Origin of the sequence: Prevotella sp. P4-98, assembly GCF_002251405.1 — a bacterium.
Taxonomy (GTDB): Bacteria; Bacteroidota; Bacteroidia; order Bacteroidales; family Bacteroidaceae; genus Prevotella.
Map to the genome: position 1 here is coordinate 1 of NZ_NPJC01000060.1, position 57671 is coordinate 57671.

Genomic DNA, 57671 nt, shown 5'->3' on the forward strand with positions numbered 1-57671 from the left:
AATCTGCGTATTACCTCAAGTCGCATCGTGGGGTAAGGGGATGGTGGCTACATATTGATGTTGTGCTGTTGCTTTTTACTGAAAGCTGCTACTAACGACTCATAAATCTACCCTTAATCGTGTATTGGATGATAGTTGCGGATTTTAGGTTTACTGCAAATGATGGTGTTCCGTGTCAACCCGGAGTGGTATCTGAGTGCGGTTATATGTTCTGGCGCATGAGAGATAATAAGGCTTTAAAGAAAGCCCATCACTATATAATAAATATAGTGATGATCTTTATCTTAATAATTGCTTTTACTATAGATGGAGTAATGGACGTTCTGAAATGATTAGACTTATAATCAATAATTGTTAGAATGCGTATGATAGCTCCTCATCGTCAGTCGTGTCGAATGTGTATCCATTACTGACAGAATTGGTAAAGAAGTACCCTGTTGCTTTGGTCGTACAATTTTGTTTCAGCGTTACCGCATTAAATGTACGCGTGCGAATCAGTTTGCCAGAACTATCCTTCATATCGACCTTTACATTGACAACTTGTTCTGTTGCTGTCAGAAAACATGAAATCATTGGACCGTCTATGAATGAATTGTTTGGCGTATTCTTCTTGTAGATATTAGTTGTGTATGATTGTTTTGCAAAACTAAATCCAGTAGATGGATTGAAAGTGTATTGGTTTGGAGTACCTACATTCTGATCTGGGTCGATGATGATTTCCACTTCATCTACTTCTTCAGGGTAGGGGTCTGATATATAAAGTGAGAAAGATGCTGTGATGCGTTTGCCAAAGTTCATAGTAACCTCTTTAGGTTCACCTCTGGTAATATCAACAGACATCGTTGTTGCATAGGTACTCTTGTAGAGTATGATATCATTGATGACCGCTTTATCTGGAGATACGATGTTTGCAGCTCCGTTACTTGGAGTTTTAGCCTTGTGTGCCACAGCTACGAAAGTGTATTTTCCAGCTGGAAGTTCGCAATTAATCTGATCGAAGTTCTCGTTTGTTCCTTTCGTTTTCTTTTCTGCATAAAACTCTTTGTTGTTTTCGTCGAAAACCTTAAATGCGATACAGGTCACTTGTGCTTCTGCAGCACTTGCACGTGACGTTGCGAAATTTTGGTCAGGAACTACTGAAAAATCAAATCCAGAAAAACTGACTTTTACTGAGACAGGTTCTGTCACTACTGTGTTGTTGTCCTCTGATGAACAAGAGAACAGATGTGCTACAAACAAAGGTAGCAATAAAAAAAAGAATTTTTGCATAGACCTTATAAATTTATGCTGCAAATTTAAAGTTTATTTTCATACGAAGCACGAAAAAACTCTTAAAAAAGTATAAAAAGCAGTATTGATATAACGAAAAATGGCTAATTCTGTCCTTTTTATAGCAGTGTCAAATGGGTGTTTATAAGAAATTATTTGCGAAGAAACGGTAAAACTGTCAGTTTTATATTGCCTCTGATGATTGATTTAGTATTAAAGTGTCTTATCATGAGTTTGCTTTTCTATTGAAGAATAATCCAAGTCGGTAGAAGAATAATCGAAGGATAGACGAATTCCTATTGAGTAAGCGATGAGACCATATTGAAGATATGGCGGAATCAGACAGAATATAAAAATGTTTTGTATATCATACGTATCACCGAAACCGCCAAAGCGCACCGGCTGAGAGTGTAAACTAAACTGTGTCAAGCTACAATAAAAGTAGTTTAACACAGTTTTTATATTATGGACAACTTAGAAATTGATTACAAGAAAGCAGCTCAGCAGTTGCGTAGTGGTGAAGCCTTATTTGGCAAGGACGGAGCATTAGCTCCATTGTTAGAGCGTATTCTCAACTCAGCTCTCGAAGGTGAGATGGACGCTCATTTAAGTGAAGAGGAACGCTCTTGCGGCAACCGTCGTAATGGTAAGATGAGTAAGAAGGTTCAAACAAAATATGGTGAGGTCACTATAGAGACTCCTCGTGACCGAGACGGAACTTTCCAACCTGAGACCGTAAAGAAGCGTGAGACTATTCTTGCCAATGGTATGGCAGACCAGATTATTGAGATGTACGCCATGGGCACCAGCACACGTGACATCAGCAGCTACTTTGAGCGTGAGTTCAACACAACTCTATCAGCCGATACTATCAGCTCTATAACAGACCGTGTATTACCCGAAATCACCGCCTGGAAGTCTCGCATGCTCGATCCTGTATATGCCATTTGCTGGCTTGATGCTATCCATTATAAGGTAAAGGATGAGAATGGCAGAGCTGTCACACGAGCCATTTACAACATTCTTGGTATCAACAAGGAAGGCCAAAAAGAACTGTTAGGTATGTATGTGTCTAAGAGTGAAGGAGCTAACTTCTGGCTAGAAGTTCTTACGGATCTTCAGAACCGTGGTGTTCGAGACATCTTGATTTGTTGTATTGATGGTCTCAAAGGCTTCCCGGATGCCATCCAAAGCGTATTTCCTGAGAGTTCTGTGCAGCTCTGTATTGTCCATCAGATACGCAATTCTATCAAGTATGTTGGCAGTAAGCATCAAAAGGAGTTTATCAAGGATTTAAGAACAGTATATGGTGCAGTAAACAAAGACTCCGCTGCTGCTAATTTAGACCTGTTAGAGTCTAAGTGGGGAGAGATGTACCCAATTGTCATCAAGTCATGGCGTGACAATTGGGAACGTCTGACAGAGTATTTCCAATATACTCCAGCCATCCGTAAACTCATTTATACGACCAATACGGTTGAGGGGTATCACAGACAGGTAAGAAAGGTCACAAAGACTAAAGGGGTCTTTCCTACGGATAATTCTTTGGAGAAGCTTGTGTACTTAGCTTACCGCAACATCCGTAAGAAATGGACTATGCCACTGGCAAATTGGGGACAAATTTCTCAACAATTGGCAATAAAATTTGGGGATAGATTTAAAATTATGTAACTTTGTAGCCGAAAAGGCTTCCCTGCTGGGGGCATGCCCCCAGCAGGGAGTGGGAATGAAAGTTAAGAACAAGCCTTGACACAGTTTAAATTACACCCCCCACCGGCTTCACAGTCTGTGCGCTTACGCTCTTTTTCAAGAGGATGAGTTATATTAATTGAGATTTTCGTTTTTCTTTGTTGTTACTACAATTACGTTTTCAGTATTCTCATCACCACTGTACTTCTTGATATTTTCTGCGTCTTTGAAGATTTGCAGGCTTGATATCTGATCTGGTTTAAGTGTGTTGATGTTGTCTATTCGTTTACCATCAACTATGTACAAAGTAGTGTTGGGTTGTTTATTCTCTTCTTTATTTGCAGCAGAATTTGGTTTGGTTGTCATAGTACCTATGTAGAATGAGACGGGTATTACATATTTCACATCTACTGCTTTACCGTTCTGTTTACCTGGTGTCCATTTTGGCATTTCCTTTATTACTCGTAGCGCTTCCTTATCGAGGGGCTCGCAAACGCTCCTTATAATGGTTGGCTCTATAATATTACCATTTTTATCTACCACAAAGGCTACAATGACTCTGCCGCTCTTATTGGTAGCAGCTGCCTCTGCTGGATATTTCACATTACGCCCGAGGTATTCATATAATGCTTTCGGTCCTCCTGGGAATGAAGGCATCTGTTCTACGATGTCATAGACTTTCTTCTTGCTTTCTTTTTTGGGCGCTTTTTTCTTCTTTACTGGTTTGTTATTTTGTTGCACAGGCAAATTGTTTTCTACTGCCACCGCTGCATTATTACTCTCAGTAACAATTTTCTCGGCCATTGATTCTACACTTTCGTTGGCAAAAGCCACAACAGCTATTGCTGTTAAAGGAAGTGCCAAAAGCAGTTTGGCACGTTTCCATCCATTCGATTTCTGCATTTTCATCATTGTGATACGTTTTTTTAGTGAATTATGATTAAAATTGTTAGCTAACGCAAATCTATCTTCTCCCACAGCCTTCATCACCAGCAACAGTTGGTAATTGCGTGCATCTACACCTTCTGCGAGTACAGCTTCGTCTGCTTCGTATTCATGAACCTCCTGTAGCTCGCGTCTTAGTAGCCACGCTGCAGGGTTGTACCATTGAAAAATCAGCATGATGTTGCACAATAATATATCTACACTATGGTGATGAGCTATGTGTGCTCTTTCGTGTGTTAGAATTTCCATAGGGTGATCTTGATAGTCTTTCCGTGCTACAACGATATAGTTGAACCAACTGAAAGGAGCGATATCGCGGTCTATTACTACCAGATGTTCCCCATGTGCATTGTCTGTTCTTGTTCCGCTGCGCAAAATGAATCGCAGTTTCCATAGAGACAACAGGAAGACCACGGCAAATATTCCAACACCTATTATATATAATAAGAATAGGAGTTGTATCATGGTAATTGGTTCTTTTGTCGGGTAGTCTAACGGTTGTTGTACCGTAGCAAGCATTTCTGTAAAATCTACCGTCACCGCAGTCATTGGCGTTTCTTTATTCAGTTCCACTTGTATCAATGGTACTATTAAAGCCATAAGAATCATCAACAGGATTGACTTACGGTTGAAGGCATGGAAGGTTTCTCTGCTTAAGCCCATTTTATAGAATAGGTAGAATGCGATTAAGCATATTCCCGATTTGATAGAATAAAGAAATAACATTCCCATATTACATTGGTTTTATATTATTTGTTGAATGGTCTTTTTTCTTTGAAATCAGTCTTTCTCAATCGTATTAATTAATTGCTTGAGTTCTTCTATCGATATTTTTTCCTCTTTAACCAGAGCGGAAACGGCTTTCAGGTATGATTTACCGAAGAATCTATCCACGACACTCATCAGCGTATTACGATGATATTCCTCGCGTGTGATTTTAGCGAAATACTGGAAGCAGCGTGCTGTTAAGGCGCGATGCCCTAGAAATCCTTTCTCCTCAAGGATTCTTACTAATGTTGCTAATGTGTTCACGTGTGGTTTAGGATCTTCGTAACATGCTTGCAATTCGCGAATCTGCATATCCCCATGTGTCCAATAGTGATCCATGATTTCCTCTTCTTTGTTAGTCAATGTCTTCATCATTTTATTCTGTTTTAATGTTTATGGCTGCAAAGTAACTAATTCTTTTAGTTTATTACAAGTTTTTTGAGTTAATAAAACTAAAACGATTAGTTATTTAACTAAAAGTGTTAGTTATGTAACGTATAGTTCTTATTCTTAGGCCATATTTGTTTCTTAGATGTTATATTGAAACATCAATGCATAATAATTATGGTAATAGTTTTGTTGTTAGGTGAAATATGTGTAAATTTGGGCAGTAAAACAGTAAGTGTATCATTATGTTTGTAGTATTACTTGTAGGAATAGTGGCATATCTTATAGTCTATTGGCTTTTTAAACCCAATTGACTATAGACAGTATAAAGTATTGGTATTGTACTTTTCATAGGTACTTGTGCTCAAAAGACTCAAATATATTTGGCTTTTTATTCGCTTATTCGTACCTTTGACCTTCGGTCTTAGGTAGGCTGCATTTCGGAAAAGAAAATAAAAGTGAACTTTTATTTTGCATTTCGCTCGATTTGCACTACCTTTGTGAACATGAAAATGGGAAAAGGTAGAATGCTGATGATTATGTTTGTGCTTTTGATGCATCATAGCATAATGGCGCAAACAACAGCGGAGCGAAATGGAATGGAGACTATGCGACGTGACTCCATTGAAGTTTCGCACAATGATTCCATCAAGATGGGCAAGATCAATGTAGAGATGCCAATGGGTCCATTGATACGAAGAACCTTGGAGCGAATGACACATAGTGGGCGTCGTCACGGCCCAATCATAATGCCAAATACTAATTTCTGAACTATGAAAGGACGTTTAAACATGTTATGGGTTTGGCTCTGCCGTATGGGTTGCAGTAGAGGTTTCGGCATTCAGTCGCCGACCGACTATGCTTTTGTACGTTATGTGATCAACGAACACTGGCCTTACTATGCCTATGACGAATTGGACAATCTTGCTCATAATGCTACAGAGCGCAAGTTAGGACGTCTGTATTTCCGACTTGCCAACTGGCGTCAACCATCGGTGATGTTGCGTGACGAGTATGAGGCATGGTGGCATGCAGGTTGTCGCAAGATGCGTCTGACCGATTATCCACAAGAAGCAATGGGCAATCGTGGTACATTTCAGTTGGCGCGTATTACGATAGAGGACGATGCCGACCTACTGTTACGTCATGCCGATGAAGAGTCGGTGCTTGTTGTGGAAGGCATTCATCGCAATACTGAACGCTGGCGCCATATCAAGGAATGTGAGCAGGTCACTATAACCTACGACCTCTATTATTGTGGCATAGTGCTTTTTGACAGTCATCGCTATAAACATCATTATCGTGTGAATTTCTAATTATAATAAATATAATAACCTTTTAAGTCTATGAAGATAACAAAAGTATATACCCGTAGAGGTGATGGTGGACAGACCTCACTTGTCGGAGGTGAACGTGTAAGTAAGTCATGTGCCCGCTTAGAGTCCTATGGCACCGTCGATGAACTATCGTCCCACTTAGGACTTTTAGCAGCTTTGTTGCCTGAAGGCGATGATAAGGCCATGATACAACGTATCCAGAACAATCTGTTTAACGTATGCACTAACTTAGCCACCAATCAAGATACCACACCGCTTTATCCCTCAGCCCATTTGCCAGAGGGCGAAACCGCATTGCTTGAGCGTCAGGTTGATGAGATTATGGCGATGTTGCCCGAACGTCAAGGCTTTGTATTGCCAGGTGGAACCCGTGAAGCAGCGCAAGCGCATGTTTGTCGCACGGTATGCCGACGTGCCGAACGTCGCATCTGCGAGTTGGCGAAAGAGGCTACTGTATCCGTCGAAGTTTCTGAATATATCAACCGATTGAGCGATTATTTGTTTGTTTTTGCAAAAAAACTCAATCATATTGCCGGTCAGAGTGAAAAAATATGGCAGAATGTTTGTAAATAAGAAAAATTATGTTACTTTTGCGGGCAAAATAAAAAACCTATAAAAAAAAAGCAATATGTATTGGACACTTGAATTAGCATCTAAACTTGAAGATGCACCATGGCCGGCAACCAAAGATGAATTAATAGATTATGCCATCCGTTCGGGCGCACCGCTCGAAGTGTTGGAGAATCTGCAAGAGATAGAAGACGAGGGTGATGTCTATGAGAGCATCGAAGACATTTGGCCCGACTATCCTACCAAAGAAGATTTCCTTTTCAACGAGGACGAGTATTAAACACTACTGGCATCCCCTGTCAGTTTAAACTGTTACATAGCGGTATGTGAATCTTGAGAAGGTTCCCATACCGCTGTTTTTTGCGCGCGCACGCACACGCGACGTCGCAAAGATTCGGCCACTCGACCACCATTGCTTATAAGCAGTTATATCACAATGCTTTATATGGGTGGTCGAATATTTCTTGCTTACGTTTTCGACCACTCTTCGACCACATTGCCACCACTATTGCACACATGAAACAGTCCAAGTACGATAATTGCTGTCTCTTCAAGTGCAGTCATTGGCGTTTGCCAGCACATTGTCCCATGTAGGAACAATAGTTTATATCTTGCATTTTCTTGTCGTGAGGTCAATACGCCAATACGTTCCAGAGGTCGCGTATGCGTGCTTCTGGATCCCATTTCTCTTTGAAAGTCCATAGTGCAGTGACTGCATGGAAAAGTGGTTTCTCTTCCGATTCCTCCAGATTATCGTTAAGCCATCCGCTATTTCCTCCTTCGCGCGAGCAGTTATAATAGTATGTGCGTAGTCCCCAAGGACATGGATCGAGCACCTTGTCGCTGTAAGCATAGCAGATGTTGGTGTCGAGAATCTGTTTCGACAGTCTGCAGTTGAGCAGGAAAAACTGTGAATCGTGGTGGTATCTACCGAGTATGGTAGGCGATTTAGCATCGAAATATGAGTCTTTGATAACCAGTTTCTGGTCTTTCGAACCTCGTCCGTCGTGCCAGATGATGGCGCGGCTATCGCCCAAAAAGCGGCAACGGGTGGCGTAGCACCATCCTCTGGGGCATAGGAAATCCACACCGGGACATCTCAGATACAGGTCAGCGTGGTAGTACATGCCGTCAGTCTTTGCCCACAAAGCCAGTGCATCATTACCGTCCGCCCATACATTAGAGTTGATAACGATGGTTCTGGTGGCTCTTCCGAAGATAGCCATTTGGTGTGTAGTGGTGTTTTCTATTGTTGTTCCGTAGTTGTTATATACCGTCAGTCCGCTTATCACGCAGTCGTCAGCTCCCTCTTGAAGTACTATCACACCGTTGCCAGTAGGCTTTCCGTGATATTCCGGCATTTTATTGGTTTTAGCAGTTTCAGCCAAAACGATGATTGTGCTGTCGCGGTCTTCACCTACCAGTACGATGTTGGGTCGGTCGATTACCACCTTTTGGTGGTAAGTACCCTTGCGAATCAGAATCTTATAGGGTTTGGTAGGTTGCTGTGGCGCCTTCTCAATAGCCAGTTGAATGCTGTCTCCGGGATTGACAATGGCATCAAAATCTGCCATGTTCGCCTTTGGCTTTCTAAACCACTGTAGTAGTCCCGTCTCGTTTCCACCTTTGGTTTGCAGACTGATAGCCACCTTATGTTTGGGATCGTAGCGTTCTGCCCATTTGTTGTAATCTTCATAGAGTGACGAAGGACCTTCGGTGTACCAGGCATAACCATTGCGTCGTTCGCTACCAATCTGGTAGAGATGTCTTCTGGGCACACCATCTCTGTCGCAAACAAACGGTTCACCATATTCCAAATCATAGAAGCGAGCCCATATAGGATGTGCATTCTTGTCAGCCACCAGTTGTGTGTCGCGGTAGGGCGATCCCCATTTTCCGATGTGCGCCACCCTCATTCCCGTCAGTTTGTGGTCGTCAAACCATTTCATAGCGCCGTGGATAGCCGTCTTGACTTCGTCACTTGGATGATCCAGGCTCATCAGCAGACGCACCAGTCCGGCACTCTCCGAACTACAGAACGAAGCCAACTCGAAGGCTCTTGCTTTTGCAGGCTCCAGTGTTTCCCTATCGTGTTGCTGACACCACACCGTAGGTTTACCGTCGCGTCTTATTTGTGTAGCGAGAATACAATCGATACCTTTATCGAAAGCCACTTTCATTTTCTTGCGCATCTCCTTTGTGATGAGTTTTCCTTGATAGGGCTCCTGCTGTTCCACCATGTCTTTCAGCATCAACATGGTGTGTTCCATGGCATGGTCGTTATAGGTGATATGAATCTGATAGTCGCGCATTACAGGCCAAAACTGCGGCCATCCGCCGTTGGGATACTGCCCGCTGAGCAGATAATTCACCCCTTTGCAGAACGCATCTTTATATCGTTCATCCTTCGTTTGTTGGTAGAGTCGTGCCAAGAAAATCATTTGTGTGGTCGTGGCATCATTGTCGGTAGTAGAGTCGTTGCGTCTTGATTTCTCCGCCATCACCTGTTCGCGTTCCTTGTCTGTCATGCGTTTCACCATGTCAATGTTCTTAGGCCATCCGCCTGTCACACGTTGGTAGAGTAGGAGTTGGTCGCCTATACGTCGTGCCTCCTCAGTCCGGAAGAACTGCGGATCAGTTTCCCTCAATACCTGTTTGTAGCCTTTTTGTGCTGTTGCTGCCATGACAAAAGCAAAACATAGTAGGATCATCATCTCGATGCGCTTATTGCGCAGATTGATTTTAGTAGTAGTTGTTATTCCCATACAATTTAGTAGTTTGTTTTTCTAATATAGTAATTGTGCCTACAAAGGTAGTGCAAACCTCTGAAATACAAAAGAAAAACACTTTTTTCTTTTGTATTTCCGAGGTGCCGCCTACCTGTGTCCTCATGTTCTCTTACGATTTTCTGTATCGTTACACAATATATCGTTAGAAAAGTCGTTATATTCTATGTGAAACGTTTACCGCTGATATGGATATTCTTGTTGGCATCACTGCGAGTGTTGGCACAGCAGGATGTGTCTTTTGCACATTATTGGGCAATGGAACCATCATTCAATCCTGCCGCCGTTGGCAAGGAGTCCAAGATCAATATAACGGGAGCCTATCAGTTGAGCATGGCAGGCTATGAACAGCATCCGCGTACGATGAATCTGGCAGCCGACATGCCTTTCCGACTGCTCAATATGACCCATGGCGTGGGCATACAGTTGTTGAACGATGAGATAGGACTCTTCACCCATAAGCGCATGGCGTTGCAGTATGCGTTGCAGTGCCGCTTGTTTGGAGGTCATCTGCGCTTCGGTTTGCAGGCAGGAGTATTGAGCGAGGGTTTCAAAGGCTCCGAACTTGATGCAGAAAACAGTAGCGATCCCGCGCTACCCACCGCCGATGTCAATGGTACAGCCTTCGATTTCAGTGGCGGACTCTATTATCTTCACCGCAACTGGTATGTCGGTGTCTCTGTTTTACATGCCACAGCCCCAGCGGTAGAGATGGGTAATCGCAGCTTGTTACAGGTCGATCGCATCTATTATCTTACTGCAGGCTACACTTTCCGATTGCGCAATCCCCATCTGGCGATATTGCCCAGCGTGCTTGCCTATACCGATGGCACCTCGCAGCGAGCTGATTTCACCGCCCGTTTGCGTTATACCAACGATGAAAAGATGCTCTATGGGGGAGTGGGCTATAGTCCCACCAACTCGGTAACAGCCATGATTGGCGGAAATTTCCACGGCGTACACATTGGTTACAGCTATGAGATGTACACCACAGGAACTGGCATTGGCAATGGCAGCCACGAACTCTTCGTGGGCTATCAAACCAATATTGACATCGGACCTCGCCGCCGCAACCGCCATCAGAGTGTCCGCATCCTGTAACAGACAATAGACATATAACAACAGACCATAATAGATAAAAAACGATATGAATACACTACGACACATACCACACGTCAGACACACCATCCGCTGGTATCATCCCGCGTTGCTTCTACTCTTCGCAATGCTCGCTGCCAGTTGTCTTGGATCCAAAATCAGTTCGTCTCAAGGTGGCGAAGTGACTGGCCATAGTGGTCGCACCTTTGCCGAACCGACCCCATACGGCATGACCCTTGTGAAGCGAGGCCATGTCAAAATGGGTATTGAGCAACAAGATTCGCTATGGGGCAGACGCACACCAGTGCGCGACATCTCGGTGGAGAGTTTCTGGATGGACGAGCGCGAGGTGACCAATTCCATGTATCGCCAGTTTGTCAGCTACGTCCGCGACTCTATTATCCGCGAGCGTTTAGCCGATCCAAACTATGGTGGCGATGAGACCTATAAGATAGAAGAAGACCGTTACGGCAATCCCGTCACTCCCCATCTCAATTGGAAAAAACCGTTGCCACGTCGTCCTAACGAGGACGAACAGCGTGCTTTCGAAAGCCTATACACCACCAATCCAGTGACGGGTGAGAAACTTATCGATTGGCGCCAACTCAATTATCGGTATGAAATATACGACTATGCCGAGGCAGCCAAGCGCAAATACCGCACCAATCCGCAAGAACGCGTGTTGAATACCGATTATCGTCCCAATCCCAATGAGCGCATCTGGATATCCAAAGATACGGCATATATCGACGATGAAGGTCGCATCGTGCGAGAAACCATCAACCGCGAATACACCGGTCCGTGGGATTTCCTCAATACCTATATTGTCAATGTCTATCCCGACACCACCTGTTGGGTCAACGATTTCCCCAATGCCGCCAATGAGAACTATATGCGGTTCTACTATTCGAGTGCCGCCTATAATGACTATCCTGTAGTTGGTGTCACTTGGGAACAGGCCAATGCCTTCTGTGCCTGGCGCACTGCCCATCTGTTGCGTGGTCTTGGCGAGGCAGCACGCTATGTGCAGCGCTATCGTCTGCCTACCGAAGCCGAGTGGGAATATGCAGCACGTGGTAAAAACCAGAATGAATTTCCATGGGACAATAAGGAAATGGCATCCGGTAACGGGTGCTATTATGCCAACTTCAAGCCCGACAACGGTAATTACACCAAAGACGGTAACCTCATTACCAGTCGCACAGGCATCTATAATGCCAATTCCAACGGACTTTACGATATGGCAGGCAACGTAGCCGAATGGACCAGCACCATCTATACCGAGGCAGGTGTTGAACAAATGAACGATATCAACCCCGACCTTCGCTACAATGCAGCACCCGAAGATCCCTACCGCATGAAGAAAAAGACCGTGAAAGGTGGCTCTTGGAAAGACCCCGAATCGATGGTCCGTTCCGCCTGGCGCACCTTTGAGTATCAGAATCAGCCACGCAGTTACATCGGTTTCCGCTGTGTGCGCAGTATGGCTAATACCAATAGCGGTAAAGTGAAAAACAAAAAATAAGCATATTCACCCTCAAAAACGAAACACCATGACAGAATATAGCAAGTTGAATATCATCTATAAACTACAGAAATGGATGGACAGCGTAGCCGGTCAAACCTTTCTGAACTATGCCTACAGTTGGGGTGCAGCCATAGTCATTTTAGGCACACTCTTTAAGTTGACCCACCTTCCCTATGCCAATATCTTTCTCTATTTAGGTATGGGAACCGAGGTCTTCGTATTTTTCCTGTCGGCTTTCGACCGTCCGTTCGACAAGACAGCCGATGGCATGGAACTGAAAACTCATAGCGATATGGCGGTTAACGAACCATCTTCTGTCTCCGCAACCACTGTGCCTTCATTGTCTGTCACCGCTTCGTCTTCTCCGTCTGGCGTCGCTTCGTCTTCCCCGTCGGGTAGCGTTTCTTCGTCTGGATTTATCTCTGTTTCGGGTGATATCAACATTCCACAATGGCATGCGCCACAGATTCCAGAAGGTCTCGACGAGCAGATAGCCGGTTATACCGCCGAGTTGGAGAATCTCAACCGCACGTTGACCAGCATCAGCCGCGTCTATGAAATGCAGCTCAAGAGTGCCAGTACGCAGATCGGAACAATAGACAGTATCAACGAACAGACGCGCCACATGGCCACTCAGATAGCCGAACTCAACCGCATCTATGCCCGCATGATCGAGGCCATGTCCGTTCAAAACAAGATGCAATAGCCCATTCAAATCCCAATAATTCCGTATTATGGCAATCAAGAAACGTCCATTATCGCCCCGTCAGAAGATGATCAATCTGATGTATGTCATCCTCATGGCGATGCTGGCGCTTAATGTATCGACCGAAGTGCTTGAAGGTTTTTCGGTAGTAGAAGATAGTTTGCGCCGCACAGCGCAGACCGCTACCGATGAAAACCGCACCCTTTATGCCGATTTTGAAGCACAGATGAAGCGCAATCCGCAGAAGGTTCGCCAGTGGTTTGAGTGTGCACAGCAGGTACGCCAAATGAGTGATTCGCTCTATCTGTTGGCTGATGAGTTGAAACAAGCCATTGTCTGCGAGGCCGATGGCCCCGACGGCGATGTGCTAAACATCCGCAAGAAGGAAGACCTCGACGCAGCTTCAACGGTGATGCTCACTGTGGGTAGTGGTCGTGGCGAAGCCCTTCGCCAGACGATAGTGCGCTATCGCGAGTATATACTGACGCTTCTTCCCGACAGTGCCCAGCAGCGCATGGTGGCTCAAAGCCTATCCACCGAACCCTCTGCCGAGGCTCGTGCCGTAGGCAAAAACTGGCAGGAATATATGTTCGACCACATGCCTGTGTCTGCTGCCGTCACTATGCTGACCAAATTGCAAAACGATGTGCGCCATGCCGAAGGTGAGGTTTTACACCGTCTGATGGCCAATATCGATATGAAAGACCTGCGTGTGAATAGCGTCAGTGCATTGGTCATTCCCGAATCACAAACTGTAGTGCGAGGCGAACGCTTTTCTGCCCGCATCGTGATGGCAGCAGTAGATACCACTCAGAATCCTCAGATTTTCATCGGCGGTCGTCCCGTTCAGTTGCCCGGCGGCCGTTATGAGGCACTCACCACCCGTGCTGGCGACTTCACCCTATCGGGTTTTATCCAGATGCCCAACGGTCGTGGCGATATGGTGCGCCGTGAGTTTAGTCAAAAATACACGGTGGTAGAACCCTCCGCCACCGTTTCCGCCTCGTTGATGAATGTGCTTTATGCCGGTTACAACAATCCGTTGAGCATCTCCGTGCCGGGTGTTCCCGTCACCAAGATACAGGCATCGATGACAGGCGGCACCTTGCAGCCCGTCGGTCCGGGTCGCTATATTGCCCGGCCCACTACTCCTGGCAGTGAAGTGGCTATCACCGTCACCTCCACCAACAGTGGTCGTGCGCAACAGATGGGGCGCTTCGCCTTCCGTGTGCGTCGTTTGCCCGACCCCACACCTTATATTAATATAGCTGCCGAAGGTGGTGGCAGAAGTCGTTACCATGGTGGTGCGCTGTCGAAAGCCCAACTCGTAGGCACCGACGGTATAGGCGCAGCCATCGACGATGGTATTCTCGATGTGCCCTTCCGTGTACAGAGTTTCGAAACCGTCTTCTTCGACAATATGGGTAATGCCGTTCCTGTGGCAAGCCAAGGCGCACATTTCTCTGCTCGCCAGAAGGATGTGATACGCCGTTTGCAGCGCAACCGTCGCTTCTATGTATCGCGTGTGACCGCCGTAGGTCCCGATGGAATCGCCCGAAAATTGAATACTTCGATGGAAATCATCGTGAAATAATACATCAATAAACTACCTCCACGACTATGAAGAGAATCCTCCTGATAACCGCTCTCGCCACGGTGTTGACGATTACCGCCACCACTTCAGTGGCACAACCCAAGGCGCGTCGCCAGCAAACCACAGCCACTCCGCAGCAACAAGGCATCAGTCAACGCGCCCGTCTGATGTATCCCACATCGCTCGATATGCCTGAAGATGTGGTGTGGCGTCGTGACCTTTATCGCGAAATCCACCTCGACACCGATGCCAACTCCGGTCTGTATTACCCCGTGGAACCCATCGACCGCCAGTTGAACCTCTTTACCTATATCTTCAAATTGGCACTCAACGGTTATATTCCCATTTACGAATACCGATTAGATGGGCAGGAATCGTTCAGCGACTCCTCGCGTGTGGCTATCAAAACCGTGCTCGACGACCAACAGATCTATTATGAAAAGAAAAACAATCGCTTGCATGTGGATAATAGCGACATTCCTTCTGCCGATGTCAAACTCTACTATCTGAAGGAAAGTGCCTACTACGACCAGACCAATGCACAGTTTCGTCGCAAGGTCATCGCCCTCTGTCCTGTCATTGTGCTCGACGACGAGTTTGGCGGAATGCCATCCAAGCGTCCTTTGTTCTGGGTGCGTTATGCCGATTTGGAACCCTTCCTCAACCGCCAGACGGTAACAGCATCGTCGGTGAACGATGCTGCCACCATGACGCTCGAAGACTATTTCACCCTCCATTGCTATCAGGGACCCATCTATAAGACCGGTCAGCGACAGGGAAAACGCATGCCGCAGTTTGGCGACACAGCCGATGCCGACCAGCAACAGCAGGCAGCTTTGCGTCAGGCGAAACAGATAGACGAGGAATTGGCAGCCTTCGAACGCCGCGTGTTTGGTCATACGCCACAGCGCGACTCTATAGAAGCAGCCAACAAGAAGGCATTGGAACAGGGTGAAACAGTAAAAAGCAAGAAGTCAAAAACCGTAAGAAGTCGCCGCGTGCGCACGGTGAAAAGCAAGGCAGCACCCCGCAGTTCCTCCTCGTCGGCAGGTTCGCGCCAACCCCGTGTGACGGTACGTCGCCAGCGTCATTGACCCACATGATGCAGCAAAAATGATGAAAAACCGACAAAAATGTTGTCTTTCTCAGATATAATGCGTATCTTTGTTGCGCAATTCACAAATTAAAGTAGATATGAAAAAGTTGTTTACCTTGATTGCTCTCGCCTGCATGGCATGGGCAATGCCTGCACAGGCACAGGTTGATTTCGGTGTGAAAGCAGGTCTCAACCTTACCAATTTTTCGATTAACGACAATAAAGTTCTTGCCGCAGAAAACAAGACTGGCTTCTTTGCCGGTGTTACTGCCAAGGTAACCCTGCCGGTTGTAGGTCTCGGCGTTGATGGATCTGTGCTCTACGACCAGCGTGAAGCTAAGTTGAAAGCAACGGGTACAACCCTGAAACAGCAGTCAATCCAGATTCCTGTCAACCTGCGTTATGGCGTTGGACTTGGTGATATTGCCAATATCTTCGCTTATGCCGGACCTCAGTTTGGTTTCAACATCGGTGGAAAGAACGATTCATTCGATGAAAGACTTGATAACGTCAACAACTGGCGCTTTAAGGACAGCAACCTCAGTGGTAATGTCGGAGTAGGTGTTACCCTGTTGAAACACCTGCAAGCCTCAGTCAACTATAACTTTGCCATCGGTAAAACCGGTGATTTTGATTCTGTTGGTGATGCCATCGACAATATCGACAAGAAGACTGTCAAAGCCAAAGCCAATGCTTGGCAGGTATCGCTGGCATACTTCTTCTAAGCAAACTGCAACAACCAAAATAGTTCGGGCGGTCTTTCGAGATCGCCTTTTTTGTTTCTCACCACATCCATGAACCACCCTACGAGACTATCCCTTGTGGTCAGCCGACATCGTGGAAGAACTGTCCGAAACAACCACTCGCTTGCTCTGCCTCCAACATTTTTCTCTTTTCTATCTATCATTTCCGGTCGGGGAGTATATGCGTTTGCGTTTTTTTCATTATCTTTGACCCAAGGTCTTAGGTAGGCTGCACCTCGGGAATGAAAAGAAAAACTCGTTTTCCTTTTGCATTTCGCTCGGTTTGCACTACCTTTGCAGAGATGATGACCTATGCTGATATCATTCTGCCCGTGCCTTTGCACGCCACATTCACCTACTCCGTGCCCGAAGGCATGTGTGTAGGCGAGGGAATGCGTGTGCTCGTTTCGTTCGGTCGCAATAAGAAATATGTGGGCATAGTCGATCGTTTACATCACGACAAGCCCGAACACTACGAGGTGAAACCGTTGCTTCAGGTGATGGATCCTATCCCCATCGTCAATCCGTCGCAGTTGAAGCTGTGGCACTGGATAGCCGATTACTATCTGTCGCCCATCGGCGATGTGTATAAGGTAGCCATGCCTGCCGGCTTGAAAGCCGAGGAAGGCTATAAACCCAAGACCGAAACCTATATTAGACTTACGCCAGCCTACCGCAACGAGGCTTCTATCCATGTGGCCATCAATATGCTGACGCGTGCACAGAAGCAGTTGGAGGCCTTCAATACCTATCTATTTCTCTCCCATTGGGATGAGGTAGCCCAGTCAACGCCTATTGCCGAGGTGACGCGCGAAGAACTTATGAACAGCAGTCATGCCACTTCAGCCATCATCAGCCAGTTGGAAAAACGAGGCATGCTTGAGACCTACGAGGTGGAAGTGGGGCGCTTAAACCATGGCGGTGACTATCATCCCGAACTCATCCCGCCGCTATCCGAAGCGCAGACCACTGCCTACAACAGTCTTTTGATGCAGATGATGGGCCATCCCGTCACGTTGCTACATGGTGTGACAGGTAGTGGCAAGACCGAAATCTATATTCACCTCATCCGCCGAGCCCTCGAACACAAGCAACAGGTGTTATACCTCTTGCCTGAAATAGCATTGACGGTGCAGATGATGCAACGCCTGCAACGCGTGTTTGGTGACCGCCTGGGCATCTACCACTCCAAATATTCGGATGCTGAACGCGTGGAAATCTGGCAGAAGCAACTCTCATCACATCCCTACGACATCATTCTCGGTGCCCGCTCGGCAGTGCTCTTACCTTTTCAGAAACTGGGTTTGGTCATTGTCGATGAGGAACATGAAAACTCTTACAAGCAGCAAGACCCTGCTCCCCGATACCATGCGCGATCGGCAGCCATCGTCTTGGCACACATGACCGGTGCCAAAACCGTGTTGGGCACCGCCACTCCATCCATGGAAACCTACTACAATACGCAGACCGGCAAGTATGGGCTTGTTTCGCTGACTCAACGTTTTCAGGGCATGCAACTGCCGCGTATCGAAGTGGTCGATGTAGCACGGCTGCAACATCGCAAGGAGATGAAAGGGCCGTTCTCGCCACTTTTGCTCACCAGCATGCGTGAAGCGCTGCAACAAGGAGAGCAGGTCATACTCTTTCAAAATCGCCGTGGCTTCGCGCCGATGGTGGAGTGTCATCAGTGCGGATGGGTGCCGAGGTGTCAGCATTGTGATGTTTCGCTCACGTTGCACCGCCAAACCAACCAGCTGACCTGTCACTATTGTGGCTATACGTATCAGATACCTGATAGATGTCCGTGTTGCGAGTCGAAAGATCTGCGTTCGCGTGGTTTCGGAACCGAGAAGATAGAAGAGCAGATACGCGACCTTTTCCCCGAAGCACGCATTGCACGCATGGATCTTGATACCACCCGAACGCGCAATGCCTACGAGCGTATCATCAGCGATTTCGGTGCCGGGCGCACCAACATCCTTATCGGTACGCAGATGGTGACCAAGGGACTCGACTTCGACAAGGTGAGCGTGGTGGGCATATTAAATGCCGATTCCATGCTCAACTATCCCGATTTCCGTGCTTACGAACAAGCCTTTATGATGATGTCGCAAGTGGCAGGACGTGCAGGCAGAAAAGGTCATCAGGGGCTGGTCATACTACAAACGAAGAATACCGAAGTGCCTGTCATCGGACAAGTGGTGGCACACAACTACACAGCGCTCTACCATGACCTTGTGGAAGAGCGCCAGCTCTTCCGCTATCCGCCGTTCACTCATCTGGTCTATGTATTTCTGAAGCATCGCTACGATGCCACGGTAGAGACTGCCGCTATAGAGATGGGGTCGCGGTTGCGTCAGTTGTTTGGCGCCAGAGTGCTTGGTCCCGATAAACCCGCAGTGGCAAAAGTGAAGTCGCAGAATATCCGCAAACTCGTTTTGAAACTCGAACTGGGTATTGATCTGCCTCGTGTGCGCCAATGTTTGTTGCAGGTGCAACAGCAAATGATGGGCGACAAGCGCTATTCATCGCTTGTCATCTACTACGATGTCGATCCGCAATAGGATGTAAAGATCGTTGTTGCACTTTCCAAACCATGATTTCAACCGTCAGAAACCTATGGCAATGCCGTCCTCAAATTTGGTTTATGCCACGCAAAAACCATTCATTTTGCAATGCTTTCGATGTTACAGTAATTCCCTGATAATAAGCTGTTTGAAGCCTGTGTAACTAACATAGCTCTGCAAATTCATTGAGTTTGCAGACCAAATTCATTGAGTTTGCTCAGCAATTTCATTGAATTTGCTGACCAATTTCAATTGAATTGCTGAGGAAAACAAATTGAATTGCTGAGGAAAACAAATTGAATTGCTGAGGAAAACAAATTGATTTGCTGAGGGAAGTATGTTGGGTAGGGATGTGATGTAACGAAAAAAACAAAGCCGTGGAGAAGATTCTCCGCGGCTTTGTTGCGTAAGTATGACAGTCGCGAACGACTTGCTTGTTATGAATGGTATTAGAAATCGATGTCGAGACCTAGCGCAAACACATTGTTGTTGCGGGTGAAATCGCTGCTGTAGCTGAGGCTCTTGTCAGCGGTGAGCTGCACTTTCTCCTCCACCTTCTTATGCTGATAGAAGGTGTGGAAGTAAGCCACGTTGAGATGCATCTTGTCGGTGAGGTGGACCACAGCACCGCCACCTACTGAGTTGGAACTAACTACGAATGAACGGTCCTCCATATACTCGTCGGAAATGCCGTAGTTGGTGTTCTGCCATCCAGCACTTACGGTGAGTTTCTTGCATACATCATATTCTGCACCGGCATTCCATTCGAGTGTTCCGCGCTTCAACAGTTTCTGACGGTCGTTGTATGAAGTGGCGTGTTTATCGTCAAACCAGTGGAAACCTACGTTGATGCGGAGTGCATCGATGGGTTTGTAGCCAGCACCGATAGTCAGATAGGCAGGAATATCACCGGCAATTTTCTTGCCATCCTCATATTCTCCGATGGCTGCATCCAGTTTCTGGTCGAACTGTGATTTAAGCTGACCCATGGCAGCGGTAACGTGTTCGTTGCCAAGGATAGCGTCAGCAGCAGCTTCGGGAACACCAGCCTGGATATAAGCAGTTCTCAGATTGTCTGCCAAGTTACCGATACTTGGGGCATAGTTGACAGCCTTGTTCTTCAAGCGCATACGAGTCTTGAACTCATACTTTGCAGCGAAGTTCCACTTGCCGGTTTTGTAATCCACAGCAAGGATAGGGGTGAAGCCCAGTCCGCTCTGGTCACAGCTCAGTTCGATATTGGCTGCGTTGGGCTTTGAAGGGTCGAGCACCTGGTAGAGTGGCATTGCGCCAACCTTGATGTCGCGCACATAGCCATAATAGTTACAGGTGGCATATACGCCGCGCACACCGGCAAAGGCGCTGAAGTTGTCGCTTACACGGTATGCAGCACCTACAGAGAGACCGAAGTAATACTGGCGACCGTGCATATAGCTGTCGTAGCTGTATTTGCCATCGGTTCCGAAAGCAGCGTCAGAACTGAAAAAACGGCTTGGAATGGGCAGACCCATGGCTTGTCCTACAGCAGCACCCACCTGGTCGATACCGCCTGCCAACTGGCAAGCACCCATGGCTGTCTCGGCTACAATCTTCTCAAACGAACCCAGTCCGTTGTCGAAAGTACATTTACCGCCGCCACCAGTCAGTGCAAAGTTGGCTTGCAACGACCAACGGTTCTTGTTGTAAGCATACTGAAATGATGGGATGACTGGAGCTAAAGCCTTACCTTTGAAAGTGCGTGGGGTAATGGCATTGTTCACATTATTAGTGAAAAGCATATAATCGTTCTCAATGTGACGGGTCTGATAAGCCAACTGCCAGTTGATGGCGAGGTGGTGTCCGTCGGCCATGAATGCCACGCCGGCAGGATTGTAATATACTCCGTCGATACCGATGGATGCCTCACGGCTCATCATTCGGTTATAGGCAGCGTGCTGGTTGGTATTGGTCAGCAGACCTCCAGCATACGCACAAATAGTTGTCATCATGAAAACAACATAGGTAATAAAACTCTTTTTCATTCCTTTGAATTAAACAAAATTATCTTAAAATTGGCTGCAAAGGTAGTTGTATTGTTCTGATTTTCCGTAAATGTCACAAGGATATTAAGGTTTGTTAACTAAAATTTGTACTAAACATGCACAAAAAGGCGCGTTTGTGCAGTATTTTCTTGCACAAACACGCCCTTTGGTGTGCAATATTTCGGGTGCGTTTATTCCTTTTTCGCCTCTTTCTTTTCCGTAGGATAGTTGATACGGGTATGATATACCGTCTTTAGCTTTTCGATGAGTATGGTTTTAGCATACTGTATATCTCTGAAGGTGATAGGACATTCGCGGAAGTATCCTTCGCTCATTTGCGAGTCGATAATGCGGTTCACCAAGTCGCGAATGTTTTGTTCGGTATAGTCGGAGAGCGACCGTGAAGCCGCCTCTACCGAGTCAGCCATCATCAATATGGCTTGTTCGCGAGTGAAGGGATTGGGACCGGGATAGGTGAAGAGCAGGTCGTCAACATCCTCGTTGGGGTGTTCGTTCTTGTATCTGATGTAGAAGAACTTGGCTTTTCCCTGTCCGTGGTGGGTCGATATGAAGTCGCGAATGGGTTTAGGCAGGTTGTAGCGGTCTGCCATTTTCTGTCCTTCGGTTACGTGGCTGATGATAATCTGTGCGCTCTTGATGTCGTCGATCATGTCGTGGGGATCCACACCCGTCTGGTTTTCGGTAAAATAGATAGGGTTCGACAACTTACCTATGTCATGATATAGCGCGCCCGTGCGCACGAGTGTGGCGTTGGCGCCTATCTTGTTGGCAATCTCTCCAGCAAGGTTTGCCACTTGGATAGAGTGGTTGAAGGTGCCGGGAGCTATCTCACTCATGCGGCGCAAGAGGTCGTTGTTGCTATTGGAGAGTTCGATCAGGGTGATGTCGCTGGTGAATCCGAAGAGTTTCTCTACCAGATAGAGTAGCGGATAAGCGAAGAGCAGGGTCACACCGTTTACCATCAGATAGTTGTACGAACTATAGTCTATCTGTGTCAGCGAACTGTTGCGCATCCAGTCGAATGCCAGATTGGTAATCATGGCGGCAGCGGTGGCAATGATGGCTGTCTTGAAAAGCTGGGAACGCTGTGTCATTTCGCGAAGCGAACAGATGGCAGTAAGACCGGCAACCGACTCTACCACGATAAATTCGAAGGGGTGGGCGAGCATGATGGCACAGATGAGTACCATGGTTATGTGTGCCATAAATGCCGTTCGCGAGTCGAGGAACACACGGATAAAGATGGGCACCATGGCATACGGCAACAGATAGACGTGGATGAACGTGTTGCGTACAAAGATTGCTGTGAGCAGACAGAACACCACCGTCAATACGTAGAGCATGGCTATGCTACGCGGTTTCTCCAGATAGTCGCGCCGGAAAAGAAAGATATAGACCGTAAAGGTGATCATGAAGATAGCCACATACATGATCTGTCCGAGCAGTACCAACTGGTTTTGCGTGCTGTCTTGCTGCAACCGCTCGTTTTCTTTCATATACGATTCAATGATGCGGTAGGTCTTGTCGGTCACGATTTCGCCTCGGCCAATCACCTTCTGTCCCTTCTGCACCACACCGCTTGCCAGTGCAATGCTGGAGAGAATGTCGCTCTTGCTTGCTTCGCTGCGCTCGCGGTCAAAGTAAAGATTGTTGGTGATATAGTCGTTGAGGTCGCATTTCTGTAGGATGGGGCGCTGCAGGGCAAGGGGTTCTTCGCGGAAAAGCTGCTCATAGGCGGTCTTGGTGGAATAGACGCTTGCCACAGGAATACTTCCTGCCACCTTGCCGCTTACCACGCGAATCATGGCGGCAGTATCTGCGCGCAGTTCTGAATAATCGGCTGAAGGCATGATGCCCTGCTGGTATAGCTCGTGAAGGCACTTCACTATCATGTTGACATACTCAGGACCAAGGCCTGGAATACCGTCGGCAAAATCGGTGCGGAACTTGCGTATCATGCGACTCTCCGTCTCCTTGTCGTATTTGTAGTAGGGCTCATAGTCCTTCATCAAGCTGTCTTTCTCGGCATTGATGGCGGCTTCCGACTTATAAACGGGGAAATCGAAGGGGGCGGTGAAGTCGGCATATTTCCATGGTTTGCCCTGTTCGGCAAAGAAATAGTTGCGGCTGTCGCGGGGAATGGCCCACACGATCAACAGCACGGAAACGGTGATGAGTGCTGCGCAAATCATTAAGCTGCGCCAATAGTTATTTTCTTTCACGGGCAGAATAATTTTCGTTATTGATAATGAAGCTGTCTTCCGACTTTTTGGCAAAGTTACGATAAAAAACGGAAAGTATGTGGTTTTCAAGCAAAAAAACATGAATATATGAAAAAAAATGTGTACTTTTGCAAAGTATTAATCCGTTTCTAAGATTATTTGTAAGATGACAGAAAGAAAAGTAAGGGTGCGTTTTGCTCCGAGTCCTACTGGCGCGCTTCATATCGGAGGTGTGCGAACTGCATTGTATAATTATCTTTTTGCCCGTCAGCATGGCGGACAATTGGTGTTTCGTATAGAGGATACCGATTCCAACCGCTTCGTGCCTGGTGCCGAAGAGTATATCATAGAATCGTTTAAGTGGCTGGGTATCCAGTTTGACGAGGGTGTTTCCTTCGGTGGCGATAAGGGACCTTACCGTCAGAGCGAGCGTCGCGATATCTACAAGAAATATGTGAAGCAACTGCTCGATGGAGGCAGTGCCTATATTGCCTTCGATACTCCACAGGAGTTGGAAGCCAAGCGCGCAGAGATACAAAACTTCCAGTACGATTGCCACACCCGTCAGCAGATGCGCAACTCGCTGACCATGCCTGCCGAAGAAGTGCAGGCACTGATTGCTGAAGGCAAGCAGTATGTTGTGCGTTTCAAGGTGGAACCCGGTCAGGAGATATTGGTCAACGATATGATTCGTGGCGAAGTACACGTCAAGAGCGATATCGTAGATGATAAAGTGCTCTATAAGAGTGCCGACGAACTGCCCACTTATCACCTCGCCAACATAGTGGATGACCATCTGATGGAAATCTCTCACGTGATTCGTGGTGAGGAATGGTTGCCCAGTGCACCGCTCCACGTCATGCTCTATCGCGCCTTTGGATGGGAAGATACTATGCCACGTTTTGCCCATCTGCCGTTGTTGCTCAAACCAGACGGTAAGGGTAAGCTCTCTAAGCGCGATGGCGACCGCCTCGGTTTCCCTGTGTTCCCCCTCGAATGGCATGATCCTAAGACTGGCGAAGTATCATCGGGATACCGCGAGAGTGGCTATTTTCCAGAGGCTGTTATCAATTTCTTGGCACTGTTGGGATGGAATCCCGGTACCGAACAGGAGATGTTCACACTCGACGAACTCGTCAAGCTGTTTGATATCACTAAGTGTTCGAAGGCTGGCGCACGCTTTGCTTACGAGAAAGGAATATGGTTCAACCACGAATATATCCTTAAGAAGAGCAACGAGGAAATTGCCTCACTCTTCGAACCCATCTGTCGTGAACATGGGGTCAGCGATTCATCGGAGCGCATTCTGCAGGTGGTGACGATGATGAAAGACCGCGTCTCGTTTGTTAAGGAACTGTGGCCCCTCTGCTCGTTCTTCTTCGAAGCACCCACAGCCTACGATGAGAAAACAGCTAAGAAACGTTGGAAAGCCGATTCGGCACAGCAGCTTACCGAACTGATTGATGTGCTGGAGGGTATCGACGACTTCTCATTGGAGAATCAGGAAAAGATTGTACACGAGTGGATAGAGCAAAAAGAATATAAACTCGGCAATATCATGAATGCCTGGCGACTCACTCTCGTCGGCGAAGGCAAGGGTCCTGGTATGTTCGACATATCGGCATTCCTCGGCAAGGAAGAGACCATTGCCCGTATGAAAAAGGCAATTGAAGTGTTGGGCTAATCACTTGGCGCGCTATTTATGTATAATATCGTCATTTATATCTATCTCATTGGTGTGGTCATTGCCTCGCTTTTCAGTAAAAAGGTGAGGAATATGTGGCGTGGAGAACGTCGGGCCATTGGCATCATCAAGGAGAAAATGGATCCTAACGCGCAGTATGTATGGTTTCATGCTGCGTCGCTGGGTGAGTTTGAACAGGGGCGTCCGCTCATGGAACAGCTGAAGCGTGAACATCCGGAATATAAGATTCTGCTGACGTTCTTCTCGCCTTCGGGCTATGAGGTGCGCAAAAACTATGAAGGCGCAGATATCATTACCTATCTGCCCCTTGACACGATCATGAATGCACGCCGTTTCCTGCGTACCATACGTCCGGTCATGGCATTCTTCATCAAGTATGAGTTTTGGTACAACTACCTGCACATCCTCAAATACAGAAAGGTGCCGGTATATAGTGTGTCGAGCATCTTCAGACCGGAACAGGTGTTCTTCAAGTGGTATGGACGTAGCTACGGACGCGTACTGCACTGCTTTACCCACTTCTTCGTGCAGAACGAGATCAGCCGACAACTGTTGGCAAAGATTGGCATCAACGAGGTGACCGTGGTTGGCGATACCCGCTTTGACCGCGTGCTGCAAATCAAAGAGGCTGCCAAGCAGTTGCCTGTGGTGGAAGCATTTACTGACGGACACCGCACATTTGTGGCTGGTTCGAGCTGGCAACCCGATGAAGATATCTTCATCCCATGGTTTAATGCACATAAAGACTGGAAACTCATCATCGCTCCACACGTCATCGGGGAGGATCATCTGCAACAGATTCTATCGAAAATAGAAGGTAAGGCGGTGCGCTACACACAGGCTTCGGCTGAAGAGGTGCGCGATGCACAGGTGCTTATCATCGACTGTTTCGGTTTGCTCAGCAGCATCTATCACTACGGTGAAGTGGCGTATGTGGGTGGAGGATTCGGTGTGGGCATCCATAACCTGCCTGAGGCTGCGGTATGGGGAGTGCCCGTGATCTTCGGACCCAACAACCAGCGATTCCAGGAAGCACAGCAGCTCAAGGCGTGCGGCGGTGGACTGGAAATCAACGGTGCTGCCGATTTCCAGCGTATCATGGATCGCTTTGATGCCAACCCACAGCAGGTGGAGGCTGACGGAAAGAAGGCTGGTGACTATGTGAAAGGTAAGGCTGGCGCCACAGACAAGGTGCTGCACAGTGTAGGACTCTAATCATTGACTATCTTATGGCTTTAATCAAGACGATAAAAGGACTCGCACCCAAATGGGGACGCGACTGCTATTTTAGTGAAAATGCCACCATCGTGGGCGAAGTGACCATGGGCGACGAGTGTTCTATATGGTTTAATGCGGTGGTAAGGGGCGATGTGGCTCCTATTACCATCGGCGACCGCACCAATGTGCAAGATGGTTCCTGTATTCATGTGACCCACGATACGGGTCCGACAGTGATTGGCAGCGATGTAACCATCGGTCATAACGTCACCGTTCATGCCTGCACCATCCACGACGGAGCACTCATTGGCATGGGATCAACACTGCTCGACGGATGTGAAGTGGGCGAGGGAGCTATCGTGGCTGCCGGTGCATTGGTGCTCCAAAACACGAAGATAGGACCTCACGAGATATGGGGTGGAGTGCCTGCCAAATATCTTAAACCTACGCGTCCGGGACAGACTGATAATGCCAAGCACTATGTGGAATACTCCAAATGGTATAAGGAGGAAAATCCAGATTGCCATTTCGGCAAACAAACAGAATGATCATGAACATCGGAAAGACGCTGCTGACGGTATTTGCCATGATGGTTGTCATGGCGAAAGTACAAGCCCAGCCCGCTCCCTACGAATGGACTTCGCCAAGCAGCAATGCCTCGCAGTCGATGCCGTGTGGCGGAGGTGATGTGGGCATGAACGTCTGGGTGGAACAGGGTGATGTGCTCTTCTACCTCTCGCGCAGCGGCTGTTTCGATGAAAACAATAGTTTGCTGAAGCTCGGACGCTTCCGCATTCATCTCTCGCGACCATTCAATACTACTGCCTTCCGCCAGCGGTTGGTGTTGCAGGAAGGCTATTGTGAAGTGACCGACGGTAGTCAGACCGTATTGATATGGGCGGATGTGGAGAAACCCGTGGTACATGTGGAGATGACCGACAAGCAGGGCAACTGTCAGGCAGAGGTATCGTATGAGTCGTGGAGAACCCATGACAGGCTGCTTGGCAAGCGTGGTCGTTTCCAAACTTCCTATAAATTTGCTGCTCCTAAAACGCTTGTCACAAGGCGCGACAGTATTCTGAAGGCTGCGGACAAGCTGATATTCTTCCATCATAACAGTGATGTGACCATCTTCGATGCTACGGTGAAGCAGCAGAAAATGGAGACGGTGAAACAACAGATGTATAATCCTTTGGCGAAACTGACCTTCGGTGGACAACTGACAGGCGACGGCTTTGTGTTTGACAGTCATTCTACAGGGCAATATGCCAGTACCGACTATGAGCGATGGACCTATCGCTCGACCAGAAAAGCATCGCGCCAAGCGGTTATGATTGCTATGGCTACGTGTCAGGGAACCATGGCGCAATGGATGCAACAACTGGCACAAACCACGAAAACCGTCAATCAGAAACGTGACAAGAAAGTCGCTCGGCAGTGGTGGCGGCAGTTCTGGCAACGCAGTTTCGTAGAGGGCAACGTTCCCGCCGTGCGCAACTATACCTTGTTCCGCTATATGTTAGGGTGCAACAGTCGTGGCGAATGGCCTACAAAATTCAACGGCGGACTCTTTACTTTCGATCCGGAATATGTGGAAAAGGCTCCCGAATATCGCATCACACCCGACTACCGCAACTGGGGCGGTGGTGTGCATACGGCACAAAACCAACGGTTGGTGTATTGGCCGATGCTGAAAAACGGCGATTATGATGTGCTTAAACCACAACTCGACTTCTATCTTCGCATCTATCGCAATGCAGAATTGCGGTCGAAGGTGTATTGGAACCATGGCGGTGCGTGTCTCACAGAACAGGTGGAAAACTATGGTTTGCCTTGTTTGCCAGAGTATGGCACGAAGCGTCCCGATGACTTTGACCCTGGCATGGAGCGCAATGCGTGGTTGGAATACGAATGGGACACCTGCTTGGAGTTTTGCATGATGGCGCTGGAGGCGCATCGCTATTCGGGTATGGATATCTCCGACTATGTGCCGATGATACGATCATGTCTCCGCTTCTTCGATGAACACTATCAGTATCTGGCACGCAAACGCAGTGCAAAGACGCTCGATGGAAATGGAAAACTGGTGCTCTATCCCGGAAGTGGATGTGAGACTATCAAGGGTGCCTATAATTCTACTTCTACTATTGCGGCTTTGCGCACCGTGACCACAGCACTCATTGACTATCTGGGTGGCGACTCGCTGCTCGCTGACTTCTATCAGCGATTGCCGGAGATTACGGTTCGCGATGGAAAAATTGCTCCTGCCGTACATTATGAAAGGGTGCAGAATGTGGAAACACCACAACTCTATCCGGTATTTCCATGGCGCATCTATGGCGTAGGACGCCCTGATATCGACGTGGCGAAACGCACCTATCAGGAAGATTCATTGGCGCTGAAGTTCCGAACGCACATCGGTTGGAAACAGGATGTGATATGGGCAGCATGTCTCGGCATGAGAGATGAGGCAAAAGGACTATTGGAAAAGAAACTTGCCGACGGTCCGCATCGCTTTCCGGCATTTTGGGGACCTGGCTATGATTGGACTCCTGACCACAACTGGGGCGGTTCGGGCATGATTGGCATGCAGGAAATGCTGTTGCAGGAAGTTGGTGATAAACTCTATATCTTCCCGGCATGGCCTGAAGAGTGGGATGTTCACTTCCGACTACATGCTGCTCATGGCACCATTGTTGAGGCTGAAATGAAAGGTGGAAAGGTGGTTTCGGTCAAAGTGACACCTGTCGAAAGACAGAAAGATGTGGTGAATGTATTGCAGTAGCCGTTGCAAGGATTCATGCAGACACCAGTTTGTTGTCGTGTGGTCGAATGGTGGTCGATCGGTGGTCGAATGGTGGTCGTAAATCTGTACTGTATTTTTTGTGATTGATTGTAGGTCAATAAGATAGAAAAACAGGGTGGTCGATGGTCGAATATTTCGTGTGTCGCGTGCGCGTGCGCGATACATATATATAATGTGAACAAATACTTTTCTTGATTTAACCACTATGCTTCATGGTTTATGGAGCTTAGAAACTATGGTGTGTTCCGTTGATAAGCAACATTTCCTATATAACAAAGAAAAGGTCCTGACGGCATGGTCAGGACCTTTGAACAATAGTTCGTGTAAGTTATGAATTAGAGGTTGGGGTTCATTTCCTTCCATTCAGCAACGGGAGGAACGATGCCCAATTCTACGATCTCGTCGCGCATCTTGCAAAGGTGCTCGTAAGACTTGGCGAGTGAAGCCATCTCCTCTTCTGTACCAGCAGGCTCAACAAAGTGAACACCAGTCTTGTCGATGGTAGAAGGCATAGCCATCATCACGTTCTTGAAACCACACTTGTCGCAGTTTACATAGCAACCAGCAGGCAGAGTGAACTTCTCACCACCCATAGCAGCCTCAATCATCTTCACTGCATTGTAGGCAGGGCTCTGGAATGAGCTACGACCACGGAGCTTGATGATGTTTGAACCACCCTGTACGGTGTGGTGCTTGATCTCTTCCCAACGCTCAGCTGAGAGACCCATCTCTGAGAGAGGTTTGCCGTCAACCTTAACCTGAGAAGCGAATACTGCCATCTGCTCACCGTGACCACCATAGGTGTGAGCACCGGTAACCTTATCCTGCTGAACACCGAACTCCAGTGCGAGAGCCTGCTGCAGACGGGTTGAGTCAAGAGCAGCAAGTGAAGTCAGCTGGTTGGGTTTCAGACCTGAGTGGATAAGAGCAGTAAGAGCTGTTACGTCAGCGGGGTTGAAGATAACAACAACGTGCTCCACTTCGGGGCAGTACTTCTTGATGTTGTCACCAAACTCAGCAGCGATCTGGCAGTTACCTTTCAGCAGATCCTCGCGAGTCATACCGTCTTTACGGGGAGCACCACCAGAAGAGATGATGTATTTAGCACCTGTGAAAGCCTCTTCGGGATTAACAGTGTAAGTAACGTTAGCACCTGCGAAAGCGCACTGCTGAATTTCGTCGAATACACCATGAACACCTGGCTCATAGATATCGTACAGACAGATGTTAGGAGTCAGACCGAGCATCAAAGCGCTCTGTACCATGTTTGAACCAATCATACCGCCGGCACCGACGATCAAAAGCTTGTCATTTGATAAATATTCCATAGTTGTTTTTTATTAATGATGTTTGTTCTTCTTTCGATGCAAAGTTAGCAAAAAAACTTATTATATGAAACACTTTAATTGCAATTTAATGTTATAAAAATTAAAATATCATACGTTTGTAAACTCCATGTGGCATAATGAGCCTGTTATTTTGTATCTTTGCCTATGAATAACTGAAATACTAATGATGAACCCTAAAACGCTCATATATATAATAGGTGTATTAATATTATATTCTTGCCACGGAAAGCAGATGCGTAGCGAACTGCAACGGATAGATTCGCTTAATCAAACTGGTGCAAAACTGGATACTGTGACATCGTTACAGAATATGGTTATGTGGTTTGATAAATGGGGGACTTCTAATGAAAAAATGGCAGCACATTATTTAATGGGTCGTTCGGCTTATGATAAAGGCGATATGCCTAAAGCGCTTGTCTGTTTCCGACAAGCGATGGAGTATGCTGACACCATGTCTGCTGAATGTGATTTTAAAAGGTTGAGTCGGGTCTATGGACAGATAGCGGAGGTGTATCATCAACAACGTGTACCTCAGATGGAACTTGATGCAGAGAAAAAGGCAGTTGATTATGCTTGGCGCGCTAAAGATTCATTGTCTGCATGGATGTTTTATTCTTATCTTGCTCCAGTGTTTAATATGCTGAACCAACCTGACTCTGCATTGTACTATAGTAGAAGAGCATCTGCCATGTTGCGAGCTATGGGGCATGAATCAATTGCTGCGGCAATGGAAATTGATGTGGCTGCTTTTGAATTGCAACGGCGGAATTATCCAGAGGTCATACGCATACTGAATGAATATGAAAAGCATTCTGGTTTCTTTGATCAGAAAGGGAATGTCGAAAGAGGAAAAGAACTCTATTATGTATATCGAGGAAAGTATTACCAATATACAGGCCATTCGGATAGTGCGGTCTTGTATTATCGTAAAGCATTACGTCCATGGGCATCATTCAGTGCCAAAGTAAATGCGTATAAAGGGCTAATGGACTATTTTCAACAACAAAAGCAAGAGGATTCTATTGTAAAATATGCAAAGTTGTATTGTCAAACTAATGATACTGCTAATCTCATTCATTCTGGCGATGAGATTGTAAGGGCTACTGCTATTTATAACTATGAAGATAGTCAGCATAAGGCAATGAAAGCAACGAAAAAGACTAAGCACTATCGATTTGTTACGGGTATAGTAGTTGTTGCGTTTGTGTGTTTGACAGGGCTTCTGTGTGTGTTCGTCCGACGCCGTAGAAGAATTGTGCAACAACATAGAAATACTATTCGTGAGAGATATATGCAGTTGACTACTGAATATAATAAAGTAGTGGAGGAACTGAATCAATCGCGATTGGGATTGGAGGAATTCCAAAAGAATAAAAAACAGGAGTTAGAAAAACTTCGTCAGGAATTGGTGCGCTATGTAGATTCAGAGATGAAACAGACAGAATGGAATGATGAAATGGCGTTGTTGCATAGTCCGATAGTATGTCAGTTTCATAAAAATGCATCGCGTGCATTTGTGCCTTCGCAGATGGAATGGATAGAACTCGAAAAGGTGATTAAACAGGATCTTCCGCAATTCACAGAGGTTTTATACGACAAAAGACATATGATGTCTGAAAAGGAACAGATGACTTGTGTGTTGACTCGTCTTCATTTTACTCCTGCAGAAATGTCTGTTCTGATGGGTGTCACTAAACAACGAGTGGCTAATCTTCGCAGTGATGCGAATCGAAAGTTGTTTGGAGAAAAAAGTGCAAAGACACTAAAAAAGAACATTATGCGACTTGGATAAGTAAAAGATGTAATAAATGTATTTTATCTGATAACGCTTTGATAATTAAACAGTAAAGCCTCTGTTACTGGTTGACGCATGTAAAAGATGTACTTCTTTTTCTTGCTTAAAAAATAAAAACAAACTACCTTTACCGACGAAAACTAAAACTGTAATGTCAATCTGTGGGCGTCAGGTACGCACAGATTCCAATCATAGATGAAGCAAAATGTAGCTGATTTTGTTGCATAATGGAGGCGAGGGTATCCCAATCTCGGATAGAAACCGGTTAATTGTCGACTGTAAACTAGACGGGAAGTTTGAAAACTTAAACAGATAAAAACAAAAAATGAAAAAGAAACTAATTTCGTTGCTGTTGCTACTTGGTATAGGTATAGCCTTCCCTGTTGTGGCATCAGCACAAACAGAGGTTGTCGTAACTAAACAACGTGTTACAGGCTGTACAATTATAGAGATATATGAAGACGGAAAGGTTGTTAGTGTTTATTATAGATATGATAACTTAGAATAATAACAATTGCTTTTGTGTGGACGGAATTAATCCGTCCACATTAATCGATTTTAAACAATGAAGTTGAAATTATTGGTTTTGATAATCCTTTTGCTTGATAGCATTGGTGCATCGTGTGGCAAATTATTAGATGTTACACGGCTGATGGTATATTATGACGTAAGGTTGAAAATATTGGTAGAAGATAAAGAAAAAGTTGAAACTGATGCTGTTTTGGAAATTGGCAATCAATATTCTTCTTTTTTTAGTAAGCAATATAGACGTAGAGTAGATGCTCAGGATTCAATCAATGCAATGGGACTGTCGGGTATGGAAATGACAAAGGCCTTGTTAAGATATGGTGAAAGTCATGCTGGACTTATCAAGAAGATGCCGTTTGCTGTATATAAACACTATCCACAAGAAGCGAAACTGACTTACACTAATGAGATTTTTGAGTATAATTATTACTATGAACAGGAGCTACCTGCCATTGACTGGCAGATGCAGAATGCAGATTCTGTAGTGTGTGGCTATTCTTGCAGCAAAGCTGTGGGGGAGTGGCGAGGCCGTAGATGGACAGTATGGTACTCAATGGATATTCCAATAGATGATGGACCTTGGAAACTCCAAGGCTTGCCAGGCTTGATACTCCATGCCGAAGATGCTCAGGGCGACTTCTTTTTTACTTGTGTGGGCATTGAAGAAAAGCGCTCTCCAATAATCTTGTGGGGTGACCATATGCGTAAGTGTACTCCCGAATGGTTTCAACGTGAGATTACGGAGTTTTGGAAGGATCAAAGTGGTTATGTGAGTTTCCGTAACGGAATGCCTAAGCCAGACTATAGTAATACAGATTTTCGTCCTCAATCATTTACACCCTGCTTGATGGAAAATTATAAATAAAAAAATGATAAGACTTGTTTGTTTGATAGTTATATTATTATCGTCACTTCCAACGTGGGCACAAGATGATAAAGAGGAAAAAATACCGTTGTATTATGATGATGAAACTGAATTGAAGGGGGGACGTCCCCGTACAGTTTTCCTCATTCCTAAACTATATAAGAAAGGAAATTTGATATATCTAAGAACTAATGAGGACAGATGTTCTGTGAAGTTAACGATAATTTCAGTTGATAATAATATGTCCTTATTAAAAGAGGTATATGCTTTTGGTTATGTAGAATGTGAACTCCCTGAGGACATCAGAGGTTCTTTTGTTATACAGGTAGTAATAGAAGGGTCTTTATTATACGGACATGTGCAATTATAGAAATATATCTTTTCTTGATGGAAAACTATGAGTAAGAGTTGGATAAGGTGTGTTTGGTTGGCAATCGTGTTACTGTTATTACCTCTTATGGCATGGTCGCAGAGGTATGAGGGACGAGTGACCGATGATCAGGGACAACCTATCAAATCAGTATCCGTATTGCTCTTGGGCGAGAGCAATAGACCGGTGTGCTTTACCAAAACACAGGCAGACGGATTGTTTCGGGTTTCTGTGCCACAAGGAAAGCCTGCAAAAAACATCATGTTCTCTTGTTTGAACTATGCCAAAGATACCCTGTCGCTCTCAATGTTCCGACAAGGGCAGACCGTCATACTGAAAGAACAAACAACGGAAATAAAAAACGTGGTGGTGAAATCGTCGAGGATACGCCAAACAGGAGATACACTCGATTATATGGTGAATAGTTTTCGACAGAAACAAGACCGAACCATTGCTGACGTACTTCGTAAGATGCCAGGTATTGATGTAGATAAAAACGGAGCAATATCTTATCAAGGAACGAGAATAAACAAATTCTATATCGAGGGAATGGATTTGCTGGGTGCTAAATACGTACAAGCATCAGAGAACCTGCCTGCTGATTATGTGAAGAAAGTACAGGTGATGGAACATCATCAACCTGTAAAGATGTTGCGTGATGTGGTCTTTTCTGAACAAGCAGCATTAAACCTTGTACTGACAGATAGTGCAAAGAATGTATGGCAGGGCATGGCTGATGTGGCAGCAGGAACGACTGCAAACTCCGGAAACGAATGGCTTGGTGATGTGAAACTGACGGAGATGCTCTTTGCTCGTATGAAGCAGAGTGTCTCGATGTATAAGTATAACAATACTGGAAAAGATATTGGAAAAGAAATCAATGCCATTGCAATACTTGATGATGGAGCACCGACAGAACGTGAAGTGGTACAAGGAGTGGAAGTCAATACCCCGCCACTTGACGACCATCGCACATTATTCAACGAAACTCATGTATTTGCAACCAACTGGCTTCTTAAGCCATCGGCGGATGCGGACTTCCGTATCCAAATAGATGGTAAAACGGATCATACGAAATGGGGACAACATACCGAAACATTCTATGTAGATGTAGATGATGGTAAAATGGTGGTTGAAGAGATGGCTGCTTATCGCAACAGGAGTCAACTGTCTGCTGACGCCACCTATCAATTGAACGGTGACCATATTTATCTGACCAATACCATGAAGGGCTTTCTCCATGTGGAAAACAGCAGAGGTAATACCCAGTGGAATAATCAACCGGTTACGGTTCGCACCAAACCACGCCGCTATTATCTTAACGACCGTCTGCACTTGATCCGTCGGTTGCAGGGCAATGGCTCGGTTTCGGCATCGGCTTATGTGTCGGCGAATCATCTGCCCAGTAGGATGGTGGTGACAAACGGAACGCTTCAATATCTTGATGCGGACAGTTGGTTCTGGGGAGCATCAGTCGACAGAAAGTATCGTTTGTGGGGACTGCAACTGGGTCATGCCATCGATTATCAGGCTAAACAACAGCGAGGAACATCAACCTTCCAAGCGTTGACATCCGACTTCTGCTTTGAAACGCATCAAGTGAAAGTTGTCAATACAGTCAGTTACAACCGTAAATCATGGAAGTTGAATGTGAATGTGGGAGTGGTGTGGCTTGGTCAGCGCCTTGATAGTGTTCGGTTGAATCGATCCATTTTGGATATTAACTTGCAGGCGATCTGGCAGCCTACATCGCGTTGGCAGTTTTCGTCAACCTATCGGCAGACAGTTTTGCCTATTGATGGATGGAATACTACGGGCATGTCTTACTACACCACCTATTATTTGCGCCATCAAGGACCAAATGGTATAGTGGTTCCAGTGACTCGTAATATATCGTTTGCCATCAAGTATAAAGATGTGATGAAAGGATATTTTGCTTCTGTCCATGTGCAATGGAATCATAAGAACCATCAGCGCCTCTATCGTCATAGCATCGACGAAGCAGGTTACCATAGTATGGCCACCTCTATGGAAACGGATATGGACGGATGGAACATCCTTTCGCGACTGTCAAAGACCTTGCGGTGGTCGCGCATGTTCATGTCTTTATCATGTCATTGGAACTGTAATACGGGGCGCATACTATTAAATGAAGAATGTGTAGGCAATAGGAATGCCATGTTGACAACCAACTTTCATCTGGCGCTTCAACCCAGTGATTGGTTATCGTTGACTGCTGATTCCTATTGGTTGCAGTCTGTGCAACATCAGGATGTGAATGGCGGTGTGAGTTCAACGCATAATTCTTTTGCTCATCTGTTGAAGATTTATGTAATGCCTGGACGTTGGCGTTTGGAATGGAACAACGAATTCTATCATAGTAACGATGGATCGGTATCGGCTAATTATTTTGCTGATGTGCGCTGCTTCTACAAAAGTATGATGTGGGAAGCAGGTGTGGAATTGAATAATGTGTTTGACCGTTCTAACTACCAATGGTTCAGATTGTCAGCAAACCGACGTGTTACCGTCATAAACCCTTTGCGTTCGAGAGAACTCATGTTTAGACTGAAATTCAGTTTCTAATATTTCAGATGGTGACGAAACACCATTATTCCCTTATATGAAAATGCAATTCGCAGAACCTGCGTATCTTTGCAGCAATAAATCGAAGAAAGAAATGAAAAGAATTGCATTTACTGTATGGTTGACAGTAGTAAGTATGATGGCCATGGCAACCCATTTGCCTGATGTGGAAGGAACCGTGGTCGATGAACAAGGACAACCCCTTGAGTTCGTGAATGTGGTATTGCTTTCAGAAGGTGATTCCGCCTTTGTGCAAGGTGCAACAACTGATGCAACAGGACATTTCCTTATCAAAACACCAGAAAACCATGGTGTGCTAAAAGTGACCAGCGTGGGCTATAAGACGACATTTGCCAATACCCATACCTTTGGAGGACGTGTCGTGCTAAAGGATGATGCGAAGATGTTGCAGGAAGTGACCGTGAAAGGAAGTCTGCCCAAAACCAAACTCACGGGAAACTCGATGGTGACTGCCATACAGGGAACGGTATTGGAGAAATCGGGTTCGGCAAAAGAAATGTTGTCGAAAGTGCCGGGTATGACATTGAAGGGCGATGCTTTGGAAGTGTTGGGGAAAGGCACACCTATTTATTATATTAACGGTAGAAAGATGCAAAATGCCGATGAACTGACCAGATTGCGTAGCGAGGAAATCAAGGAAGTGGAGGTGATTACCAATCCGGGTGCACAGTATGATGCTACTGTGACGGCTGTGGTGCGCATCAAGACAATACGCAGACAGGGCAATGGATTCGGCTTTGATCTGACTGCCAATTCGCAGAACGACCTGCGATATGGGTATTGGGATGGATCGAGTACGCTGAATATGCGGTATCGCTATAAAGCCTTTGAGCTCTTTGGCATGATGAACGGATGGAAACATGATCAGATGAATGATAGTGCGCCCCACCAGTGGAGCTATTATCGTAGTGGCGACCAACTGACTGGCATCGATCAAAACACCCGACTGCTCAACCACTGGACGGGAAAAGGTTTGGGCTGGAACGTGGGATTCAACTTGCAACTGGCAGAAAACCATACCGTGGGTATGCGCATCGAACAACATAAGAACTATGATTCGGGCTATGATGCATGGCAGAAAACCTATATGACGAAGATGATTGTGGGCAAGCCCGATAGCAAGGAAGAGACGAACAACGTGACAGAAGAACAACTCCATGAACACTATCCATACAACTGGGAAGGGAATGCCTTCTATAACGGTAAGGTGGGGAAACTCAATATCGACCTCAATATCGACTTCCTGACCAATAAGAAAGAGGAAAATGGTGATATTCAAGAAAGCGTCAATCTGGAGAATAACACGATGACGTCGGATAGTAAAACCACCAATCAGATGTTTGCCGACAAACTGGTGTTGGGCTATCCTGTATGGAAAGGTATGTTGCAGGTAGGGTCGGAGATGAGTCGGGTGACGCGACGGTCGTTCTATCAGATTACCATGGATGGCGTGCCTACCACAGATTCGAAGGTAAAGGAGAATAGTATTGCCGCATTTGTGGAGTATGCCTGTCAGATTCCTAAAGTGGGAAGCGTGAGTGCAGGACTGCGCTATGAGCATGTGGGATTTGACTATAAGGATAGGATAAACAATGACAACTCGTTGGAACGATACACCAACGATCTGTTTCCTTCCTTCTCTTGGGCAAACCAGTGGGGAGCGGTACAGACTTCGCTCAGCTATAGTATGAAGACACAACGTCCTAATTACTGGATGCTCAATGAGGCTGTTATCTATATCAATCCCTATTCGCTGCAAACGGGCGACCCTAAACTGAAGAATGCCAAGACTCACAGTATTGGTGCAAATGCGCGATGGAAATGGCTTAATCTGATGGCTAACTATGAACGGACTGACGATGCGCTGACTCAATGGTCGTATATCTATAATGATCAAGGTGTAATACTCGTCAAAAACCGTAACCTCGATGTGCCGGTGAGAAGTGTATCGGTATTCCTGACAGCATCGCCGACGTGGGGGTGCTACTCGCCGAGTTGGACTGTGGGTATGCGGAAATTCGACATGAAACAGACCTTGGCGGATCCTCGCGAAGCCAGTGGCGTGAGAACAGTACACTACAACCGACCATTGTTTGTGGCAAATCTGAATAATGTGTTTCGACTGCCTCATAAATGGCAACTGGAGTCTTATCTTTATTTCCAGCGTAAGGGCGACTACATGAACTTCCGATTGACGAACAATATATGTAATCTTGGATTTGTGGTGCAGAAGTGTTGGCTGAAAAACGATGCCCTGTGCTTGCGAGTAACCGTTGATGATGTGTTGCAGCGTACCCGACAGAAAGTCAATATGGATTGCGGCTATTATACCCTCAACCAAAATTCTGCACAGAGCAACCATCGGTTGAACATCTCGTTGCGCTATTCATTCAATGCCAGCGGAAGCAAATATAAAGGAACTGGTGCTGGAAAGGAGGCTGCAGGACGAATGGCGCAATAACTATCGTTTCCCTTTCTTGACTGTAGTGTCTCCCATCTGTTTCCTATATCGTTCGTAAATTGATTCGGACTTACTTGGGATTTACTTGGGACTTGTTCGGGACTTGTTCGGGACTTGTTCGGGACTTGTTCGGGAAATGATGCGCACAGGCATGGAAGGTGAATATGGGGCGAAAATTATGTCGAATGGTTTTGACGTGTAAATAAATAATGTCAAAATACGGAGTTTTTTGCCGTTACAGTATTACAGTATTACAGTTTTTGAAAACGGTTTTTAGTGCTCGAAATATGGATTTTTAGGGTTCTGGCAGGAAAATATGCTGCAAATCCATCGTTTTAGCTTTTTGAAAACTGTAATACTGTAATACTGTAACGCGTATGATATATTATACGAGTAAATAAATTTTCTACGATTGACGGTTTTGGCGCGTGGGCTAATCAAAAGAAAAATGAGTTTTTCTTTGTATTTCTCTCGGTTTGCACTACCTTTGACCTGTGGTCCAAGGTAGGCTGCACCTCGGAACCAAAAATAAATAATAGTATTTATTTTGTGTTTCTCTCGGTTTGCACTACCTTTGACCTGTGGTCCAAGGTAGGCTGCACCTCGGAACCAAAAATAAATAATAGTATTTATTTTGTGTTTCTCTCGGTTTGCACTACCTTTGTTGGAAAAATGAGAGATGATGAACAAAGAACTTATAGCTAAAAGACTGGAAATACTACGCGAGGAAATGCGCCGAGAACATCTGAGCGCATTCGTGTTTACTACGAGCGACCCACATCATAGCGAATATACTGCGGAACATTGGAAAGGACGCGAATGGATTAGTGGATTCAACGGTTCGGCGGGTACTGCGGTGGTCACACTGAAAAGTGCGGCACTATGGACCGACTCACGCTATTTCATTGCTGCCGAAGAACAACTGAAAGGAACAGAATACCAGTTGATGAAACTGAAAATGCCCGAAACACCAACAGTCGCACAATGGATAGGTAGCGAACTTGCCGACATGGACGATAAAGCCGTGGGAATAGATGGAATGACCAACGGAGTGGCTGAGGTGGAAAACTTGAAATCTCAACTCAAACAACTTGGGGGCATTACGCTGCATACAGCATGGGATCCCTTGCAGCGTATCTGGAAAGATAGACCGACCGTGCCTCTCTGTCCCGTAGAAATACAATCGATGGAATATGCGGGCGAAGAGGCTGCCTCAAAACTGAAACGAATAAGAAAAGCACTTCGGGAAAAACATGCAGACGGTATGTTGGTGGCTTCGCTGGATGATATTGCCTGGACGCTAAACCTCAGAGGCAACGACATCCATTGCTGTCCGCTATTCGTTTCGTTCCTGTTGATTGACACTCAAAGCGCCACCTTATTTATATATAAGGAGAAAGTAGGGGACGAGGTGAAGGCTTATCTCGCAAAACTCGGTGTGCGCATGGCAGACTATAATCAGGTGAAACAAGGACTGAAAGACTATCCGGAATATAACATTCTGATGGATCCTGATGAGGTTTGTTACACGCTCCGACAAGCGGTGACGCGTCCTGTCGTTGAGGCAGCATCGCCCATTCCCGCTATGAAAGCTGTGAAAAACGAGGCTGAACAGAACGGATTCCGATTGGCAATGCAACGAGACGGAGCTGCTTTGGTCAAGTTTCTGAAATGGATGGAAGAACAGACCATAGATGGAACAATGACAGAACTGACCGTTTCTGATCGACTGGAACAGCTACGGTCCGAACAGCCACTCTATCGCGGACTCTCTTTTGATACAATATCAGCATACGGACCACATGGAGCTATTGTGCACTATGAACCGACTCAAGAAACTGATGTGCCCTTGCAAAGGAAAAGTCTTCTGCTCATAGATAGTGGCGCACAATATCAGAACGGCACAACAGATATCACCAGAACATTGGCATTCGGAGAACTCACAGAAGAAGAACGGAAAGTTTATACGCTGGTGCTCAAAGGACACATACAGTTGCAGATGCTCATATTCCCCAAAGGAGCAAGCGGAACACAACTCGACGCTGTGGCACGTCGCGACCTCTGGCAACACGGATACAACTTCCTGCATGGCACAGGACACGGAGTGGGAAGCTTCCTCAATGTCCATGAAGGACCGCATCAGATTCGGATGGAATATGTGGCGCAACCGCTCTGCGAAGGAATGACCGTGACCGACGAACCGGGCATTTATCTCAAAGACCGTTTCGGCGTCAGAATCGAAAACACACTCCTTGTGGTTCCTGCTTTCCAAACCGAATGTGGCACCTTCCTGAAGTTTGAAACCCTCACGCTCTGTCCCATCGACAGACGCCCCATTATTCGCGAAATGATGTCGGAAGAAGAAATAGATTGGCTCAACCAATATCACCAAATGGTATATGACCGATTAGCACCAATACTTTCAGAAGATGAAAAAACATGGCTGAAAACAGCCACGAAACCGTTGTAAATGAGTGAAAATCACAAAAAAGCGAAAAAAAACTTGCTCAATTCGTAAATATGTTGTAATTTTGCACCCGCTTAATGGCAGAATAAAAAGTTTAACTAAAATAATAAAAACAAAAAGAACATGATTATTGTACCGGTAAAGGAAGGCGAGAACATCGAAAAGGCCCTCAAAAAGTTTAAGAGAAAGTTCGAAAAGACTGGCGTTGTGAAAGAACTCCGTCGTCGTCAACAGTTCGATAAGCCGTCTGTACTGAAGCGCCTCAAGATGGAACACGCTATTTACGTACAGAAGCTCCGCGCTACTGAAGAATAAAAAAGTAGAGCGAAAATTTGGTGGTTTGATATTTTTTGCGTAAATTCGTTGCCGAAATAAAAACTGTAATGCAACGAGTCTATGATCAAGAAATTCTTAAGCTACCTGCGCTATGAGAGGAATCGCTCCGAACTCACAGTGCGAAACTACGACAAGAGCCTTAGGGAATTCGAGTCGTATTTTAAACTTAGGGATAGTCAGCTCTCATGGGAGACAATAGACTCCGATGTCATCCGAGACTGGATGGAGAGCTTGATGGATAAAGGCGCCATGGCATCAACAGTGAATAACTGTTTGAGTGCCGTGCGTTCTTTTTATAGGTATGCACTTGCATACGGAATCGTTGCAGTAGATCCTTCGCACTACGTCAAAGGACCGAAGCTCAAAAAAACACTACCCAAATTCATACGCGAAAAAGATATGGATCGCCTCATGGATCAAGACAACATGTGGGGCGATTCGGTTAAAGACATGCGCGCGCGTACTATTATATTAACGCTATACTCTACAGGAATACGATTGGCAGAACTTATCGGACTTGATGTGAATGACGTTGATTTCGTCAATATGCAACTCAAAGTGACCGGTAAACGAGATAAACAGCGGGTCGTACCTTTCGGAAAAGAACTCTGCGAGACCTTGCAGCAGTATCTTCAAGTACGCGAAACGCTACCGCTGCGTGATACAGAAGCACTCTTTGTGAACGACAAAGGGCTGCGAGTGAGTAGGGGACAGGTGGAAAATATAGTGAGAAACAATCTCTCGAAAGTCACAACACAGCAGAAAAGATCACCACACGTGCTGCGACACTCCTTTGCTACCGCCATGCTGAATAATGGCGCAGAACTGGAAAGCGTGCGCAAACTGCTCGGACACGAGAGCATCGCAACAACGGAAATCTATACACACGCAACATTCGAACAATTGAAAAGCGTGTATGAAAAAGCCCATCCAAGGGCCTGATAAGTGAAATATAAATAGTATTAACCCTAAAAAATGGAGGTAACTATGGAAATTAAGATTCAAGCAATCCACTTTGATGCAACTGACAAACTGCAGGCATTCATCGAAAAGAAAACAGCAAAACTGGAAAAAACCTACGAAGATATCCAAGCCGTAGAAGTGGTATGCAAAGTTGTGAAGCCAGCAACAGCACAAAATAAAGAGGTGAGCATTACTGTTAATGTTCCGGGGAATAGAGTTTTCGTAGAGAAAGTAAGCGATACTTTTGAGGAAGCAACAGACCTTTGCGTCGATTCTTTGAAGGTTCAATTGCAGAAAATCAAAGAAAAAATGCGTAATCGATAAAAAAAATCGCGAAAAGTTTTGGTAATTAAAAAATAATGCCTACCTTTGCATCCGCTTTCCGACAGTTAGCAACTCCTTCGGGAGGTGGATGCTTAGAGAAGCCTCTTTAGCTCAGTTGGCCAGAGCACGTGATTTGTAATCTCGGGGTCGTTGGTTCGAATCCGACAAGAGGCTCAGAAAAAGAACAAGGTCACAAGCAATTTGATGGCAAGTTAAGGAGTAACGGAATTTTTTTTAATGGGTGGTTTCCAGAGCGGCCAAATGGGGCAGACTGTAAATCTGTTGTCTTTCGACTTCGGTGGTTCGAATCCATCACCACCCACTTCCGAATAGGAAGTCTATTGCGGAAATAGCTCAGTTGATAGAGCACTAGCCTTCCAAGCTGGGGGTCGCGGGTTTGAGCCCCGTTTTCCGCTCTAAGCCTGCTGTTATAGCTCAGTGGTAGAGCACTTCCTTGGTAAGGAAGAGGTCCCGAGTTCAAGTCTCGGTAACAGCTCTTGAGAAAACAAGATTTAAATCGAACATTCATTAATTATAATAACAAAGAAAAGCTATGGCTAAAGAGAATTTTGTGCGCACCAAACCGCACGTAAACATCGGTACTATCGGTCACGTTGACCATGGTAAGACCACTCTGACTGCTGCCATCTCTAAGGTTCTCCACGAGAAGGGTTTCGGTACAGAGGATGTTAAGTCTTTCGATCAGATTGACAATGCTCCTGAGGAAAAAGAGCGTGGTATCACCATTAACTCTGCCCACATCGAGTATGAGACCGCTAACCGTCACTACGCACACGTTGACTGCCCAGGACACGCTGACTATGTAAAGAACATGGTTACTGGTGCTGCTCAGATGGACGGTGCTATCCTTGTTGTTGCTGCAACTGATGGTCCTATGCCTCAGACACGTGAGCACGTTCTGCTCGCTCGTCAGGTGAACGTTCCACGTCTGGTTGTATTCCTGAACAAATGCGATATGGTTGAGGATGAGGAAATGCTCGAACTCGTTGAAATGGAAGTTCAAGAGATCCTCGCTCAGTACGATTTCGAAGAAGATACTCCTATCATCCGCGGTTCTGCACTTGGTGCATTGAACGGTGTTGAAAAATGGGTTGACAAAGTTATGGAGCTGATGGATACCTGTGATACTTGGATTCAGGAGCCTCCACGTGATACTGACAAACCTTTCTTGATGCCTATCGAGGACGTATTCTCAATCACAGGTCGTGGTACTGTTGCTACCGGTCGTATCGAAACTGGTGTTATCCACGTTGGTGACGAAGTTGAACTGCTCGGTCTTGGTGAAGACAAGAAGTCAGTTGTAACTGGTGTAGAAATGTTCCGTAAGATCCTTGATGAGGGTCGTGCTGGTGATAACGTAGGTCTGCTTCTCCGTGGTATCGATAAGAACGAGATCAAACGTGGTATGGTACTCTGCCATCCTGGACAGATCAAGCCTTTCAAGAAGTTCAAGGCTTCTATCTACGTTCTGAAGAAAGAAGAGGGTGGTCGTCACACTCCATTCGGAAACAAATATCGTCCTCAGTTCTATCTGCGTACCATGGACTGCACCGGTGAAATCACTCTTCCCGAGGGAGTTGAAATGGTAATGCCTGGTGACAACGTTGAGATCACTGTTGAGCTCATCTACGCTGTTGCTCTGAACCAGGGTCTGCGCTTCGCTATCCGCGAAGGTGGTCGCACCGTTGGTTCTGGTCAGATTACTGAAGTTTTCGAAGACTAATTCTAAGCAGTTTTTCTCTTACGAGACAAACTTTAGGAATTGACTATAAAGCCCCTGCTCTTCAGGGCAGGGGCTACTTACGGGAATAGCTCAGTTGGTAGAGCATCGGTCTCCAAAACCGAGGGTCGTGGGTTCGAGTCCTCCTTCCCGTGCTAAAACAAGAAGATATGTTTAAATCAATAGCAAATTACTGCAAGTCATGTTATGACGAACTCGTACATAAGGTGACATGGCCGACGCGTAAGGAATTGACACAAAGTGCTGTGTTGGTACTTACAGCTTCTTTGATTATTGCAATTATAGTATGGCTGATGGATATCGCATTCAAAGCCATCATGAGTTTAGTTTATCCCAACTAATTGTTAGATAATACATAAAGATGTCTGAGTCAGGAATGAATTGGTACGTCCTGCGTGCTGTAAGTGGAAAAGAAGGCAAAGTAAAAGAGTTCATCGAAGCTGCTAAGAAGCATAATGATGTGCTCAATGCTTCCGTTGGGGAAATCCTTCTGCCTACAGAGAAATATGCAATGATGCGCAATGGTAAGCGTGTTATTAAAGAAAAACTTTTCCTTCCGGGGTATGTCCTTATTCAGGCCCGCCTGCAAGGTGAAGTGGCACACATGCTTCGTTTCATTCCCAATGTACTTGGTTTTCTTGGTGGTTTGGATCACCCTGAAGTGGTGAGACAGGCCGATATCAACAGAATACTTGGTACAGCAGAGGAATCTTCCATTGAAAATACTGATGTTGCCATCCCATACAATGTGGATGATACTGTAAAGGTCATCGATGGTCCTTTCAGCGGATTCAGTGGTGTCATTGAAGAAGTTAACGCAGACAAACGCAAGTTGAAGGTAATGGTGAAGATCTTTGGAAGAAAAACACCACTCGAACTTGCATTCACACAAGTAGAGAAAGAATAGGACATAAGTTACGGTATGTCCACTTCGTATATACGGTTGTTAGAGGCTTCCACTCTGATGGCTTATATAACAAAATTAAAATAATTACAAACAGAAATGGCTAAAGAAGTTGCTGGATTAATCAAATTACAGATTAAAGGTGGCGCTGCGAATCCTTCTCCCCCCGTAGGTCCTGCTTTGGGTTCTAAGGGTATTAATATCATGGGATTCTGCAAAGAGTTCAACGCCAGAACCCAGGATAAGGCTGGTAAGGTTTTGCCAGTTGTTATCACTTACTATGCAGACAAGTCATTTAGCTTCGTGATCAAGACTCCTCCCGCTGCTATCCAGCTCTTGGAGGCTGCCAAGATCAAGGGAGGTTCTGCTCAGCCTAACCGTAAGAAGGTTGCTGCTGTTACTTGGGAACAGGTACGCGCAATCGCTGAGGACAAGATGAGCGACTTGAACTGTTTTACCATTGAGTCAGCTATGAAGCTGATCGCTGGTACAGCAAGAAGTATGGGTATCACTGTAAAAGGGGACTTCCCTGGTAAATAACAAATAACTTCAATTTGAACAATGAGTAAACTGACAAAAAATCAAAAGTTGGTAGCTGGTAAGGTTGAAGCAGGGAAGGCATACTCTTTGAAAGAGGCCGCAGAGCTGGTGAAGGAAATTACCACCACTAAGTTCGAGGCATCTCTCGATATCGACGTACGCTTGGGCGTAGATCCTCGTAAAGCCAATCAGATGGTTCGTGGCGTTGTTTCGCTGCCGAACGGTACTGGTAAGGTGACACGAGTTCTGGCTCTCTGTACTCCCGATCAGGAAGCTGCCGCTAAGGAAGCTGGAGCTGACTACGTTGGTCTTGATGAGTATATCAACAAGATCAAAGCTGGTTGGACTGATGTTGATGTTATCATCACAATGCCTTCTTGCATGGGTAAACTTGGTCCTCTCGGCCGTATCCTCGGCCCACGTGGATTGATGCCTAACCCAAAGAGTGGTACTGTGACTATGGACGTTGCTAAGGCAGTTAAGGAAGTTAAGCAGGGTAAGATCGACTTTAAGGTTGACAAGGCAGGTATCGTGCACACGTCAATCGGTAAGGTTACATTCACTGCTGATCAAATTTTCGAGAACGCAAAAGAGTTCATTCAGACTATCATTAAGTTGAAGCCTGCTGCTGCCAAGGGTACATACATTAAGAGTATCTTTATCTCAAGCACTATGAGTGCAGGTATTAAGGTAGATCCTAAATCAGTTGAATAACTCGTAAAAGTTTAGTAAAATGAAAAAGGAAGTAAAAGATACTATTATTGTAGAACTCGGAGAATACCTCAAAAAGTATCCTCATTTCTATCTCGTTGACGTAACTGGACTGAACGCTGAAAAAACAAGCGATCTTCGTCGCAAGTGCTTCAAGAGCGAGATTAAAATGGTGGTTGTGAAGAATAAGTTGCTTCACAAGGCTTTCGAGGCTTCTGAGATTGATTTCGAACCATTGTATGGTTGCTTGAAAGGAAATACTGCGCTCCTCTTCTGTGAGACTGCTAATGTTCCTGCAAAGTTGCTGAAAGAGTACAAGAAGGAAGGTATTCCTGCTTTCAAGGCTGCATACGCTGAAGAAGGTTTCTTCGTAGGTGCAGACAAACTCGAAGAACTGGTTTCTATCAAGAGCAAGAACGAACTTATCGCCGATGTTATGGCTTTGCTGCAGTCACCTATCAAGACTGTCGTATCTGGTCTCAACGCTGGTGGTAAAATCCATGGCCTGCTAGACGCTATCGCTGAGCGTAATAAATAAGCGAAACGTATAACAAATAACATTTAAAAACATTAAAAAATTAGAATAAAATGGCAGATATTAAAGCTATTGCTGAAGAGTTGGTAAACCTCTCAGTTAAAGAAGTACAAGAGTTGGCAACTGTCCTGAAGGACGAGTATGGAATTGAGCCCGCCGCTGCAGCTGTTGCAGTTGCTGCTGGTCCCGCCGCTGCAGGTGGTGCTGAGGCTGCTGAAGAGAAGACTTCTTTCGACGTAGTTCTGAAAGAAGTAGGCGCTAACAAGCTCCAGGTTGTTAAGGCTGTTAAGGAAGCTTGTGGTCTCGGTCTGAAGGAAGCTAAGGATCTCGTTGACGGTGCTCCTGCTACTCTGAAAGAGGGCATGGCAAAGGACGAGGCTGAGAACCTGAAGAAGACTATCGAAGGTGCAGGTGCCGTAGTTGAGCTGAAATAATTTAGCACAACAATAAAGAATTGGTTAAGGACTTCCCAGTCGGAGGTTCTTAACCTTTTTGTGTCTTACAAGTAAAGTTCTAGAAATTTCTAGAACACTCTATATTTCTAGAACATCACACATTATAATATATGGCTTCAAAAGTAGTAAACAACAGAGTAAACTTTGGCAGCGTCAAGAATCCGTTACCATATCCGGATTTCCTCGATGTGCAATTAAAGTCATTCAAAGATTTCCTGCAGCTGGATACTCCACCTGAGGAACGCAAGAATGACGGTTTGTATAAGGTGTTTTCAGAGAACTTCCCTATCACCGACACACGTAATAATTTCGTTCTTGAGTTCCTGGATTACTATATTGATCCCCCGCGTTATACCATCGACGAATGTCTGGAACGTGGATTGACATATAGCGTACCCTTGAAAGCTAAACTGAAACTTTATTGTACAGACCCCGATCATGAGGATTTCAGTACTGTGATTCAGGACGTATTCCTTGGTCCTATTCCCTATATGACCGATAATGGTACGTTTGTTATCAATGGCGCTGAGCGCGTAGTAGTTTCGCAGTTGCACCGTTCTCCTGGTGTGTTCTTCGGACAGAGCGTTCATGCCAATGGTACTTTGCTTTATAGTGCCCGTATCATTCCGTTCAAGGGTTCTTGGATTGAGTTTGCTACTGATATTAATAGTGTGATGTATGCTTACATCGACCGTAAGAAGAAATTGCCTGTTACTACCTTGCTGCGTGCAATCGGTTTCGAGAATGATAAGGACATCCTTGAGATTTTCGACCTGGCTGAAGAGGTGAAGGTTAACAAAACTTCTCTGAAGAAGGTTATCGGTCGTAAGCTTGCAGCTCGTGTGTTGAAGAGCTGGAACGAGGACTTTGTTGATGAAGATACAGGTGAAGTAGTATCTATCGAGCGTAACGAAGTGATGATGGAGCGTGAGACCGAAATCACAGAAGATAACGTTGCTGAGATTCTTGAGTGTGGTGCACAGACCATTCTCGTTCATAAAAATGAGAATCAGGCTCAGGATTTCTCTATCATCTTCAATACTTTGCAGAAGGACCCCAGTAACTCAGAAAAAGAAGCTATTCTGTATATTTATCGCCAGTTGCGTAATGCAGATCCTCAGGATGATGCATCTGCACGTGAGGTGATTCAGAACTTGTTCTTCTCAGACAAACGTTATGACTTGGGTGATGTGGGTCGTTACCGTATCAACAAGAAACTTGGTCTTGATACTGACATGTCTGTACGTGTACTGACTAAGGAGGATATTATCGAGATTATAAAGTATCTGATTCAGTTGATCAACTCAAAGGCTACTGTCGATGATATTGATCACCTCTCAAACCGTCGTGTTCGCACTGTTGGTGAGCAGTTGGGCAATCAGTTCTCTGTAGGTCTTGCTCGTATGAGTCGTACTATTCGTGAGCGTATGAATGTTCGTGACAATGAGGTGTTCACTCCTATAGATTTGATCAATGCCAAGACTATTTCGAGTGTCATCAACTCGTTCTTTGGTACTAACCCATTGTCGCAGTTCATGGACCAGACTAACCCATTGGCAGAGGTAACCCACAAACGTCGTCTTTCTGCCCTTGGTCCTGGTGGTCTGTCTCGTGAGCGTGCTGGATTCGAGGTACGTGACGTACACTATACTCACTATGGTCGTCTATGTCCTATCGAAAGTCCTGAAGGACCTAACATCGGACTTATTTCTTCATTGTGTGTATATGCTAAGATTAATGAGCTTGGCTTCATCGAAACTCCATATCGTAAGGTAGAAAATGGTGTGGCCAACCTCAAAAATGATGAAATACTATATCTGACTGCTGAGGAAGAAGAAAACCACGTAATCGGTCAAGGTAATGCACCGCTGAACGACGACGGAACATTCATTCGTGAAGTAGTGAAATGTCGTCAAGATGCGGACTTCCCTGTTGTTCCACCAACAGAAGTTGACTTGATTGACGTTTCTCCACAGCAGATTGCATCTATTGCGGCTTCGCTTATTCCTTTCTTGGAGCATGACGATGCTCACCGTGCACTGATGGGATCGAACATGATGCGTCAGGCCGTACCTTTGCTTCATAACGAGGCTCCTATCGTTGGTACTGGTATTGAGAAGCAGGTATGTGAGGACAGCCGCACCATGGTTACTGCAGAAGGCGAGGGTGTAATCGATTATGTTGATGCAACTACTATTCGTGTGCTCTATGATCGCACAGAGGATGAGGAGTTCGTTAGTTTCGAACCAGCCCTTAAGGAATACCGTATTCCGAAGTTCCGTCGTACCAACCAGAACATGACTATTGACCTTCGTCCTATTTGTGACAAGGGACAGCGTGTGAAGAAGGGCGACATCCTTACGGAAGGATATGCTACCGAGAACGGTGAACTGGCTCTTGGCCGCAACCTGCTCGTTGCCTATATGCCTTGGAAGGGTTACAACTATGAGGATGCAATCGTATTGAACGAGCGTATTGTTCGTGAGGACGTACTGACCTCTGTACACGTTGATGAATACTCTCTTGATGTACGCGAAACTAAGCGTGGTGCTGAAGAGTTCACTTCTGATATTCCCAATGTTAGTGAAGAAGCTACTAAGGATCTCGATGAGAATGGTATCATCCGTGTTGGTGCCCGTGTAGAACCAGGTGACATCTTGATTGGTAAGATTTCACCAAAGGGTGAGAGCGATCCTTCACCTGAAGAAAAATTGCTGCGTGCCATCTTCGGTGACAAGGCTGGTGATGTGAAAGACTCTTCACTGAAGGCTAATCCTTCATTGACAGGTGTTGTTATCGACAAGAAACTCTTTACCCGTGCTACTAAGACTCGTCAGGACAAACAGCAGGACAAGGTTAAGCTTGCAAAAATTGATGAAGAGCACAATGCCAAGATAGAAGATCTGAAGGATATTCTTGTAGAGAAACTTCTGGTATTGACAGATGGTAAAGTTTCACAAGGTGTGAAAGACTATACTGGTGCCGAAATCATTTCTAAGGGTAGTAAGTTTACTATGACCAACCTGAAGAACCTGGAGTATGGTGATGTACAGGTGAGCAACTGGACCGAGGATGATCACAACAACAAGATGATCGCTCAGTTGATTACCAACTTTATGAAGAAGTTCAAACTCCTTGATGCAGAGATGAAGCGTAAGAAGTTTGCCATTACCATCGGTGATGAACTGCCTTCAGGAATCCTGCAGATGGGTAAGGTATATGTTGCCAAGAAACGTAAGATTGGTGTCGGTGATAAACTCGCCGGACGTCACGGTAACAAGGGTATTGTGTCTAAGGTAGTTCGCCAGGAAGATATGCCGTTCTTGGAGGATGGTCGTCCAGTTGACTTGGTACTTAACCCACTGGGTGTGCCTTCTCGTATGAACCTTGGACAGATTTTTGAGGCTATCCTTGGTGCAGCAGGTAAACGTCTCGGTGTGAAGTTTGCTACTCCAATCTTCGATGGTGCAAAACTTGACGACCTCGCAGAATGGACCGATAAAGCAGGTCTGCCACGCCTCTGCTCAACACATCTGTATGATGGTGAGACCGGTGAGCGATTTGACCAGCCTGCTACTATCGGTATCACATACTTCCTCAAACTCGGCCACATGGTAGAAGACAAGATGCACGCCCGTTCTATCGGTCCGTACAGTCTCATCACTCAGCAACCTCTTGGAGGTAAGGCACAGTTCGGTGGTCAGCGTTTTGGAGAAATGGAGGTCTGGGCATTGGAAGCCTTCGGAGCCAGTCATGTGCTTCAGGAGATCCTTACCATCAAGTCAGACGACGTGGTTGGACGCAGCAAGGCCTACGAGGCTATTGTCAAGGGCGATCCCATGCCAACTCCCGACATCCCCGAATCACTCAATGTATTGTTGCATGAGTTGAAGGGTCTTGGTCTAAGTATCAAGATGGATTAATCTGTGAGTTAACGAACAAAGAACAAAGTATATTAAGTATTGAAATATGGCTTTCAAGAAAGAATCAAAGATAAAGAGTAATTTTACCAAGATTACCATCGGTCTGGCTTCACCAGAGGAGATCCTTGAGAACTCCTGCGGTGAGGTGACCAAGCCTGAGACCATCAACTATCGCACCTATAAGCCTGAGCGCGACGGTCTGTTCTGCGAGCGCATCTTCGGTCCTACAAAGGACTATGAGTGTGCCTGCGGTAAGTATAAGCGCATTCGCTATAAGGGTATTGTTTGTGACCGATGCGGAGTAGAGGTGACTGAGAAGAAGGTTCGCCGTGAACGTGCTGGTCATATCGAGTTGGTAGTTCCGGTTGCCCATATTTGGTATTTCCGCAGCTTGCCTAATAAGATTGGTTATCTGTTGGGGTTGCCTACAAAGAAACTCGACTCTATCATCTACTACGAGCGATATGTTGTCATCCAGCCTGGTGTTATGGCTGGCCGTCAGGATGCAGAAGGAAATGCAGCAGTAGGTTCGAATATGTACGACCTGCTCACAGAAGATGAGTATAACGATATCATCGAGAACCAGATTTCTATCGAGAACGACTATCTCGATGATAGCGATCCCAATAAGTTTATTGCCAAGATGGGTGCAGAGGCTATCTATGACCTTCTCGTCCGTCTTGACCTCGACTCTCTGTCGTATGAACTGCGTGACCGTGCCAACAGCGACTCGTCTATGCAGCGCAAGAATGAGGCTTTGAAGCGTCTGCAGGTTGTTGAAGCTTTCCGCAATAGTGTAGAGAAGGGCATCAACCGTCCTGAGTGGATGATAATGAAAATTATCCCTGTAACTCCTCCTGAGTTGCGTCCACTCGTTCCACTGGATGGTGGTCGTTTCGCTACTTCCGACCTCAACGACCTCTATCGTCGTGTCATCATTCGTAACAATCGTTTGAAGCGACTGATGGAAATTAAGGCTCCTGAGGTTATTCTGCGCAATGAGAAGCGTATGTTGCAGGAGGCTGTTGACTCTCTCTTCGACAACAGTCGTAAGTCTTCAGCTGTGAAGAGTGAGAGCAATCGTCCGCTCAAGTCTCTTAGCGATTCGCTGAAAGGTAAGCAAGGACGTTTCCGTCAGAACTTGCTCGGTAAACGTGTTGACTATTCTGCGCGTTCTGTAATCGTAGTAGGTCCTGAATTGAAGATGGGTGAGTGTGGTCTTCCTAAGTTGATGGCTGCCGAGCTCTATAAGCCATTCATCATCCGCAAGCTCATTGAGCGTGGAATTGTAAAGACTGTGAAGTCTGCCAAGAAGATTGTTGACCGTCGTGAACCGGTAATTTGGGATATCCTTGAGAATGTAATGAAAGGACATCCTGTGTTGCTCAACCGTGCGCCAACACTTCACCGTCTCGGTATTCAGGCCTTCCAACCCAAACTGATTGAGGGTAAGGCTATTCAGCTTCACCCATTGGCATGTACTGCATTTAACGCCGACTTTGATGGTGACCAGATGGCTGTCCATCTCCCATTGAGCAATGAGGCCGTGCTTGAAGCACAGATTCTGATGCTTCAGAGCCACAATATCCTGAACCCTGCCAATGGAGCTCCTATCACCGTACCTTCACAGGATATGGTGCTCGGTCTTTATTATATTTCTAAGATCCGTCCAGGTGCCAAGGGTGAAGGCTTGACTTTCTATGGTCCAGAAGAGGCTATCATTGCATACAACGAAGGTCGTTGTGACCTCCACGCTCAAGTGAAGGTTATGGTTGATGACCGTATTGATGGCAAACCTGTCCGCCATTTGGTGGAGACTTCTGTTGGTCGTGTTATCGTAAACGGTATCATTCCTGAAGAGGTTGGCTTTGTCAACAAGATCGTGTCTAAGAAGTCACTTCGCGATATCATTGCTGATGTGATTAAGAATGTAGGTTTTGCTGAAGCCTGTGAGTTCCTTGATGGTATCAAGAACCTTGGTTATCGTATGGCTTATGAGGCAGGACTTTCGTTCAACCTTGACGATATCATTATTCCGGAATCTAAGAAGGACCTTGTAGCTAAGGGTAATGAGGAAATCCGTCAAATTACCGAGAACTATAACATGGGTTTCATTACCGACAACGAACGTTATAATCAGGTAATTGATACCTGGACACATATCAATAACGACCTTGGCAATGTGCTGATGAAGGAAATGACAGAGGCCGACCAGGGTTTCAATGCCGTATTCATGATGCTCGACTCTGGAGCCCGTGGTAGTAAAGACCAGATTCGTCAGCTTTCAGGTATGCGTGGTCTGATGGCCAAACCGCAGAAAGCTGGTGCTGAGGGTGCACAGATTATTGAGAACCCAATTCTGTCGAACTTTAAGGAAGGTATGTCAGTGCTGGAGTACTTCATCTCTACCCATGGTGCACGTAAGGGTCTTGCCGATACCGCTATGAAAACAGCCGACGCCGGTTATCTGACACGTCGTCTGGTTGACGTTTCCCATGATGTGATCATCAATGAGGAAGACTGTGGTACACTGCGCGGACTCGTTTGCACTGCATTGAAGAATGGTGATGAAGTCATTTCAACTCTCTATGAGCGCATTATCGGTCGTGTATCTGTTCATGATATTATTCATCCTTCAACCGGAGAACTTATCGTTGCTGCCGGTGAGGAAATAACTGAGCCAATTGCACAGGCTATTGAAGATTCGCCCATTGAGAGTGTTGAAATCCGTTCTGTGCTTACTTGTGAGTCGAAGCATGGTGTCTGCATGAAGTGTTACGGACGCAACCTTGCCACTCGTCGTATGGTACAGAAGGGTGAGGCTGTCGGTGTGATTGCTGCTCAGGCTATTGGTGAACCAGGTACACAGCTTACTCTTCGTACGTTCCACGCCGGCGGTGTGGCTGCCAATGCTGCTGCCAATGCCAGCATCGTGGTGAAAAATGACTCTCGTATCGAATTTGAGGAAGTACGTACCGTACCATTTGATGAAGATGGTCGCGAATGTGAGATGGTTGTCAGCCGTCTGGGTGAAGTACGTTTCGTAGATCCCAATACCAATATCGTTCTTTCTTCGATGAACGTACCTTACGGTTCTTCTCTCTATTTCAAGCATGGAGCTTTGGTTAAGAAGGGCGACAAACTTGCACAGTGGGATCCGTTTAACGCCGTCATCGTTTCTGAATACGCAGGAACCTTGAAGTTCCACGATGTAATTGAAGGTATTACTTACCGTGCCGAGACCGACGAAACCACAGGTCTTACTGAAAAGATTGTCACCGAGTCGAAAGACAAGTCTAAGGTACCTACCTGTGATATTATTGACGCTAACGGTGAGGTTGCTGGAACATACAACTTCCCTGTGGGTGGTCACGTAGTAGTTGAAGATGGTCAGACTATTAAAACTGGTGAGACCCTCGTTAAGATTCCTCGTGCAGCTGCCAAGGGTGGTGACATTACCGGTGGTCTGCCTCGAGTAACAGAGTTGTTCGAGGCACGTAACCCAAGTAACCCTGCCATTGTATCTGAAATTGATGGTGAGGTAACCATGGGTAAGGTGAAGCGCGGTAACCGTGAAATCATCGTTACATCAAAGACTGGTGAGCAGCGCAAGTATCTCGTATCGTTGTCTAAGCAGATTCTGGTACAGGAACACGATGCCGTACGTGCAGGAACTCCGCTGTCAGATGGTGTTATTACTCCAGCAGACATCCTTGCTATCAAGGGTCCCACGGCTGTACAGGAATATATCGTGAATGAAGTACAGGATGTGTATCGTCTGCAGGGTGTGAAGATTAACGATAAGCACTTCGAGATTATCGTACGCCAGATGATGCGTAAGGTACAGATCAACGATCCAGGCGATACCTCATTCCTTGAGCAGGAGATTGTTGATAAACTCGACTTTGCAGAAGAGAACGATCGTATCTGGGGCAAGAAAGTTGTTGTAGATGCTGGTGACTCAGAGAACCTTCAGAAAGGTCAAATTGTTACCGCACGCAAACTGCGCGACGAGAACTCAATGCTGAAGCGTCGCGACCTTAAATTGGTTCAGGTACGTGATGCTGTTGCTGCTACCTCTACCCAGATTCTGCAGGGTATCACCCGTGCCGCTCTTCAGACCAAGTCGTTCATGTCGGCTGCATCGTTCCAGGAAACCACTAAGGTGCTCAACGAAGCTGCTATCCGTGGTAAGGTTGATTACCTTGAGGGCATGAAGGAGAATGTGATTACTGGTCACTTGATTCCAGCCGGAACTGGTCTTCGCGAATTTGAAAAGATTATCGTAGGCTCGAAAGAAGAGTATGAGCGCATGCAAGCTAATAAGAAAAATGTGCTTGACTTTGCCAACGAACCTGCAATGGACGAGAAATAATTCTCGCTCCTGACTAATATATCAAAGTGCTGCTATTGTCTGAAAGGACGGTAGCAGCGTTTTTTTTGTATGTTATTTCTATATAGGCATGTTATTTCTATATAGGCATCATGCTTAGTTGGATTTGGCTTCTCTGCAAAGTTCCTTTCAATTTGGTCCTGTCGATAGTATTGTTATCCCTTCGGATCATTCCTGGGTATTGAGTAAACTATTAAGAACGCATACATGATGCCTACTATAAATACTTGAATTATTCCTTTGTTATTAGCACGATTATTCGTAAATTCGCACATGAAAACTAATTCATGAAATGTTAAAAGTATAAATGAATTGAATATGGAGAATATGTTAAACTTGTGCCGAGAACGTTTCTCGGTTCGTAAATTTACTTCCGAGACAGTATCTCATGAGGATTTAGAATATGTGATGGAATGTGTGCGTATGGCCCCATCTGCTGTCAATAAACAGCCTTGGCATTGGATCGCGGTGAGGAGCGACGAAGGCAAAAGCAAGTTGCAGGAGTGTTATGATCGTGAATGGTTCAAGACTGCTCCGATGTATATTATCGGCATGAAGAATGTTGAGGAAAACTGGGTTCGCAAGTATGATGGTAAACCACATGGTGACGTTGATGTGGCCATTGCTGCAGAGCATTTATGTCTGGCTGCTACAGAGCGTGGACTTGGTACATGTTGGGTGTGCAATTATGATACAGATAAGATGCAACAATATTTTGGTCGTGACGGTTTTGAAGTTGTGGTGGTAGTTCCTATAGGACATGTTGCTCCTGACTGTCCGAAAGCGGAGAAAAAGCGCAAGCCATTAACGGATATTATGGATGTGATATAAAAATATCTGGTTTATCCGGGAAATGGAGTAATCAAATCAATATAGAACAAAACAAAACTGCTGAACATTTTTTGTATATTTGAACAACCACAAACGAATATATGATAATGGACAGCAGTTTTCTTTTGTCATGCATGAGCTTTATAGTCTTGAACGTATAAAAAGACTTGTATAGTAGGTAGCCTCATATCAATCCAGAATTTGAGTTTTCGGAAATAAATCGAACATCGAACACTTGTCATGCCGTAATCTGTTGTATGATAGCGGTTTTAGATGGTGTTCGGCGTTCGTATTTTGAGGGTTTCCGAACACCAATCGAACACCAACGAACACCCGCAAAACCTTCATGTCAACATTCCTATCATCTAAATGCAAGTTAATCAAAAGCGCGCTTTTATTATAAATAAGGTATAGCCCGATATTTTGCCAAAGCATTTCAATATTAGGCAAAAGTATTGCCCAACGTTTGGCAAGAG

Annotated in this window: 42 protein-coding genes and 5 tRNA genes; 40 read left to right on the forward strand and 7 right to left on the reverse strand. The window is 45.8% G+C overall.

The window, feature by feature from the left end; genetic code table 11:
- Positions 1–354: 354 nt before the first annotated feature.
- On the reverse strand, positions 355–1269 hold the full coding sequence (locus tag CIK96_RS09430) for a FimB/Mfa2 family fimbrial subunit (protein WP_094440461.1): 915 nt from the start codon (positions 1267–1269) through the stop codon (positions 355–357).
- Positions 1270–1734: 465 nt separating this feature from the next.
- On the opposite strand from CIK96_RS09430, the gene CIK96_RS09435 reads away from it, so the two are divergent.
- Complete coding sequence (locus CIK96_RS09435) at positions 1735–2940, forward strand: IS256 family transposase (RefSeq protein ID WP_094440462.1); 1206 nt, start codon at positions 1735–1737, stop codon at positions 2938–2940.
- 153 nt (positions 2941–3093) lie between these two features.
- Here the strand turns inward: CIK96_RS09435 and CIK96_RS09440 are convergent, their stop codons facing one another.
- Together CIK96_RS09440 and CIK96_RS09445 are read right to left on the reverse strand one after the other, a co-directional pair.
- On the reverse strand, positions 3094–4635 hold the full coding sequence (locus CIK96_RS09440; RefSeq protein ID WP_094440463.1) for a M56 family metallopeptidase: 1542 nt from the start codon (positions 4633–4635) through the stop codon (positions 3094–3096).
- 48 nt (positions 4636–4683) lie between these two features.
- Positions 4684–5046 carry a BlaI/MecI/CopY family transcriptional regulator gene (locus tag CIK96_RS09445; RefSeq protein ID WP_371591522.1) on the reverse strand — a complete coding sequence of 121 codons (363 nt, stop codon included), beginning with the start codon at positions 5044–5046 and terminating at the stop codon, positions 4684–4686.
- 785 nt (positions 5047–5831) lie between these two features.
- Here CIK96_RS09445 and CIK96_RS09455 point away from each other — a divergent pair.
- The 3 genes from CIK96_RS09455 to CIK96_RS09465 are packed head-to-tail and all read left to right on the forward strand — an operon-like array spanning position 5832 to position 7245.
- On the forward strand, positions 5832–6374 hold the full coding sequence (locus CIK96_RS09455) for a hypothetical protein (protein ID WP_144007187.1): 543 nt from the start codon (positions 5832–5834) through the stop codon (positions 6372–6374).
- A gap of 30 nt (positions 6375–6404) precedes the next feature.
- Positions 6405–6968: a cob(I)yrinic acid a,c-diamide adenosyltransferase gene (locus tag CIK96_RS09460; protein ID WP_094391626.1), complete on the forward strand. Its 564-nt coding sequence runs from the start codon at positions 6405–6407 to the stop codon at positions 6966–6968.
- Positions 6969–7023: 55 nt separating this feature from the next.
- Positions 7024–7245 (forward strand): DUF2795 domain-containing protein, encoded by a 222-nt coding sequence (locus tag CIK96_RS09465; protein WP_021852076.1) that lies wholly within the window; start codon positions 7024–7026, stop codon positions 7243–7245.
- A 352-nt stretch (positions 7246–7597) separates the two neighbouring features.
- On the opposite strand, the gene pelA is transcribed toward CIK96_RS09465, so the two are convergent.
- Positions 7598–9700, reverse strand: a complete 2103-nt coding sequence (gene pelA / locus CIK96_RS09470; protein ID WP_094391294.1) for a pectate lyase — start codon at positions 9698–9700, stop codon at positions 7598–7600.
- A 219-nt stretch (positions 9701–9919) separates the two neighbouring features.
- Here pelA and CIK96_RS09475 point away from each other — a divergent pair, with 219 nt between their 5' ends.
- From CIK96_RS09475 to priA, 7 genes are all read left to right on the forward strand, one after another.
- The gene (locus CIK96_RS09475; protein WP_254047124.1) at positions 9920–10852 is read left to right on the forward strand and encodes a type IX secretion system membrane protein PorP/SprF; all 933 of its coding nucleotides are present in this window, start codon (positions 9920–9922) and stop codon (positions 10850–10852) included.
- A gap of 124 nt (positions 10853–10976) precedes the next feature.
- A complete protein-coding gene (locus CIK96_RS09480; protein WP_173815120.1) occupies positions 10977–12374 on the forward strand; it encodes an SUMF1/EgtB/PvdO family nonheme iron enzyme in 1398 nt (465 codons plus the stop codon).
- Between the two features lie 28 nt (positions 12375–12402).
- On the forward strand, positions 12403–13083 hold the full coding sequence (gldL, locus tag CIK96_RS09485) for a gliding motility protein GldL (protein ID WP_094440465.1): 681 nt from the start codon (positions 12403–12405) through the stop codon (positions 13081–13083).
- 28 nt (positions 13084–13111) lie between these two features.
- On the forward strand, positions 13112–14677 hold the full coding sequence (gene gldM / locus CIK96_RS09490) for a gliding motility protein GldM (RefSeq protein WP_094440466.1): 1566 nt from the start codon (positions 13112–13114) through the stop codon (positions 14675–14677).
- Between the two features lie 26 nt (positions 14678–14703).
- A complete protein-coding gene (gene gldN / locus CIK96_RS09495) occupies positions 14704–15771 on the forward strand; it encodes a gliding motility protein GldN (RefSeq protein ID WP_094391113.1) in 1068 nt (355 codons plus the stop codon).
- Positions 15772–15871: 100 nt separating this feature from the next.
- A complete protein-coding gene (locus CIK96_RS09500) occupies positions 15872–16498 on the forward strand; it encodes a porin family protein (RefSeq protein WP_094440467.1) in 627 nt (208 codons plus the stop codon).
- Between the two features lie 323 nt (positions 16499–16821).
- The gene (gene priA / locus CIK96_RS09510) at positions 16822–19080 is read left to right on the forward strand and encodes a primosomal protein N' (protein WP_094440532.1); all 2259 of its coding nucleotides are present in this window, start codon (positions 16822–16824) and stop codon (positions 19078–19080) included.
- A 452-nt stretch (positions 19081–19532) separates the two neighbouring features.
- Here priA and CIK96_RS09515 read toward each other — a convergent pair whose 3' ends face one another.
- Both CIK96_RS09515 and CIK96_RS09520 read right to left on the reverse strand, forming a co-directional pair.
- On the reverse strand, positions 19533–21104 hold the full coding sequence (locus CIK96_RS09515; RefSeq protein WP_094440469.1) for an OmpP1/FadL family transporter: 1572 nt from the start codon (positions 21102–21104) through the stop codon (positions 19533–19535).
- 191 nt (positions 21105–21295) lie between these two features.
- The gene (locus CIK96_RS09520) at positions 21296–23347 is read right to left on the reverse strand and encodes an HD family phosphohydrolase (RefSeq protein ID WP_371592611.1); all 2052 of its coding nucleotides are present in this window, start codon (positions 23345–23347) and stop codon (positions 21296–21298) included.
- A gap of 166 nt (positions 23348–23513) precedes the next feature.
- Between CIK96_RS09520 and gltX the strand changes: the two genes are divergently transcribed.
- The 4 genes from gltX to CIK96_RS09540 are packed head-to-tail and all read left to right on the forward strand — an operon-like array spanning position 23514 to position 29055.
- Complete coding sequence (gltX, locus tag CIK96_RS09525; protein ID WP_094440470.1) at positions 23514–25031, forward strand: glutamate--tRNA ligase; 1518 nt, start codon at positions 23514–23516, stop codon at positions 25029–25031.
- 18 nt (positions 25032–25049) lie between these two features.
- Positions 25050–26267: a 3-deoxy-D-manno-octulosonic acid transferase gene (locus tag CIK96_RS09530; protein WP_094434368.1), complete on the forward strand. Its 1218-nt coding sequence runs from the start codon at positions 25050–25052 to the stop codon at positions 26265–26267.
- Between the two features lie 14 nt (positions 26268–26281).
- Positions 26282–26818: a gamma carbonic anhydrase family protein gene (locus CIK96_RS09535; protein ID WP_094391119.1), complete on the forward strand. Its 537-nt coding sequence runs from the start codon at positions 26282–26284 to the stop codon at positions 26816–26818.
- Positions 26815–29055: a DUF5703 domain-containing protein gene (locus tag CIK96_RS09540; RefSeq protein ID WP_371592614.1), complete on the forward strand. Its 2241-nt coding sequence runs from the start codon at positions 26815–26817 to the stop codon at positions 29053–29055. Before CIK96_RS09535 ends, CIK96_RS09540 begins: the two co-directional genes overlap by 4 nt.
- Before the next feature lie 356 nt (positions 29056–29411).
- On the opposite strand, the gene CIK96_RS09545 is transcribed toward CIK96_RS09540, so the two are convergent.
- Positions 29412–30404 (reverse strand): malate dehydrogenase, encoded by a 993-nt coding sequence (locus CIK96_RS09545; RefSeq protein WP_094391120.1) that lies wholly within the window; start codon positions 30402–30404, stop codon positions 29412–29414.
- 184 nt (positions 30405–30588) lie between these two features.
- On the opposite strand from CIK96_RS09545, the gene CIK96_RS09550 reads away from it, so the two are divergent.
- The 25 genes from CIK96_RS09550 to CIK96_RS09670 all read left to right on the forward strand — a co-directional run bounded on the left by CIK96_RS09550 (position 30589) and on the right by CIK96_RS09670 (position 57195).
- Entirely contained in the window at positions 30589–32217 is a 1629-nt protein-coding gene (locus CIK96_RS09550) for a hypothetical protein (RefSeq protein ID WP_094440471.1), read from the forward strand.
- A 328-nt stretch (positions 32218–32545) separates the two neighbouring features.
- On the forward strand, positions 32546–32728 hold the full coding sequence (locus CIK96_RS09555; protein ID WP_094440472.1) for a hypothetical protein: 183 nt from the start codon (positions 32546–32548) through the stop codon (positions 32726–32728).
- 57 nt (positions 32729–32785) lie between these two features.
- Positions 32786–33613, forward strand: a complete 828-nt coding sequence (locus CIK96_RS09560; protein ID WP_094440473.1) for a GLPGLI family protein — start codon at positions 32786–32788, stop codon at positions 33611–33613.
- A 4-nt stretch (positions 33614–33617) separates the two neighbouring features.
- The gene (locus CIK96_RS09565) at positions 33618–33983 is read left to right on the forward strand and encodes a hypothetical protein (protein WP_094440474.1); all 366 of its coding nucleotides are present in this window, start codon (positions 33618–33620) and stop codon (positions 33981–33983) included.
- Between the two features lie 27 nt (positions 33984–34010).
- Complete coding sequence (locus CIK96_RS09570; RefSeq protein WP_144007514.1) at positions 34011–36569, forward strand: carboxypeptidase-like regulatory domain-containing protein; 2559 nt, start codon at positions 34011–34013, stop codon at positions 36567–36569.
- Positions 36570–36663: 94 nt separating this feature from the next.
- Positions 36664–39051, forward strand: a complete 2388-nt coding sequence (locus CIK96_RS09575; RefSeq protein ID WP_158214857.1) for an outer membrane beta-barrel family protein — start codon at positions 36664–36666, stop codon at positions 39049–39051.
- A gap of 679 nt (positions 39052–39730) precedes the next feature.
- On the forward strand, positions 39731–41521 hold the full coding sequence (locus tag CIK96_RS09580) for an aminopeptidase P family protein (RefSeq protein WP_371592618.1): 1791 nt from the start codon (positions 39731–39733) through the stop codon (positions 41519–41521).
- Positions 41522–41641: 120 nt separating this feature from the next.
- Positions 41642–41833, forward strand: a complete 192-nt coding sequence (rpsU, locus tag CIK96_RS09585) for a 30S ribosomal protein S21 (protein ID WP_094391127.1) — start codon at positions 41642–41644, stop codon at positions 41831–41833.
- An 81-nt stretch (positions 41834–41914) separates the two neighbouring features.
- The gene (xerA, locus tag CIK96_RS09590) at positions 41915–42796 is read left to right on the forward strand and encodes a site-specific tyrosine recombinase/integron integrase (protein ID WP_094440477.1); all 882 of its coding nucleotides are present in this window, start codon (positions 41915–41917) and stop codon (positions 42794–42796) included.
- Positions 42797–42841: 45 nt separating this feature from the next.
- Positions 42842–43141 (forward strand): ribosome hibernation-promoting factor, HPF/YfiA family, encoded by a 300-nt coding sequence (gene hpf / locus CIK96_RS09595; RefSeq protein WP_094391299.1) that lies wholly within the window; start codon positions 42842–42844, stop codon positions 43139–43141.
- 100 nt (positions 43142–43241) lie between these two features.
- Positions 43242–43315: transfer RNA gene (locus CIK96_RS09600), tRNA-Thr, on the forward strand.
- A gap of 65 nt (positions 43316–43380) precedes the next feature.
- Positions 43381–43463: transfer RNA gene (locus CIK96_RS09605), tRNA-Tyr, on the forward strand.
- A 21-nt stretch (positions 43464–43484) separates the two neighbouring features.
- Positions 43485–43557 (forward strand) — tRNA-Gly (locus CIK96_RS09610).
- Positions 43558–43565: 8 nt separating this feature from the next.
- A tRNA-Thr gene (locus CIK96_RS09615) sits at positions 43566–43637 on the forward strand.
- Positions 43638–43694: 57 nt separating this feature from the next.
- A complete protein-coding gene (gene tuf / locus CIK96_RS09620) occupies positions 43695–44885 on the forward strand; it encodes an elongation factor Tu (RefSeq protein WP_094391129.1) in 1191 nt (396 codons plus the stop codon).
- Positions 44886–44964: 79 nt separating this feature from the next.
- Positions 44965–45037 (forward strand) — tRNA-Trp (locus CIK96_RS09625).
- 15 nt (positions 45038–45052) lie between these two features.
- Positions 45053–45244, forward strand: a complete 192-nt coding sequence (gene secE, locus CIK96_RS09630; RefSeq protein ID WP_094391130.1) for a preprotein translocase subunit SecE — start codon at positions 45053–45055, stop codon at positions 45242–45244.
- Positions 45245–45264: 20 nt separating this feature from the next.
- A complete protein-coding gene (gene nusG, locus CIK96_RS09635; protein WP_094434376.1) occupies positions 45265–45810 on the forward strand; it encodes a transcription termination/antitermination protein NusG in 546 nt (181 codons plus the stop codon).
- A 96-nt stretch (positions 45811–45906) separates the two neighbouring features.
- Positions 45907–46347 carry a 50S ribosomal protein L11 gene (rplK, locus tag CIK96_RS09640; RefSeq protein ID WP_094391132.1) on the forward strand — a complete coding sequence of 147 codons (441 nt, stop codon included), beginning with the start codon at positions 45907–45909 and terminating at the stop codon, positions 46345–46347.
- Positions 46348–46368: 21 nt separating this feature from the next.
- The gene (gene rplA, locus CIK96_RS09645; RefSeq protein ID WP_094391133.1) at positions 46369–47061 is read left to right on the forward strand and encodes a 50S ribosomal protein L1; all 693 of its coding nucleotides are present in this window, start codon (positions 46369–46371) and stop codon (positions 47059–47061) included.
- 19 nt (positions 47062–47080) lie between these two features.
- Positions 47081–47596 carry a 50S ribosomal protein L10 gene (rplJ, locus tag CIK96_RS09650; protein ID WP_094434378.1) on the forward strand — a complete coding sequence of 172 codons (516 nt, stop codon included), beginning with the start codon at positions 47081–47083 and terminating at the stop codon, positions 47594–47596.
- 50 nt (positions 47597–47646) lie between these two features.
- Positions 47647–48027: a 50S ribosomal protein L7/L12 gene (gene rplL / locus CIK96_RS09655; RefSeq protein WP_094391135.1), complete on the forward strand. Its 381-nt coding sequence runs from the start codon at positions 47647–47649 to the stop codon at positions 48025–48027.
- A gap of 131 nt (positions 48028–48158) precedes the next feature.
- Complete coding sequence (gene rpoB / locus CIK96_RS09660; protein ID WP_094391136.1) at positions 48159–51971, forward strand: DNA-directed RNA polymerase subunit beta; 3813 nt, start codon at positions 48159–48161, stop codon at positions 51969–51971.
- 46 nt (positions 51972–52017) lie between these two features.
- Positions 52018–56346 carry a DNA-directed RNA polymerase subunit beta' gene (rpoC, locus tag CIK96_RS09665; RefSeq protein ID WP_094391137.1) on the forward strand — a complete coding sequence of 1443 codons (4329 nt, stop codon included), beginning with the start codon at positions 52018–52020 and terminating at the stop codon, positions 56344–56346.
- Between the two features lie 336 nt (positions 56347–56682).
- The gene (locus CIK96_RS09670; protein WP_094391138.1) at positions 56683–57195 is read left to right on the forward strand and encodes a nitroreductase family protein; all 513 of its coding nucleotides are present in this window, start codon (positions 56683–56685) and stop codon (positions 57193–57195) included.
- Positions 57196–57671 lie beyond the last annotated feature (476 nt).

What these genes read in the sequence shown, in the direction of transcription:
- CIK96_RS09430 (WP_094440461.1), bottom strand. Translation starts at nt 1,269, where the DNA reads ATGCAAAAATTCTTTTTTTTATTGCTACCTTTGTTTGTAGCACATCTG.
- CIK96_RS09435 (WP_094440462.1), top strand. Translation starts at nt 1,735, where the DNA reads ATGGACAACTTAGAAATTGATTACAAGAAAGCAGCTCAGCAGTTGCGT.
- CIK96_RS09440 (WP_094440463.1), bottom strand. Translation starts at nt 4,635, where the DNA reads ATGGGAATGTTATTTCTTTATTCTATCAAATCGGGAATATGCTTAATC.
- CIK96_RS09445 (WP_371591522.1), bottom strand. Translation starts at nt 5,046, where the DNA reads ATGATGAAGACATTGACTAACAAAGAAGAGGAAATCATGGATCACTAT.
- CIK96_RS09455 (WP_144007187.1), top strand. Translation starts at nt 5,832, where the DNA reads ATGAAAGGACGTTTAAACATGTTATGGGTTTGGCTCTGCCGTATGGGT.
- CIK96_RS09460 (WP_094391626.1), top strand. Translation starts at nt 6,405, where the DNA reads ATGAAGATAACAAAAGTATATACCCGTAGAGGTGATGGTGGACAGACC.
- CIK96_RS09465 (WP_021852076.1), top strand. Translation starts at nt 7,024, where the DNA reads ATGTATTGGACACTTGAATTAGCATCTAAACTTGAAGATGCACCATGG.
- CIK96_RS09480 (WP_173815120.1), top strand. Translation starts at nt 10,977, where the DNA reads ATGCTCGCTGCCAGTTGTCTTGGATCCAAAATCAGTTCGTCTCAAGGT.
- gldL (WP_094440465.1), top strand. Translation starts at nt 12,403, where the DNA reads ATGACAGAATATAGCAAGTTGAATATCATCTATAAACTACAGAAATGG.
- gldM (WP_094440466.1), top strand. Translation starts at nt 13,112, where the DNA reads ATGGCAATCAAGAAACGTCCATTATCGCCCCGTCAGAAGATGATCAAT.
- gldN (WP_094391113.1), top strand. Translation starts at nt 14,704, where the DNA reads ATGAAGAGAATCCTCCTGATAACCGCTCTCGCCACGGTGTTGACGATT.
- CIK96_RS09500 (WP_094440467.1), top strand. Translation starts at nt 15,872, where the DNA reads ATGAAAAAGTTGTTTACCTTGATTGCTCTCGCCTGCATGGCATGGGCA.
- priA (WP_094440532.1), top strand. Translation starts at nt 16,822, where the DNA reads ATGACCTATGCTGATATCATTCTGCCCGTGCCTTTGCACGCCACATTC.
- CIK96_RS09515 (WP_094440469.1), bottom strand. Translation starts at nt 21,104, where the DNA reads ATGAAAAAGAGTTTTATTACCTATGTTGTTTTCATGATGACAACTATT.
- gltX (WP_094440470.1), top strand. Translation starts at nt 23,514, where the DNA reads ATGACAGAAAGAAAAGTAAGGGTGCGTTTTGCTCCGAGTCCTACTGGC.
- CIK96_RS09530 (WP_094434368.1), top strand. Translation starts at nt 25,050, where the DNA reads ATGTATAATATCGTCATTTATATCTATCTCATTGGTGTGGTCATTGCC.
- CIK96_RS09535 (WP_094391119.1), top strand. Translation starts at nt 26,282, where the DNA reads ATGGCTTTAATCAAGACGATAAAAGGACTCGCACCCAAATGGGGACGC.
- CIK96_RS09540 (WP_371592614.1), top strand. Translation starts at nt 26,815, where the DNA reads ATGATCATGAACATCGGAAAGACGCTGCTGACGGTATTTGCCATGATG.
- CIK96_RS09545 (WP_094391120.1), bottom strand. Translation starts at nt 30,404, where the DNA reads ATGGAATATTTATCAAATGACAAGCTTTTGATCGTCGGTGCCGGCGGT.
- CIK96_RS09550 (WP_094440471.1), top strand. Translation starts at nt 30,589, where the DNA reads ATGATGAACCCTAAAACGCTCATATATATAATAGGTGTATTAATATTA.
- CIK96_RS09555 (WP_094440472.1), top strand. Translation starts at nt 32,546, where the DNA reads ATGAAAAAGAAACTAATTTCGTTGCTGTTGCTACTTGGTATAGGTATA.
- CIK96_RS09560 (WP_094440473.1), top strand. Translation starts at nt 32,786, where the DNA reads ATGAAGTTGAAATTATTGGTTTTGATAATCCTTTTGCTTGATAGCATT.
- CIK96_RS09565 (WP_094440474.1), top strand. Translation starts at nt 33,618, where the DNA reads ATGATAAGACTTGTTTGTTTGATAGTTATATTATTATCGTCACTTCCA.
- CIK96_RS09570 (WP_144007514.1), top strand. Translation starts at nt 34,011, where the DNA reads ATGAGTAAGAGTTGGATAAGGTGTGTTTGGTTGGCAATCGTGTTACTG.
- CIK96_RS09575 (WP_158214857.1), top strand. Translation starts at nt 36,664, where the DNA reads ATGAAAAGAATTGCATTTACTGTATGGTTGACAGTAGTAAGTATGATG.
- CIK96_RS09580 (WP_371592618.1), top strand. Translation starts at nt 39,731, where the DNA reads ATGATGAACAAAGAACTTATAGCTAAAAGACTGGAAATACTACGCGAG.
- rpsU (WP_094391127.1), top strand. Translation starts at nt 41,642, where the DNA reads ATGATTATTGTACCGGTAAAGGAAGGCGAGAACATCGAAAAGGCCCTC.
- xerA (WP_094440477.1), top strand. Translation starts at nt 41,915, where the DNA reads ATGATCAAGAAATTCTTAAGCTACCTGCGCTATGAGAGGAATCGCTCC.
- hpf (WP_094391299.1), top strand. Translation starts at nt 42,842, where the DNA reads ATGGAAATTAAGATTCAAGCAATCCACTTTGATGCAACTGACAAACTG.
- tuf (WP_094391129.1), top strand. Translation starts at nt 43,695, where the DNA reads ATGGCTAAAGAGAATTTTGTGCGCACCAAACCGCACGTAAACATCGGT.
- secE (WP_094391130.1), top strand. Translation starts at nt 45,053, where the DNA reads ATGTTTAAATCAATAGCAAATTACTGCAAGTCATGTTATGACGAACTC.
- nusG (WP_094434376.1), top strand. Translation starts at nt 45,265, where the DNA reads ATGTCTGAGTCAGGAATGAATTGGTACGTCCTGCGTGCTGTAAGTGGA.
- rplK (WP_094391132.1), top strand. Translation starts at nt 45,907, where the DNA reads ATGGCTAAAGAAGTTGCTGGATTAATCAAATTACAGATTAAAGGTGGC.
- rplA (WP_094391133.1), top strand. Translation starts at nt 46,369, where the DNA reads ATGAGTAAACTGACAAAAAATCAAAAGTTGGTAGCTGGTAAGGTTGAA.
- rplJ (WP_094434378.1), top strand. Translation starts at nt 47,081, where the DNA reads ATGAAAAAGGAAGTAAAAGATACTATTATTGTAGAACTCGGAGAATAC.
- rplL (WP_094391135.1), top strand. Translation starts at nt 47,647, where the DNA reads ATGGCAGATATTAAAGCTATTGCTGAAGAGTTGGTAAACCTCTCAGTT.
- rpoB (WP_094391136.1), top strand. Translation starts at nt 48,159, where the DNA reads ATGGCTTCAAAAGTAGTAAACAACAGAGTAAACTTTGGCAGCGTCAAG.
- rpoC (WP_094391137.1), top strand. Translation starts at nt 52,018, where the DNA reads ATGGCTTTCAAGAAAGAATCAAAGATAAAGAGTAATTTTACCAAGATT.
- CIK96_RS09670 (WP_094391138.1), top strand. Translation starts at nt 56,683, where the DNA reads ATGGAGAATATGTTAAACTTGTGCCGAGAACGTTTCTCGGTTCGTAAA.